The organism is Pseudomonas sp. NFACC56-3 (genome assembly GCF_900100025.1).
GTDB classification, from domain to species: Bacteria; Pseudomonadota; Gammaproteobacteria; order Pseudomonadales; family Pseudomonadaceae; genus Aquipseudomonas; species Aquipseudomonas fluorescens_AA.
In genome coordinates this window covers 1-55,670 of sequence record NZ_FMTK01000021.1, presented here as the reverse complement: position 1 = coordinate 55,670, position 55,670 = coordinate 1, and the positions used below count along the sequence as shown (strand labels likewise).

The 55,670-nt window shown below is 62.1% G+C and carries 54 protein-coding genes (1 of these 54 running past the window's edge); 30 read left to right on the top strand and 24 right to left on the bottom strand.

Annotation, left to right across the window (positions count from 1 at the left end; genetic code table 11):
• Nucleotides 1-1,161, top strand: partial view of a hybrid sensor histidine kinase/response regulator gene (locus BLO80_RS23210; RefSeq protein WP_092332912.1) — the 3' end only. Its footprint begins 1,224 nt before the window's first position; only the last 1,161 of its 2,385 coding nucleotides appear in the window; its start codon lies off the left edge, out of view; its stop codon occupies nt 1,159-1,161.
• 71 nt (nt 1,162-1,232) lie between these two features.
• Entirely contained in the window at nt 1,233-2,882 is a 1,650-nt protein-coding gene (locus BLO80_RS23205) for an acyl-CoA dehydrogenase family protein (RefSeq protein WP_092332914.1), read from the top strand.
• 90 nt (nt 2,883-2,972) lie between these two features.
• Here BLO80_RS23205 and BLO80_RS23200 read toward each other — a convergent pair whose 3' ends face one another.
• Complete coding sequence (locus BLO80_RS23200) at nt 2,973-4,181, bottom strand: NHL repeat-containing protein (RefSeq protein ID WP_092332916.1); 1,209 nt, start codon at nt 4,179-4,181, stop codon at nt 2,973-2,975.
• Nucleotides 4,182-4,530: 349 nt separating this feature from the next.
• On the opposite strand from BLO80_RS23200, the gene amn reads away from it, so the two are divergent.
• Both amn and BLO80_RS23190 read left to right on the top strand, forming a co-directional pair.
• The gene (amn, locus tag BLO80_RS23195) at nt 4,531-6,030 is read left to right on the top strand and encodes an AMP nucleosidase (RefSeq protein ID WP_175459540.1); all 1,500 of its coding nucleotides are present in this window, start codon (nt 4,531-4,533) and stop codon (nt 6,028-6,030) included.
• A gap of 140 nt (nt 6,031-6,170) precedes the next feature.
• Nucleotides 6,171-6,737, top strand: coding sequence for a pseudouridine synthase (locus BLO80_RS23190; protein WP_175459543.1), 567 nt, complete (start codon nt 6,171-6,173; stop codon nt 6,735-6,737).
• Here BLO80_RS23190 and BLO80_RS23185 read toward each other — a convergent pair.
• Entirely contained in the window at nt 6,732-6,941 is a 210-nt protein-coding gene (locus BLO80_RS23185) for a DUF2788 domain-containing protein (RefSeq protein WP_003228500.1), read from the bottom strand. The two genes, BLO80_RS23190 and BLO80_RS23185, sit on opposite strands and share 6 nt — an antisense overlap.
• A gap of 215 nt (nt 6,942-7,156) precedes the next feature.
• On the bottom strand, nt 7,157-7,636 hold the full coding sequence (locus tag BLO80_RS23180) for an Lrp/AsnC family transcriptional regulator (protein WP_003185723.1): 480 nt from the start codon (nt 7,634-7,636) through the stop codon (nt 7,157-7,159).
• Nucleotides 7,637-8,050: 414 nt separating this feature from the next.
• Here BLO80_RS23180 and BLO80_RS23170 point away from each other — a divergent pair, with 414 nt between their 5' ends.
• Nucleotides 8,051-9,064, top strand: a complete 1,014-nt coding sequence (locus BLO80_RS23170) for a DUF6515 family protein (protein WP_092332920.1) — start codon at nt 8,051-8,053, stop codon at nt 9,062-9,064.
• Between the two features lie 133 nt (nt 9,065-9,197).
• Here the strand turns inward: BLO80_RS23170 and BLO80_RS23165 are convergent, their stop codons facing one another.
• Both BLO80_RS23165 and BLO80_RS23160 read right to left on the bottom strand, forming a co-directional pair.
• Nucleotides 9,198-10,091, bottom strand: a complete 894-nt coding sequence (locus tag BLO80_RS23165; protein WP_092205257.1) for a cation diffusion facilitator family transporter — start codon at nt 10,089-10,091, stop codon at nt 9,198-9,200.
• A gap of 28 nt (nt 10,092-10,119) precedes the next feature.
• Nucleotides 10,120-10,539: a hypothetical protein gene (locus BLO80_RS23160; protein ID WP_060740501.1), complete on the bottom strand. Its 420-nt coding sequence runs from the start codon at nt 10,537-10,539 to the stop codon at nt 10,120-10,122.
• A 98-nt stretch (nt 10,540-10,637) separates the two neighbouring features.
• Between BLO80_RS23160 and hrpB the strand changes: the two genes are divergently transcribed.
• Complete coding sequence (gene hrpB / locus BLO80_RS23155) at nt 10,638-13,154, top strand: ATP-dependent helicase HrpB (RefSeq protein WP_092332922.1); 2,517 nt, start codon at nt 10,638-10,640, stop codon at nt 13,152-13,154.
• Between the two features lie 144 nt (nt 13,155-13,298).
• On the opposite strand, the gene BLO80_RS23150 is transcribed toward hrpB, so the two are convergent.
• Nucleotides 13,299-14,378, bottom strand: coding sequence for an endonuclease/exonuclease/phosphatase family protein (locus tag BLO80_RS23150; protein WP_092332924.1), 1,080 nt, complete (start codon nt 14,376-14,378; stop codon nt 13,299-13,301).
• 90 nt (nt 14,379-14,468) lie between these two features.
• Nucleotides 14,469-15,131: a YciC family protein gene (locus BLO80_RS23145; RefSeq protein WP_092332926.1), complete on the bottom strand. Its 663-nt coding sequence runs from the start codon at nt 15,129-15,131 to the stop codon at nt 14,469-14,471.
• 175 nt (nt 15,132-15,306) lie between these two features.
• Between BLO80_RS23145 and BLO80_RS23140 the strand changes: the two genes are divergently transcribed.
• The 3 genes from BLO80_RS23140 (at nt 15,307) to BLO80_RS23130 (ending at nt 17,297) form a co-directional block, all read left to right on the top strand.
• Nucleotides 15,307-16,056 carry a DUF2076 domain-containing protein gene (locus tag BLO80_RS23140; RefSeq protein WP_092332928.1) on the top strand — a complete coding sequence of 250 codons (750 nt, stop codon included), beginning with the start codon at nt 15,307-15,309 and terminating at the stop codon, nt 16,054-16,056.
• Nucleotides 16,057-16,184: 128 nt separating this feature from the next.
• Nucleotides 16,185-16,664, top strand: a complete 480-nt coding sequence (locus BLO80_RS23135; protein ID WP_092173954.1) for a LabA-like NYN domain-containing protein — start codon at nt 16,185-16,187, stop codon at nt 16,662-16,664.
• A gap of 21 nt (nt 16,665-16,685) precedes the next feature.
• Nucleotides 16,686-17,297 carry a 3'-5' exonuclease gene (locus BLO80_RS23130; RefSeq protein ID WP_092332930.1) on the top strand — a complete coding sequence of 204 codons (612 nt, stop codon included), beginning with the start codon at nt 16,686-16,688 and terminating at the stop codon, nt 17,295-17,297.
• Nucleotides 17,298-17,414: 117 nt separating this feature from the next.
• On the opposite strand, the gene BLO80_RS23125 is transcribed toward BLO80_RS23130, so the two are convergent.
• The gene (locus BLO80_RS23125; RefSeq protein WP_092332932.1) at nt 17,415-17,867 is read right to left on the bottom strand and encodes an Lrp/AsnC family transcriptional regulator; all 453 of its coding nucleotides are present in this window, start codon (nt 17,865-17,867) and stop codon (nt 17,415-17,417) included.
• 161 nt (nt 17,868-18,028) lie between these two features.
• Here BLO80_RS23125 and yedA point away from each other — a divergent pair, with 161 nt between their 5' ends.
• Nucleotides 18,029-18,931 (top strand): drug/metabolite exporter YedA, encoded by a 903-nt coding sequence (gene yedA, locus BLO80_RS23120; protein WP_092332934.1) that lies wholly within the window; start codon nt 18,029-18,031, stop codon nt 18,929-18,931.
• 58 nt (nt 18,932-18,989) lie between these two features.
• Entirely contained in the window at nt 18,990-20,327 is a 1,338-nt protein-coding gene (locus tag BLO80_RS23115) for an RNA helicase RhlE1 (RefSeq protein ID WP_092258415.1), read from the top strand.
• A 124-nt stretch (nt 20,328-20,451) separates the two neighbouring features.
• Here the strand turns inward: BLO80_RS23115 and BLO80_RS23110 are convergent, their stop codons facing one another.
• Nucleotides 20,452-21,693 (bottom strand): TIGR03862 family flavoprotein, encoded by a 1,242-nt coding sequence (locus BLO80_RS23110; RefSeq protein ID WP_092332936.1) that lies wholly within the window; start codon nt 21,691-21,693, stop codon nt 20,452-20,454.
• Nucleotides 21,694-21,974: 281 nt separating this feature from the next.
• Nucleotides 21,975-22,895: a histone deacetylase family protein gene (locus BLO80_RS23105; RefSeq protein WP_092332938.1), complete on the bottom strand. Its 921-nt coding sequence runs from the start codon at nt 22,893-22,895 to the stop codon at nt 21,975-21,977.
• 73 nt (nt 22,896-22,968) lie between these two features.
• On the opposite strand from BLO80_RS23105, the gene BLO80_RS23100 reads away from it, so the two are divergent.
• The 3 genes from BLO80_RS23100 to BLO80_RS23090 all read left to right on the top strand — a co-directional run bounded on the left by BLO80_RS23100 (nt 22,969) and on the right by BLO80_RS23090 (nt 25,103).
• Nucleotides 22,969-23,538: a GNAT family N-acetyltransferase gene (locus tag BLO80_RS23100; protein ID WP_092332940.1), complete on the top strand. Its 570-nt coding sequence runs from the start codon at nt 22,969-22,971 to the stop codon at nt 23,536-23,538.
• A gap of 105 nt (nt 23,539-23,643) precedes the next feature.
• Nucleotides 23,644-24,513 (top strand): acyl-CoA thioesterase II, encoded by an 870-nt coding sequence (tesB, locus tag BLO80_RS23095; RefSeq protein ID WP_072411434.1) that lies wholly within the window; start codon nt 23,644-23,646, stop codon nt 24,511-24,513.
• Nucleotides 24,510-25,103: an HAD family hydrolase gene (locus BLO80_RS23090; RefSeq protein ID WP_092332942.1), complete on the top strand. Its 594-nt coding sequence runs from the start codon at nt 24,510-24,512 to the stop codon at nt 25,101-25,103. The genes tesB and BLO80_RS23090 overlap by 4 nt, the downstream gene beginning before the upstream one ends.
• Nucleotides 25,104-25,228: 125 nt before the next feature.
• Here BLO80_RS23090 and BLO80_RS23085 read toward each other — a convergent pair whose 3' ends face one another.
• Together BLO80_RS23085 and BLO80_RS23080 are read right to left on the bottom strand one after the other, a co-directional pair.
• Entirely contained in the window at nt 25,229-26,176 is a 948-nt protein-coding gene (locus BLO80_RS23085) for an alpha/beta hydrolase (RefSeq protein WP_092332944.1), read from the bottom strand.
• The gene (locus tag BLO80_RS23080) at nt 26,177-27,061 is read right to left on the bottom strand and encodes a KPN_02809 family neutral zinc metallopeptidase (RefSeq protein WP_092332946.1); all 885 of its coding nucleotides are present in this window, start codon (nt 27,059-27,061) and stop codon (nt 26,177-26,179) included.
• 252 nt (nt 27,062-27,313) lie between these two features.
• On the opposite strand from BLO80_RS23080, the gene BLO80_RS23075 reads away from it, so the two are divergent.
• Nucleotides 27,314-28,192, top strand: coding sequence for a DMT family transporter (locus tag BLO80_RS23075; protein ID WP_072411427.1), 879 nt, complete (start codon nt 27,314-27,316; stop codon nt 28,190-28,192).
• A 204-nt stretch (nt 28,193-28,396) separates the two neighbouring features.
• Here the strand turns inward: BLO80_RS23075 and BLO80_RS23070 are convergent, their stop codons facing one another.
• The gene (locus BLO80_RS23070) at nt 28,397-29,734 is read right to left on the bottom strand and encodes an MFS transporter (RefSeq protein ID WP_092332948.1); all 1,338 of its coding nucleotides are present in this window, start codon (nt 29,732-29,734) and stop codon (nt 28,397-28,399) included.
• Nucleotides 29,735-30,005: 271 nt separating this feature from the next.
• Here BLO80_RS23070 and quiC point away from each other — a divergent pair, with 271 nt between their 5' ends.
• Together quiC and BLO80_RS23060 are read left to right on the top strand one after the other, a co-directional pair.
• Nucleotides 30,006-31,907 (top strand): 3-dehydroshikimate dehydratase QuiC, encoded by a 1,902-nt coding sequence (quiC, locus tag BLO80_RS23065; protein WP_092332950.1) that lies wholly within the window; start codon nt 30,006-30,008, stop codon nt 31,905-31,907.
• A gap of 103 nt (nt 31,908-32,010) precedes the next feature.
• Complete coding sequence (locus BLO80_RS23060; protein WP_092332952.1) at nt 32,011-32,688, top strand: TetR/AcrR family transcriptional regulator; 678 nt, start codon at nt 32,011-32,013, stop codon at nt 32,686-32,688.
• 147 nt (nt 32,689-32,835) lie between these two features.
• Here the strand turns inward: BLO80_RS23060 and BLO80_RS23055 are convergent, their stop codons facing one another.
• The 4 genes from BLO80_RS23055 to BLO80_RS23040 all read right to left on the bottom strand — a co-directional run bounded on the left by BLO80_RS23055 (nt 32,836) and on the right by BLO80_RS23040 (nt 36,769).
• A complete protein-coding gene (locus BLO80_RS23055) occupies nt 32,836-33,687 on the bottom strand; it encodes a shikimate dehydrogenase (RefSeq protein ID WP_371914588.1) in 852 nt (283 codons plus the stop codon).
• 5 nt (nt 33,688-33,692) lie between these two features.
• Nucleotides 33,693-34,133 (bottom strand): type II 3-dehydroquinate dehydratase, encoded by a 441-nt coding sequence (gene aroQ / locus BLO80_RS23050; protein ID WP_092332956.1) that lies wholly within the window; start codon nt 34,131-34,133, stop codon nt 33,693-33,695.
• Nucleotides 34,134-34,397: 264 nt separating this feature from the next.
• Complete coding sequence (gene trmA / locus BLO80_RS23045) at nt 34,398-35,477, bottom strand: tRNA (uridine(54)-C5)-methyltransferase TrmA (protein ID WP_072411414.1); 1,080 nt, start codon at nt 35,475-35,477, stop codon at nt 34,398-34,400.
• Nucleotides 35,474-36,769 (bottom strand): NCS2 family permease, encoded by a 1,296-nt coding sequence (locus tag BLO80_RS23040; protein WP_092205476.1) that lies wholly within the window; start codon nt 36,767-36,769, stop codon nt 35,474-35,476. The genes trmA and BLO80_RS23040 overlap by 4 nt, the downstream gene beginning before the upstream one ends.
• Before the next feature lie 204 nt (nt 36,770-36,973).
• Between BLO80_RS23040 and BLO80_RS23035 the strand changes: the two genes are divergently transcribed.
• A complete protein-coding gene (locus BLO80_RS23035; protein WP_092332958.1) occupies nt 36,974-37,426 on the top strand; it encodes a DUF4879 domain-containing protein in 453 nt (150 codons plus the stop codon).
• A gap of 138 nt (nt 37,427-37,564) precedes the next feature.
• On the top strand, nt 37,565-38,131 hold the full coding sequence (locus BLO80_RS23030; protein WP_092332960.1) for a DJ-1 family glyoxalase III: 567 nt from the start codon (nt 37,565-37,567) through the stop codon (nt 38,129-38,131).
• Nucleotides 38,132-38,137: 6 nt separating this feature from the next.
• Here the strand turns inward: BLO80_RS23030 and BLO80_RS23025 are convergent, their stop codons facing one another.
• Nucleotides 38,138-38,425 (bottom strand): HigA family addiction module antitoxin, encoded by a 288-nt coding sequence (locus BLO80_RS23025; protein WP_025215593.1) that lies wholly within the window; start codon nt 38,423-38,425, stop codon nt 38,138-38,140.
• 14 nt (nt 38,426-38,439) lie between these two features.
• Nucleotides 38,440-38,718, bottom strand: coding sequence for a type II toxin-antitoxin system RelE/ParE family toxin (locus BLO80_RS23020; RefSeq protein WP_092174077.1), 279 nt, complete (start codon nt 38,716-38,718; stop codon nt 38,440-38,442).
• A gap of 203 nt (nt 38,719-38,921) precedes the next feature.
• Between BLO80_RS23020 and BLO80_RS23015 the strand changes: the two genes are divergently transcribed.
• From BLO80_RS23015 to BLO80_RS23005, 3 genes are read left to right on the top strand one after another with little or no spacing between them, the layout of a single operon-like run.
• A complete protein-coding gene (locus BLO80_RS23015) occupies nt 38,922-39,443 on the top strand; it encodes a (2Fe-2S)-binding protein (protein WP_092332962.1) in 522 nt (173 codons plus the stop codon).
• Complete coding sequence (locus BLO80_RS23010) at nt 39,440-40,441, top strand: FAD binding domain-containing protein (protein WP_092332964.1); 1,002 nt, start codon at nt 39,440-39,442, stop codon at nt 40,439-40,441. The genes BLO80_RS23015 and BLO80_RS23010 overlap by 4 nt, the downstream gene beginning before the upstream one ends.
• A complete protein-coding gene (locus BLO80_RS23005; RefSeq protein ID WP_092332966.1) occupies nt 40,441-42,642 on the top strand; it encodes a xanthine dehydrogenase family protein molybdopterin-binding subunit in 2,202 nt (733 codons plus the stop codon). The genes BLO80_RS23010 and BLO80_RS23005 overlap by 1 nt, the downstream gene beginning before the upstream one ends.
• A gap of 138 nt (nt 42,643-42,780) precedes the next feature.
• Here BLO80_RS23005 and BLO80_RS23000 read toward each other — a convergent pair whose 3' ends face one another.
• Complete coding sequence (locus tag BLO80_RS23000) at nt 42,781-44,019, bottom strand: MFS transporter (protein WP_092332968.1); 1,239 nt, start codon at nt 44,017-44,019, stop codon at nt 42,781-42,783.
• Nucleotides 44,020-44,528: 509 nt separating this feature from the next.
• Between BLO80_RS23000 and BLO80_RS22995 the strand changes: the two genes are divergently transcribed.
• From BLO80_RS22995 to BLO80_RS22985, 3 genes are read left to right on the top strand one after another with little or no spacing between them, the layout of a single operon-like run.
• Entirely contained in the window at nt 44,529-45,968 is a 1,440-nt protein-coding gene (locus tag BLO80_RS22995) for a cytochrome ubiquinol oxidase subunit I (protein WP_092332970.1), read from the top strand.
• Between the two features lie 3 nt (nt 45,969-45,971).
• Nucleotides 45,972-46,979, top strand: coding sequence for a cytochrome d ubiquinol oxidase subunit II (gene cydB, locus BLO80_RS22990; protein WP_092332972.1), 1,008 nt, complete (start codon nt 45,972-45,974; stop codon nt 46,977-46,979).
• Between the two features lie 11 nt (nt 46,980-46,990).
• A complete protein-coding gene (locus tag BLO80_RS22985) occupies nt 46,991-47,155 on the top strand; it encodes a DUF2474 domain-containing protein (RefSeq protein ID WP_003205785.1) in 165 nt (54 codons plus the stop codon).
• Between the two features lie 40 nt (nt 47,156-47,195).
• Here BLO80_RS22985 and BLO80_RS22980 read toward each other — a convergent pair whose 3' ends face one another.
• Together BLO80_RS22980 and BLO80_RS22975 are read right to left on the bottom strand one after the other, a co-directional pair.
• Complete coding sequence (locus BLO80_RS22980) at nt 47,196-48,335, bottom strand: methyltransferase (RefSeq protein WP_092332974.1); 1,140 nt, start codon at nt 48,333-48,335, stop codon at nt 47,196-47,198.
• Between the two features lie 176 nt (nt 48,336-48,511).
• The gene (locus BLO80_RS22975) at nt 48,512-49,225 is read right to left on the bottom strand and encodes an autoinducer binding domain-containing protein (RefSeq protein WP_092332976.1); all 714 of its coding nucleotides are present in this window, start codon (nt 49,223-49,225) and stop codon (nt 48,512-48,514) included.
• 289 nt (nt 49,226-49,514) lie between these two features.
• On the opposite strand from BLO80_RS22975, the gene BLO80_RS22970 reads away from it, so the two are divergent.
• Nucleotides 49,515-50,291, top strand: coding sequence for a ferredoxin--NADP reductase (locus BLO80_RS22970; RefSeq protein WP_092332978.1), 777 nt, complete (start codon nt 49,515-49,517; stop codon nt 50,289-50,291).
• Between the two features lie 2 nt (nt 50,292-50,293).
• Here the strand turns inward: BLO80_RS22970 and mscL are convergent, their stop codons facing one another.
• A complete protein-coding gene (mscL, locus tag BLO80_RS22965) occupies nt 50,294-50,707 on the bottom strand; it encodes a large-conductance mechanosensitive channel protein MscL (RefSeq protein ID WP_003205779.1) in 414 nt (137 codons plus the stop codon).
• 283 nt (nt 50,708-50,990) lie between these two features.
• On the opposite strand from mscL, the gene katB reads away from it, so the two are divergent.
• From katB to radA, 3 genes are all read left to right on the top strand, one after another.
• Nucleotides 50,991-52,532, top strand: coding sequence for a catalase KatB (gene katB, locus BLO80_RS22960; protein WP_092332980.1), 1,542 nt, complete (start codon nt 50,991-50,993; stop codon nt 52,530-52,532).
• Between the two features lie 118 nt (nt 52,533-52,650).
• Nucleotides 52,651-53,199 carry an ankyrin repeat domain-containing protein gene (locus BLO80_RS22955; protein ID WP_092332990.1) on the top strand — a complete coding sequence of 183 codons (549 nt, stop codon included), beginning with the start codon at nt 52,651-52,653 and terminating at the stop codon, nt 53,197-53,199.
• 43 nt (nt 53,200-53,242) lie between these two features.
• A complete protein-coding gene (gene radA, locus BLO80_RS22950; RefSeq protein ID WP_092332982.1) occupies nt 53,243-54,610 on the top strand; it encodes a DNA repair protein RadA in 1,368 nt (455 codons plus the stop codon).
• Nucleotides 54,611-54,619: 9 nt separating this feature from the next.
• Here radA and BLO80_RS22945 read toward each other — a convergent pair whose 3' ends face one another.
• Nucleotides 54,620-54,976 (bottom strand): PilZ domain-containing protein, encoded by a 357-nt coding sequence (locus BLO80_RS22945; protein ID WP_092332984.1) that lies wholly within the window; start codon nt 54,974-54,976, stop codon nt 54,620-54,622.
• A 158-nt stretch (nt 54,977-55,134) separates the two neighbouring features.
• Here BLO80_RS22945 and BLO80_RS22940 point away from each other — a divergent pair.
• Nucleotides 55,135-55,670, top strand: a 536-nt coding sequence (locus tag BLO80_RS22940) for a carbon starvation CstA family protein (RefSeq protein WP_305882516.1), incomplete at its 3' end; no start/stop codon positions are given.

Genomic DNA, 55,670 nt, shown 5'->3' with positions numbered 1-55,670 from the left:
CAGCAACTGGCCCACGGCAACAAGCTCAAGGATGAATTCCTCGCCACCTTGACCCACGAACTGCGCACGCCGATGAATGGCGTGATCGGTTCCCTGGAGTTGATGGAAACCGTCGAGATGAACGAGGAGCTGACCCAGTATCAACAGACCGCCGCCGGATCGGCGCGGGACATGATGCGCATGGTCAATGGCATCCTCACCCTCACCGAGTTGCAGGCCGGCAAGCTCAAGGTCTATCCGGCGCCGTTCAGCTTGCGTGGGGTGATCGATGCGCTGCAGGTGCAGTTCGGCGCCAATGCCGCGGCCAAGGGCCTGGATTTCAAGGTCGACGTGTCCCCGGGCCTGGCGGACCGGTTGATCGGCGACAGCGGCAAACTGGCTCAATGCCTGGAATGCTTGCTGGACAACGCGATCAAGTTCACCCGGTTGGGCGGCCTGGCGCTGCGCGTCAGCGGTCGGCCGACGGAGCTCGATCGGCTGGTGTTGTCGTTTGCCGTCATCGACACCGGGATCGGCTTTACCGACCTGGGGGAAGCGACCTTGTACCAGCGCTTCTTCCAGCTCGACGGCTCGATGACCCGCGAATATGGCGGTCTCGGCGTGGGCCTGGCGATCTGTCGGCAACTGGTGGAACTGCTGGGCGGGCGCCTGACCCACACGTCCGAGCCCGGTCGCGGCAGCCGGTTCCAGTTGGACGTGGAGTTTGACGTGGCCTTGCCGGCGGCGGTCCCGACGCCGTTTTCCTTCGGTGGCCGCCAGGGCTCGCGCCAGCCCCAGGATTGCACGGTGCTGCTGGCGGATGACAACAACATCGATCAGTTGGTCATGCGTGGCATGTTGCTCAAGTTGGGTTATCGGGTGCGCACCGCCGACAGTGGCCGAGCCGCGCTGGATCTGCTGCACGGCGAGCGCTTTGACGCGGTGCTGCTCGATTGCCAGTCGCCGCCGCTGGATGGTGTGTCGGTCTGCTGCCAGATCCGCGCGTTGTCTGGCTGCGAAGAGCTGCCGGTACTGGTGGTCAGCCCGAACCTGGGGCAGGAGCGCTGTCCCTCGGGCGCGTTGATCGACTACCTGAGCAAACCGGTGAAATTCGACGCATTGCAGGCCACGCTCCAGCGCCGGGTGCTTTGCCCGAGACAGGGTGAAAGCGCCGATATTTAGGCGTATATGACACTTTGTTCGGCCTGGAGGCGGTGCTTAACTGAATCCCTGGACGATCGAGGAGCCCTGTCATGAACCTGCACCAGTTCGCTGAAACCCACGATGTCACCAATCAACCGCCGTCCCTGGATGGCGCCAACCTGTACCGCATCGACCTGCCGTTGCAGCAGTGGTCGCAGCGCTTTGGGGCTGGCTGGGCGCAGGCGCGGATCGATGCGTATGGGGCACTGGCCGGCGGGCCGTTGATGGAGGCGGGCTTCCTGGCCAACCAGAACAAACCGGTTTTTTCCAGTCATGACCGCTACGGCCATCGCATCGACCTGGTGGAGTTCCATCCCGCTTATCACCAGTTGATGCGCACCGCCGTCGAGCATGGCCTGCCGAGTTTGCCTTGGGCCCATCCACAGCCCGGCGCCCATGTCGCCCGGGCATCGATGACCTATCTGCACAGCCAGGCCGAAGCCGGTACGGGTTGCCCGTTGACCATGACCTTCGCCAGCGTGCCGGCGCTGCGCCTGCAACCGGATCTGGCCGAGCGCTGGCTGCCGAAGGTGTTGGCCACTGAGTACGACCCGCGCAACGTCGGCATGGCCCACAAGGCCGGGGTGACCCTGGGCATGGCGATGACCGAAAAACAGGGCGGCACCGATGTGCGGGCCAACACCACCAAGGCCTATCCGGTGGGTGCCAGCGGCCCGGGCCAGGCCTATGAGCTGGTGGGGCACAAATGGTTCTGTTCGGCACCGATGTGCGACGCTTTCCTCACCTTGGCCCAGACCGACAAGGGCCTGACCTGTTTCCTGCTGCCGCGCCATCGTCCCGACGACACGCGCAATCAGTTCTACATCCAGCGCTTGAAGAACAAGCTGGGTAACTGTTCCAACGCCTCCAGCGAAGTCGAGTTCCGTGGCGCCCTGGCCTGGATGGTCGGTGAAGAAGGCCGCGGCGTGCCGACGATCATCGAGATGGTGGCCATGACCCGCTTCGATTGCATGGTCGGTTCCAGCGCCCTGATGCGCCAGGCGCTGACCCAGGCCAGCCATCACTGTGCGCACCGCAAGGTCGGTGGCAAGCCGTTGAGCGAACAGCCGCTGATGCAGAACGTCCTGGCTGACCTGGCGTTGGAAAGCGAGGCCGCCCTGGCCTTGAGCCTGCGCATGGGCCGGGCGCTGGACCATTTGAATGACGAGCATGAGGCCAAGTTCGCCCGGCTGGTGACGGCGGTGGGCAAGTACTGGATCTGCAAGCGCGCCCCCGGGATGATCAACGAAGCCGCCGAATGCATGGGCGGCGCTGGCTACGTCGAAGACAGCATCCTGCCGCGGCTGTACCGTGAAGCGCCGGTCAACTCAACCTGGGAAGGCTCCGGCAACGTGCAATGCCTGGATGTGTTGCGTGCCCTGTCCAAGGAACCAGGTGTACTGGAGGTCTTGTTCAGCGAACTGGGCGACGGCCATGGCGACAAGCGCCTGGCCGGGCACATCCACCAATTGCACACAGCCTTCAAGGACACCGACGACATCCAGTATCGCGCTCGGCAATTGACCGAAGACATCGCCGTCGGCCTGCAGGCCAAGCTGTTGCTGGAGGCGGGCAACAGCGATGTCAGCGATGCCTTCATCGCCAGCCGCCTCGGCTCGGCAGGCCGGGTGTACGGCGCCTTGCCTCGGGGGTTGAATGTCGAGGCTATTGTGGCGCGCTCGACCCCGCAGGGGTTCTGAGAGCCGATTATCCCGATCTACCGCATGTAGTTTGGACCGTAACGTGACGAGGGAGATTGATAACTCCCTCTTCACCGTGATTGGTTTCGATTAACCCAGCAGACGGACAATGGCGCCGATGCCGTTGCTCGAGCCGGAAACCAATATTTTCTCGTCAGGTTGTATCTGGATGACAGGAGATGGGCTGTAATCCATTAGTTGGAGTTCAGGGGCGGTGAAGTTGGCGTCCGGAGAGCCATCCTTTATATACCTTAGTAAGACGGTTGTACTGGATTTTTGGCACAGCACTATAAGTTTTTCGTCAAGTGATGAAGTTACATGCAAGGCTTGCCATCCGTAGTCCGATTCGTCGGTTACGAATATTTCCAGGGCATTTCCTCCGTTAAACGTATTGTCTTGCGTGCCGTCTGCGTTAACGCGTGACAGGAGAGGTAATGCCCCCAGCAGGCTGCCATTCTCTCCTTTGAAAATATAGCCTGCAGCCAATGTCTTTCCGTCAGGCTGTTGGGCCAAGTGAATGAGTTCTACATGAAAGCCTCCCGTGCCATCAATCAAAACAAATCCCTGATTGAAGCCGCCGTAACTCAAGTCAAGCTCGCCTTGGTTGGTATAGCGGGCAATGAGCCCGCCTCTTTGGTATATGCCGCTGACCAGTACCTTGTCTGCCTGTACGGCGACGGATTGAAAACTGGCGCCCGGCATTGAGTACACCACGCCGTTGTTGCCGAAAGTCACATCAGGCTTGCCCGCTGCATTGAGGCCAAAAATCACACCGTCACGCCCGGCGCCAGTGTCTCTGGTTTCCGTTGCTGCAAAAATGCTTCCATTCTCTCTAGCGGCTATGCCCGCTCTATGACGAGTCGCCAGCTCTGTATTGAAGGTAGTGACTCCACCGGTGCCAAACATAAGATCCAGACGGCCATCGGGAAGCAGGCGAGCGAATAGCGCCCCACTGAAATAATCGAAGGGCCCACCACCCAGGCCTCCAACTACAACAATTTTTCCGTTTTCTAGTACTAAATAGTTCAATACCGTCAAACTGTCGTTTATTGGAAGTCGAGTATAAACCACACCCCCACTGCCAAACGTGGTGTCCAGAACGCCCTCCGTCGTGTGTTTCACGATAGCTAGGGTGTTAAATTGCTCGGTCATCGAAATTGATAGTATTTTTCCATCCGACAGTAGCCTGGATGTACCCTGGAATGGCCCGGACGGGAGTTGAATTCGAGCAATGCCTTGATCTCCGAAGTTGTTATCAAAACTACCCGGAGCGGTGCTTTGTGTGGTTGATATGTTCATTGAAATAGACCTTGGTTGCTGGGTAGAGGGCCTTAACAACGCGCTTCATTAGAAATTCGATATGCCTCAATGAATGGCGATATTCACAAGAACAGAATTCACGTAAATTGCCTGTCTGTATACTGTCAAGAATGACAGCTATTATGAGCGTTGCATTGATAGCGCCATACAATGGCTGGCGTATTGTTCTCGATTTATTTCTCGAAGGTGCTGAGCGCAGACCTGATCAATCTGTCTCAGGCCGGTACCAGGCCGCCATCGCGAGCAGGTTCGCTCCCACAGGGATTGTCGGTGAATGATCGAGCGCGCCAATACGCCACTGTTCCCGTAAGACGGCGATGCAGGCAAGATGAAGGCCTGCAAGTCAGAACACAGGAAGCTGATCGTGACCGAAGCGTTTATTGTCGTTCAAACCGCTGAACAAGCCGTGGATCGTCTAGCGGCCCTGCACGAGCGTGCGACCACCGCGCTGAACCAGGCGCTGATGCGTTATCTCAAGGACCGCATCGAGCCGGATGCCGAGCAGCGTGCATTGTTTCGCTATCCCGCCTTGCGCCTGACCTACCACTGCCACGGTGAAGTCCCGCAAACCACGCGGGCCTATGCCAAGGTCCAGTTGCCCGGCACCTACAGCGTCACCGTTACTCATCCCGCCGCGTTCCGTAAATACCTGCTGGAACAGCTGGTCCCGTTGATGCACGACTTTACCGTCACCGTGGAAGTGGGCGTCAGCGAGCAGAACATTCCGTACCCGTACGTGGTGGAGCAGGGCGACGAACTGGCCGGCTCCGGCGTGACCGCCGCCGTGCTGGCGCGGGTATTCCCCAGCACCGACCTGTCGGCCGCCAGCGATGGCATCGCCGACGGCCTCTACGACTGGGAAAACACCGACCCGCTGCCCCTGGCGCTGTTCGATGCCGCGCGGGTGGACTTTTCCCTGCGCCGGCTGGTGCACTACACCGGCAGCGACTGGCGCCATGTGCAGCCGTGGATCCTGCTGACCAACTACCACCGCTATGTCGACCAGTTCATCGTCCATGGCCTGGAGCAGTTGCGCAGCGACCCGCGCTTTGTGCGCATGGTCCTGCCGGGCAACGTGATCATCGACAAGAACATGGACCATGGCGAAGCGTCGGCCATCGCTGCCGGCGTGGTGTGGCACCGTTACCAGATGCCGGCTTATCACCTGCAGACCAACGACGGCCATGGCGTGACCCTGGTGAACATCGGTGTCGGCCCGTCCAACGCCAAGAACATCACCGACCACCTGGCCGTGCTGCGCCCGCATTGCTGGCTGATGATCGGCCACTGCGGCGGGCTGCGGCAGTCCCAGACCATTGGTGACTACGTGCTGGCCCACGCCTACATGCGTCGCGATGGCATTCTCGACCGGGTGGTGCCGCCGAACATTCCGATTCCAGCCCTGGCCGAAGTGCAGATGGCGCTTCAGCAGGCGGCGGCGAACATCACCGGCGAGAAGGGCGATGAGCTGAAAAAGCGTCTGCGCACCGGCACCGTGCTGACCTACGACGATCGCAACTGGGAACTGCGCTGGGCCCAGGAACGTCCGCTGATCAACCTGTCCCGCGCCGTGGCGGTGGACATGGAAAGCGGCACCATCGCCGCCCAGGGTTATCGTCTGCGGGTGCCCTATGGCACGTTGCTGTGTGTCTCGGACAAACCGCTGCACAGCGAGATCAAGCTGCCGGGCTCGGCCAACGCGTTCTATGAGCGAGCGGTCAACCAGCACCTGAAGATCGGCATCGAGGCGCTGGACCTGTTGCGCACCGAACTCAACTCGTTGCATTCGCGCAAACTGCGCAGCTTCGACGAGCCGCCGTTCCGCTGATCGGAGGGTGGTCATTTAACGGTCGGGCCACTAGCATGGTCGGCCCCGACCGTTAGATGTTTGTATTCGCCATGCCCCGTCCTCCACGCCCCGCTTCCCGTCGTCCTGGCGCGAAGCTTCCCGCCGCTGCGCCGCGCCGTGTGGCCAAGGCTCCGCCGGCCGAGCCAAAGCTGATCCTGTTCAACAAACCCTTCGACGTGCTGACGCAATTCAGCGACGGTGAGGGGCGGGCGACGCTCAAGGATTTCATCGATGTACAGGGCATCTACCCGGCCGGGCGGCTGGATCGCGACAGCGAAGGTTTGCTGTTGCTGACCAACGATGGGCAATTGCAGGCGCGTATCGCCGACCCCAAGCACAAGCTGGCCAAGACCTATTGGGTGCAAGTAGAGGGTGAGCCGAGTGCCGAACAGTTGCAGCGTTTGCGCGAGGGCGTGGAGCTGAACGACGGCATGACGTTGCCGGCCGAGGCGCGCCCATTGGACGAACCGCAATTGTGGCCGCGCAACCCGCCGGTGCGTTTTCGTAAAAGCGTGCCCACGAGCTGGCTGGAACTGGTGATTCGCGAAGGGCGCAACCGCCAGGTACGGCGCATGACCGCTGCGGTAGGCTTGCCGACACTGCGCCTGGTGCGGGTCAGGATCGGTGACTGGACCATCGAAGGCCTTGATCAAGGCCAGTGGAAGGAAGTCCCGGCGCGCTTATAACGCCCCAGACTCGATCAGGCCGATCACCACGCTCTTGATGATGAACGCGGCCACGCCGAGGCCCAGCACGAAAAACAGGATGAACGAGCCAAAACGCCCGGCCTTGGACTTCTTCGCCAGGTCCCAGACGATGAAGCCCATGAAAATGATCAGGATGCTGACCAGGCCGGTCATCATCCACTCTTCGAAAACAGCAGGATCCATCAGGACACTCCGGCGTGGGCGGGATTGAAAAGGCGCGGCGAGTATAAGGCATGGTTGGCGGGCGAGGGATTGGCCTGCGGCGGTGTGTCGCAGCTATTCATCGCCTGGGCTGACGCTATCGCGAGCAAGCTCGCTCCCACATTGGATTCATGGTGAGCGCAATATCTGTGAGCGCCCGGCCCCCTGTGGGAGCGAGCTTGCTCGCGATGGCGTTTTTAGCTGCGCAGGTGAGTCAACGGCAACTCGGTGCTGTTGAGCACCTGGTTCAGCACAAAGCTCGAACGCACGCTGGTCACCCCGTCGATCCGGGTCAGGTGCCCCAACAGCAGTTTCTGGTAATGGTCCATGTCCGGCACCACGACCTTGAGTTGATAGTCCGCATCCATGCCGGTGACTAGGCTGCATTCCAGCACTTGCGGCAGGTTGCGGATGGCGGCTTCGAAATTTTCGAAGCGCTCGGGTGTGTGACGGTCCATGCCGATCAGCACATAAGCGGTCAGGCTCAGGCCCAGTAGCTTGCGGTCGAGCAGGGCGACCTGGCGGGTGATGTAGCCGTCATCCTCCAACTGCTTGACCCGCCGCGAGCAGGGGGAGGGCGACAGGCCGATGCGTTCGGCCAGTTCCTGGTTGGAGATGCGCGCATCGCGCTGCAATTCCGCCAGAATGCTCAGGTCGTAACGGTCGAGTTTGCTCATCGGTCAGGCCTTAATCTTGATAATTGCGGAGGATTATCTATCCGGGGTTAAAAATTGCGCAAGTGATGTTTATTTCCGCAATCTTCGCAATCATCTGTCGGCACCTCAGGCTTATGCTTACCACCAAGATCACTGCTCGGACAAACAGTCCAGTGCGGCCCGCCCAATCAGGCCGGCTGCGGTCGCAGTACCCACCGGTACTGGCAGACCCCCGAGCTGCACACCGTCCAGAAGACGGCGTGAGGTGAGCCGACGTCATAAGCGTCGAGCACGGACGAAATTCTCAAGGGGAGGCCGACGGGCCTCCCTTTTTTAATGTCTGCGAAATAAACCCCGTGGCTGATAATCTGTCGCAGAACCGGCCTGGGCTTTCCCAGTCTTATCATCAGGCCCTGAATCGTTGTGAGGAATTTCATGAAGTCGCGCATCTGGCGTTTGGCAGGTGTTGGTCTGTTGTGGGCAAGTGTCAGTGCGCAGGGAATGGCCGACGATCAGCAAAACCGTGGCGGCCCGGATGGCAATCGCGGCCCGGACGGGCGCGGCGGCAACGGCCAGGGTTACTCGGGCCAGCCGCGGCCGCAGAGCAACGAAATCATTCGGGGCGATAACAGTCGTCAGTTCGAGGTCACGCCGCAGAACCCGGGCGGACAACGCTACGATCGTCCACCACAGGACCCCAACGCTCACGGTCGTCCGCCGCAGCCGCCGCCCGGCAACAACTTGCCCATCCAGGGCCGGCCCGACAGCGTGACCCAGACCCGCGACCCGCAACCGGGGTATTACCGCGATATCCCTCGGCGCAACGATGGCTATCCGAACGCAGGTCCAGGTCCGCGACCAGACCATGACGGTCGTCCCGGTCAGCATTGGCCCGGTCGGCCGGATGGGCATGGCAACGGTTGGGGCCCTGGGCCGCAATACCGTCCGGGTTATGTGATCGACCGTTTCCCGGATCGCAACTACCGCGTGCCCTATCGCGGCCAGGACTATTTCTATTCCGGCGGCTACTGGTATCGCCCGCAAGGACCGCGTTACGTCGTGGTCGCGCCACCGCGGGGCATCCGCACCCGTTACCTGCCTGATTACGCCCGAGAAGTGTGGATCGGCAGTTCGCTGTTCTTCCTCGCGGCCGGCGCCTATTACATCTACGAGGCCAACACCCAGGATTATGTCGTGGTCGATGCGCCAGTCGCCAACCCGCAGCCGCAACCCCAAGGCAACAGTTTCGATGTGGTGGCCTATCCGGCCAACGGCCAGTCGCCCGAGCAGGTCAATCAGGATGGCTACGACTGCTATCGCTGGGCGGTGCAGCAGAGCGGGTTCGATCCGCGCAACTACACCTACCCGCCGGCACCGGAAGTGGTGCAGACCTATCGCCAGGCCCAGGGCAGTTGCTTGAGCAGCCGTGGGTATCAGGTGACGTATTGATCACCGCGCATGGGAAAACAATCCCTGTGGCGAGGGAGCTTGCTCCCGCTGGCCTGCGCAGCAGGCCCAGGATCTTGCGGTCGCTGCGCAACCGAGCGGGAGCAAGCTCCCTCGCCACGTTCTGTGTTCGGCATCAAGCGCTGGCGCGCTTCACCACGTCCGACGGATCGGCATGCACCAGCACTTCGGCCTTCGGATAAGCGCGGTGGATGGCATCGGCGGCCTGGTCGCTGATGCCGTGGGCCACTGACAGGGTCAGGTCCCCCGGTAACTCCAGGTGCAGTTGCACGAACCAGTGGTTGCCCGAGACTCGCGTACGCAGGTCATGGGCGCCAAGCACGCCGGGCACCGCGCAGGCCAGCTCCAGCATGCGCTGGCTGACGTCGGGCGGCAGTTCTTCATCCATCAGCACCGCGAAGCTTTCCCGGGCGATCTGGATGGCGCTCCACAGGATATACGCGGCGATCCCCAGGCCGAACCAGGCGTCGAGTTGATACCAGCCGAACCCCGCCAGTACCAGTGCGACCAGGATGCTGCCGTTGAGCAGCAGGTCGGAGCGATAGTGCAGCGAGTCGGCGCGCACGGCGTTGGAGCCGGTGGCGCGGATGACCCGATGCTGCAGCGCCAGCAGCGCCAGGGTCAGCCCCAGGGAAAACACGATCACCCCGACGCTGAGCCAGGGCGCCTCCACCGGCACCGGGTTCTTCAGACGTTCGAAGGCCTGCAAGGCAATCAATGTGGCACTGCCACCGATGAACAGTGCCTGGGCCATGCCAGCCAGGGATTCGGCCTTGCCATGACCGTAGCGATGGTCATCGTCGGCGGGGCGCAGGGCGTAATGCACTGCCAGCAGGTTGAGCAGCGAGGTGACGCCGTCCAGGGCCGAGTCGGTCAGGCCGGCGAGCATGCTCACCGAACCGCTGAGCCACCAGGCCAGGGCCTTGGCGATCACCAGTGTGAGCGCCACGGCCACCGAGGCGCGGGTGGCCAGGCGCAGCAGGCGAGCGTGTTCGGTGCTGGTGGTCATGGCGCGGTCGTTCCTTCAGTGGCGCCGGTCATGCGGCCGGTTTGAGGCCGAGGGTGGCCAGTTGCTGCGCGCTGCCTTTGTGCTGGATCAGCCGAGGATCGTCCAGCGGGAAGCTGCGGCCCAGTTCGCGTTCCAGAATCGCCTGCAGTTTTTGGTTATTGACCGTGCCGTCGGGGTTGATGGCCGGCTTGAGTTTCTCTGGCTCGATCTGGACGCTGCGGCCCGGTTCGAAATAGATGGCGCCGGTGGCAAAGTCCACGGCGAAGGCGATCAGGCCGGGGATGATGTAGAACAGCAGGCCGACGGCATCGAGGGCGGCGATGGCCGGGTCGATCTTGCCGTCGATCTGGCCGCGACGGTCCGGGTAGAAGATCGAGCCACAGGCGCTGATTTGAGTCAGCAGGGAGGCGACCAGCACGCCACCGATCACGCGAAAGGGAATACGCATAGCAATCTCCTGAACAGGTAGTAGAGGCGTTGCTGGTTGGAGTCCAGACCACGCTAAACAGTTCGCCGTTATACTCGGCCCTCTGTTTTGGAGCCAGCATGATTTCTTTGCCGATCGATGAAGTTTTACCCGCTCTGCGCCAAGCCTTGGCATCGCGCCACGAAGCCGTGCTCGAAGCACCGCCCGGTGCCGGTAAAACCACCCGTGTTCCCCTGGCCTTGCTGAACGAGCCCTGGCTGGCCGGACAGACCATCCTGATGCTCGAACCCCGGCGCCTGGCGGCACGGGCGGCGGCCGAGCGGCTGGCCAGCGAACTGGGGGAGAAGGTCGGGGAGACCGTCGGCTACCGGATTCGTCTCGACAGCAAGGTCGGGCCCAGGACCTGCATTGAAGTGGTCACCGAAGGCATCCTCACCCGCCGTTTGCAGGACGATCCGGCGCTGGAAGGGGTGGGGCTGCTGATTTTCGATGAGTTCCACGAACGCAGCCTCGATGCCGACCTGGCCCTGGCCTTGAGCCTCAACGGCCGCGAACTGTTTCGCGAAGAGCAGCCGCTGAAGATCCTGCTGATGTCCGCGACCCTGGAAGGCGAACGCCTGGCCGGGTTGTTGGACAACGCGCCGATCCTGCGCAGCGAAGGCCGCATGTTCCCGGTGACGATACGCTGGGGGCGGCCGTTCCAGCCTGGCGAGTTCATCGAGCCGCGACTGGTGCAGACCGTGCTCGAAGCGCTGCACGATGAAACCGGCAGCGTCCTGGTGTTCTTGCCCGGGCAGGCGGAGATCCGCCGGGTCCATCAGCAACTGGCCGAGGCCTTGGGCGAGGGCGGCAACGTGTTGCTCTGCCCGCTGCACGGCGAACTGGAGCTCGCCGCTCAACGCGCCGCCATCGACCCCGCGCCACCCGGTCAGCGCAAGGTGGTGCTGGCCACCAACATTGCCGAAACCAGCCTGACCATCAATGGCGTGCGCGTGGTGATCGACGCCGGACTGGCGCGGGTGCCGCGTTTCGACCCGGGCAGCGGCATGACCCGGCTCGACACCCAGCGCATTTCCCGGGCCAGCGCCACCCAGCGGGCCGGCCGCGCCGGGCGCCTGGAGCCGGGGGTGTGCTACCGGTTGTGGTCCGAAGACCAGCATGAACAATTGGCCGCTTACGGTAGTGCGGAGATTCTGTCGGCGGACTTGGCCGGCTTGGCGCTGCAACTGGGGCGCTGGGGTGTGACGCCGCAGCAATTGGTCTGGCTCGACGTCCCGCCCGCCGCTGCGTATACCCAGGCCCAGGACCTGCTGCAACGCCTGGGCGCGCTGGAGGGCGAGCAACTGACCCGCCACGGCCAGGCCATGGCCGAACTGCCGGCCCATCCGCGTATCGCGCATCTGCTGTTGCGCGGCCAGGCGCTGGGGCTGGCGGACATGGCCTGCAACGTCGCTGCGCTGTTGGGCGAGCGGGATATTCTCCGAGGCGCCGGTGCCGACTTGCACAGTCGCCTGGCCTTGCTGTCTGGCGAAGAACGGGCGGCGCGCGGCGCTCAGGGTGGGGTGCAGCGGGCGCGGCAATTGGCCCGGCAATATCGCGGCTATTTGCGGGGCAAGGCCGAAGAGGCCGTGGCCGATCCCGACCATCCGCGCTGGCTCGGCGCGTTGCTGGCGTTGGCCTACCCCGACCGCGTCGCCCAGCAGCGTCGGCCCGGCGGCGCGGAATATCGTCTGGCCAACGGCCGGGCGGCGCTGTTTGCCGAGGCCGACAGTTTGATGAAACAGGCGTGGCTGGTGATCGCCGACCTGGGCAGCCGTCTGGGCCAGCGGGAAGAGCGGATCTACCTGGCGACGGATTTCGACCCGGCACTGTTCGACTCGGTATTGGCCGAGCAAGTGCACACGGTGGATCAGTTGGATTGGGATGAGCGCGAAGGCGTGCTGCGGGCCGAGCGCCAGCGCAAGGTCGGCGAACTGGTGCTCAGCCGCGAACCGTTGACCGGCCTGGATGAGTCAGCCCGTAGCCAGGCCCTGGTGAACCTGGTGCGGCGCAAGGGCCTGGAATTGCTGCCCTGGACTCCGGAGCTGCGGCAATGGCAGGCGCGGGTGGCGTTGTTGCGTGGCCTTGACCTGGAGGCCAAGGGCGAGAGTGAATGGCCAGATGTCAGCGACGCAGCGCTGCTGGACACCCTCGAACACTGGTTGATGCCGTATCTGGGACGGGTCTCGCGCCTCAGTCATTTCGCCAACCTGGACCTGTCGAGCATCGTCCACAACCTGTTGCCCTGGCCGTTGCCGCAACGCCTGGACGAACAGGCCCCCCACCATTTGAGTGTGCCTTCGGGCTCCTCGATCCGCCTGGACTACAGCGAGCATCCACCGATCCTGGCGGTGCGCCTGCAGGAACTCTTCGGCCTGGCCGACACCCCGCGCATCGCCGGCGGGCGGCAGGTGGTCAAGCTGCACCTGCTGTCACCGGCACGCCGGCCGGTACAGGTGACCCAGGACTTGGCGAACTTCTGGCGCAGCACCTATGCCGAGGTGAAGAAGGACTTGAAGGGGCGCTACCCCAAGCATTACTGGCCGGACGATCCGCTGGTGGCGGAGGCGACCGCGCGGGTCAAGCCGCGCAAGTGAGCTGAGGAAATTCAGGATATGCAATACAAATTCTGTGGGAGCCGAGCTTGCTCGCGATAGCGGTGTGTCAATCAATAACAATGCTGCTGATCCACCGCAATCGCGAGCAAGCTCGGCTCCCACAGGGGGCTTAGGTGAATCCTGCTAAGGTGCAGCCGGCAATAGGAACCGCGCAATCACCGGCAAGTGATCGGAGATACGCAAGGTATCGTCCTGGCGCACCTGGGCTTCGACCCGTTTGATGCGCGGGCTGTAGAACAGGTAGTCGACGGTGCGATCCGGGCCGTTGAGGCCGGGGTCGTTTGGGTAATGGGTCAGCCAGTGCTCGCGGTCGATGCCGCTGGCTTCGTTGTTGGTGGGAATCATCGGGTATTTGTCCCACAGCAGGTGCAGCGGGCTGTCGGCGGAGTAGGGCGTGCGTTGCTCGGACGGCAGGCGTCGGTACTGGCCCAGGGGCAGCAGGTTGAAGTCGCCGCCGATCAGCCAGGGCGTGCCTGCGGATTCGAATTTGTCCAGTGCCTTGGTCACGGCGGTGATTTGTCTGGGCAGGGTTTCGTCCGGTTCAGTGGCCCGTTCCAGGTGCGTGTTGAGCACCGCCAACTGGCTGCCGTCGGTCAGTGACAGGTAGCTCACCAACAAGGCATTTTTGGGCTGGAACTGACGGCTGATGAAGTTGGCATCGGCGACCGGCAGTTGCACCCGTTCGGCATGGTCGATGCGGTAGCGACTCAGGGTCGCCAGTTGCCGACCGACGCTGCCGAAGATGTGCGGGTCGGGGATGAAGTCGGCTTTCCAGTCGAAGGCGCTGGTGCCGCACGGGTAGAGGTCGGCCACGCGTTCCTGCAACAACTTGAGCTGGTCCTGGTAATCGCTGGCCTTGGCGCCCTTGTCCAGTTCCTGGAGCAACACGATGTCCGGTTGTTCGTCGCGGATGACCCGGGCCACTTCGTCGAGGCTGAAGGCCATGTCTTCCAGGGTCGGGCTTTCATCGTCGCCCTGGGCCAGGTCGTTCCAGAACACGTAGCGCTTGCCCGCGAGGAACTGGACGTTCCAGGTCATCACCTTCAAGGCTTGGCCGGGTGCCAGCGCTGCTGCATTGGCGGTGCAACTGACCGGCACGGTTTCCCGGGGCTGTGGCCGCCAGGTCAGGCCGTAGATCGACAGGGCGGCCAGGCTGAGGATCAACAGCAGGCCCAGCAAGGTGTAGCGCAGTAGACGGATCATGGCTCGGCTTATGGGCGAAACGCAAAAGTGCTCCCGAGCATAACCGAGAGCGGTTCTCAAGCCCAAGCCCAGGGCTGTCGTCGAGTGCGATCAGCGGCGCTCGGGCTTGGCTTCGATCAGCATGAACAGGCGAAACAGCACCACGGTGGTGAACAGTTGCAGGAAGCTGTGGACGCTTTCGATCAGCAAGCTGAGCACGGGGTTCTGGGGTGACGGATACACCGAGACGCTGGCGCCCTTGAGCAGCCACAGTGGGCCCATCACCGCGAGAATGCACAGCAGGATCCGCCAGAAGTTGCCGCGGGACAGGTTCAGGCTTTCCTTCATCGCCGCCAGGGGGGCCAGGCCCCTGAGGACCAGCAGGTATTCGCCGAAGGCCAGGGTCACCATCAGCCACAGGCCCGGGAGGAAGTACAACGACAGCCCCACCAGGATCAACAATGTGTTGAGGGCCGTCAGCAAGGCAAAGCGTGGCCACAGCGTGAGGGCCGTTGCGAGCAGGTCCCGCGTGCGTGGTGCTTCGCCGCGGCTGCGGGCGTCGAGAAACAGGATCAGCGCGGCGGTGTACAAGGGGTACACCAGCAGCCCGACGATCACGCTGTAACCGGGAAAACCGTCGGGGCCGAGGGCGCTGTCCACGCCTTGCTGCAGCAAGGCCTCGAGTATGACCAGCGGCAGGCACAACTGGGCGATCCGGCCCAAATGGCGCTTGAAGAAATACAAAGAGTCGCGCAGCACGTCAAACGGATTCATGAGTCGGTATCGCAGTTGAAAAAGCGGTCCGACACTTTAACCGATCAGGCGCCCGCACAAGCAAACGTAAACATCAGGTAAAGACCATTGAAAGCTTTCCGGCGAACCCCATTACTGATGGGCACCGGTCTTCGGGATCGGAATGGTTTCTACCCGGCAATCGAATGAGGTCGCCATGAACAACGAAGAACAAACCCTGATCGATGGACTGTTTTCACGGTTGCAACAGGCCGAAAAGGATTCAGCCCCGCGCGACGCCCAGGCCGAGGCGCGGATCAAGGAACACCTGGCGAGCCAGCCAGCGGCGGGCTATTTCATGGCCCAGGCGATCCTGGTGCAGGAGGCTGCGATCAAGCGCCTCGATGAGCAGAACAGGCAACTCGCCCAGCAGGTCGAGCAATTGCAGGCTGATCTGCAACAAGCGCGCAAGCAAGCGCCGGCACCCAGCGGTGGCGGCGGTTTCCTCTCGAGTATCTTCGGCGGCAGCCCGAAGGATTCACGCCCGGCGAGCGCGCCGGCCTCCAGCGGTGGTGGTTGGCGCGAACCGGCGCAACCGTCCTTCAATGCCCCGCCCCAACAGGGCTTCGGCGCGCCGCCCGGCAATTATGGCGCACCGCAGCAACAAGCCCCGGCAGCGGGCAGCTTCCTCGGCGGCGCCCTGAAAACCGCGGCGGGCGTGGCGGGCGGCGTGATGCTGGCCCAAGGCATCAGCAGCCTGTTCCACAGTAATCAGCAACCGCAGGAGATCGTCGAGGTCATCAAGGAAGAACCGGCGCAACCGGTCAACGACACCGCAGGCAACGGCTGGGGCGATGACCCGCGCGTGGCCGATAACGACGCCTACGGCAACGACCAGGGCGGGTTCAGCGACGCGGACTACAGCGACGATTCATCTTCCTTCGGCGACGACGACTCCTTCGTCTGACCTGCCATTCGTCCGGGGCGCCCTGGCGCCTCGGGCCGATTATTCGCGGAACAATCCTTCGGGCTGGCATACTGGGCGACTTTTCGGCCCTGGTGGGCTGCGTACGTGTGCATCCAAGAGGAAACGCGGTGAAAAAAATTGCAGTGTTCGCCGATGTCCAGAACCTCTACTACACCGTGCGCCAGGCTTACGGTTGCCATTTCAACTACGCCGCGCTGTGGGCCGATGTCAGCAAACAGGGGCAGATCGTCGAGGCCTATGCCTATGCGATCGATCGCGGTGACAGCAAGCAGCAACAATTCCAGCAGATCCTGCGCAACCTGGGTTTCGTCGTGAAGCTCAAGCCCTACATCCAGCGCAGCGACGGCTCGGCCAAGGGCGACTGGGACGTGGGCATCACGCTGGACATCATGGACGCCGCCGACCACGTCGATGAAGTGGTGCTGGCCTCCGGCGATGGCGATTTCGACATGTTGCTCGAACGCATCATCCACAAGCACGGCGTGCAAGCCGTGGCCTACGGCGTGCCGGGGTTGACCGCCAATTCGCTGATCCGCGCCGCCAGTCGCTATGTGCCCATCGAGGGCGCGTTGTTGCTCAAGAATTGATTTTCACGGAGTTAAAAAGGTTTGGAACGCATCGCAGTCATCGACTTTGAAACCACCGGGATCACTCCGAGCAGCAGTTGCCGGGCCACTGAGATCGCGGTGGTGATGCTCGAGCAAGGCCGGATCGTCGACCGCTACCAGAGCCTGATGAATGCCGGTGTGCGCATGCCTGCGTTTATCGAGCAACTGACCGGGATCAGCAACGCCATGCTGCGCAGCGCACCCTCGGCGGAAAAGGTCATGAACGAGGTCAACGAGTTCGTCGGCATCACGCCACTGTTGGCCCACAACGCCGCATTCGACCAGAAGTTCTGGGATTTCGAGCTGGGACGTATCAAACGCACCCGCTTGCAGAATTTTGCCTGCTCACTGTTGCTGGCCCGGCGCCTGATGCCGGCGGCGCCGAACCACAAGCTCGGCACGCTCAACGCGTTCGCCGGCTTGCCCCACACTGGCCAGGCCCACCGGGCCATGGCCGACGCCGAAATGGCCGCCAACCTCACCGCGCACCTGGCTTCGCAGCTGCGGCAAAAGCATGGGGTGCGGGAGTTGTCCCATGACTTGCTGTGCAGTTTGCAGAAAGTGCCAGCGGCGAAGATCAACGAGCATCTCAAGCGTCATCGCGGTTTCTGAACACACCGCCGGACAACTGTGGGAGCGAGCTTGCTCGCGATAGCGTCGGATCAGCCAGCCTCTCGGTGATTGACACTCCGCCATCGCGAGCAAGCTCGCTCCCACATTTGATCAGTGTCATTTCCCATTGCCTTCCAACTGCCCCAACGGCACGCGCTTTTCAAAGGCGCTGGACAGCACGATCGACGTCTTGCTGAAGCCGAACTTGGCAATGCGGTTGATCAGCTCTTCCAGCTCGGGCATCGAGCCAACCGCCGCTTGCATGATCACGCACGGATCCCCGGTGACCCGGTGGCATTCGGTCAGTTGTGGGATCTTGTACAGTTCGTCGTAGGTCTTCTGGTTGCCGTGCTGGTTCATTCGCAGTTCGATGACGCACTGCACCGGCAGGCCGATCTTCGCCATGTCGACTTTGGCTTGATAACCGGTGATGACACCGCTGGCTTCCAGTTTGCTGACCCGTTCGGCCACGGCGGGGGCTGACAGGTTCACTTTGCGGGCCAGTTCGGCGTAGGACGCACGACCGTTTTCCAACAGCGCGCTGAGCAACATGCGGTCGTATTTATCCACGGTTTGGCTTCCTGTCGGCGCGACTTTCGAAAGCGCGCTTTATAGCGCTGATCGCCGTGTTTTGAAAAGTGTATGGCCTGGATAAACAGGTTTTGTAGCTTAATTTCCGCCTGTCGCCTTTCTAGAATAGCGTCTCTCATTGTCCTGACTTCGAGCTGAACATGCCTGGCCCACGCCGTTTTCCCCTGCCATTGATCGCTGCTTTCTTTGCCTTGTACGTCATCTGGGGTTCGACCTACCTGGTGATTCGTATCGGTGTGGAGCATTGGCCGCCGCTGTTGCTGGCCGGGATTCGTTTTGTGTTGGCCGGTTCGCTGATGTACGGCTTCCTGCGCTGGCGCGGGGCGCCGGCGCCGACCTGGGCGCAGTGGAAGGCCGGGGCCATCATTGGCGTGCTGTTGCTCAGTTTCGGTAACGGTGCGGTCAGTGTGGCCGAGCACACCGGCGTGGCGTCCGGGGTCGCGGCGTTGGCGGTGGCGACGGTGCCTTTGTTTACCCTGCTGTGCGGATATTTCTGGGGTGCGCGTAATACCCGTCTGGAATGGGCGGGGATTGTGCTGGGGTTGATCGGCATCGCCATGCTCAACCTCGGTTCCAATTTGCAATCCAGCCCGTTGGGGGCGACGTTGCTGGTGTTCGCGGCGGCCTCCTGGGCCTTCGGCTCGGTGCTGAGCAAACACCTGCCGTTGCCGGCCGGGGCGATGGCCAGTGCCGTGGAAATGCTGGTGGGCGGTGTGGTGCTGTTGATCGGCAGCGTGGCCAGCGGTGAACACCTGGACAGCATGCCGCCGCTGGAGGGTTGGTTCGCGCTGTTGTACCTGACCTTGTTCGGTTCGATCATCGCCTTCAACGCCTACATGTACCTGCTCAAGCATGTGCGTCCGGCGGCGGCCACCAGCTATGCCTACGTCAACCCGGCCGTGGCGGTGTTGCTGGGCATCGTATTCGCCGGTGAAACCATCGGCATCGAGGAGGCCTTGGCGATGCTGGTGATCATCAGTGCGGTGGTGTTGATCGGCTTGCCGCAGTGGCGCAAACCCAAGCCTGCGCCGGCCGTCTCCTGATTTAGGGTAAACTGCCGCGCATTGCACACCATGCGCTGATTTTTCCTACGGTATTTCCATGACTTTCGCCACCCTTGGCCTGATCGAACCCTTGCTGCGCGCCCTCGAGACGCTCGGCTACCAGACCCCGACTCCGGTTCAGGCCCAAGCCATGCCGGCAGTGCTCGCCGGTCGCGACCTGATGGCCGCGGCCCAGACCGGCACCGGCAAGACCGCCGGCTTTGCGGTGCCGCTGTTGCAGTTGCTGACCACCGAAGGGCCGAAGGTCGCGGCCAACTCGGTGCGGGCGCTGATCCTGGTGCCGACTCGTGAATTGGCTGAGCAGGTCCATGAAAGCGTGCGTCAGTACGCGCAAAACCTGCCGCTGAGCACCTACGCGGTGTACGGCGGTGTCAGCATCAACCCGCAGATGATGAAGCTGCGCAAAGGCGTCGACCTGCTGGTCGCCACGCCGGGTCGCTTGCTCGATCTGTTCCGCCAGAATGCGCTGAAGTTCAATCAACTGCAGACGTTGGTACTGGACGAAGCCGACCGCATGCTCGACCTGGGCTTCTCCGAGGAACTGGCGAATATCTACAAGGCCCTGCCGAAGAAGCGCCAGACCCTGCTGTTCTCGGCGACCTTTTCCGATGCGATCCGTTTGCTGGCCGGGCAGATGCTCAATGATCCGCTAAGCATTGAAGTGAGCCCGCGCAACGTGGCTGCCAACACCGTCAAGCAATGGGTGGTGACGGTGGACAAAAAGCGCAAGGCGGAATTGTTCGTGCACCTGATGCGCAAGCACAAGTGGAAGCAGGTGCTGGTATTCGCCAAGACCCGCAACGGCGTCGATGCGCTGGTGGAAAAACTCCAGGGTCTGGGGGTCAACGCCGACGGTATCCACGGTGACAAACCCCAGGCCACCCGCCAACGTGCGCTGGACCGCTTCAAGGCCAGCGAAGTGCAGATCCTGGTCGCCACCGACGTTGCAGCCCGTGGCTTGGACATCGAGGATTTGCCGTTGGTGGTGAACTTCGACCTGCCGATCGTGGCCGAGGACTACATCCACCGCATCGGCCGTACCGGCCGGGCGGGCGCTACAGGGCAGGCGATTTCCCTGGTCTGCGCCGATGAAGTGAATTTGCTGTCAGCCATCGAGATGTTGACCCGTCAGACGTTGCCTCGCCAGATGGAACAAGACTTCGAGCCTGAGCACCGCGTGCCGGACACCGATGCCAGCGGCCAAGTCATCAAGAAACCGAAAAAGCCGAAGAAACCGAAAGCCTCCGGGGGTGGCGGCAAGCGCAACCTGGGCAAGTGGGTGGACAGCGGCGATGCGGCGCCGGTGGAGCCTTCGGTCAAGCCGGTGCGCAAGGTGCCGGTGTTCAATACCGGGCCGCGTAAGCGTAAGCCTTGATGACCTGCCAGGTCTGATAAATCGCTATCGCGAGCAAGCTCGCTCCCACAGTTGATCGGGTTCTGTCAGAAGAATTGCGGTAAATGTGGGAGCGAGCTTGCTCGCGATAGGTGCGCTTCGGTCTTCAACCCTGGCGCTGTAGCCACTCCACCATTCCTAAGCCCGCTGCCCGGCCACTGGCAAAGCACGCCGTGAGCAGGTAGCCGCCGGTCGGCGCTTCCCAGTCGAGCATTTCACCGGCGCAGAAAACCCCAGGCACTTGCTTGAGCATCAGGCGTTCATCCAGGGCTTGGAACGTCACGCCACCGGCACTGCTGATGGCTTCGTCCAAGGGGCGGGGCTTCACCAGGGTGACCGGCAAGGCCTTGATGGCCTGGGCCAGCCGCGCCGGGTCGGTGAAACACTCGGCCGGCGTGAGCTCGCGCAACAGCGCCGCCTTGACGCCGTCGAGCCCCAACTGGCTGTGCAAGTGCTTGGCCATCGAGCGTGAGCCCCGTGGTTTGCTCAAGGCCAGGAGGATTTTATCCACAGGCCGGCCCGGCAACAGGTCCAGGTGAATGGTCGCGCTGCCATGTTGGTTGATCGCTTCGCGAATCGTTGCCGACAGCGCATAGACCAGGCTGCCTTCGAGGCCGGTGGCGGTGAGCACGCATTCGCCGAGGCGCGGTACATCGTCGTTCAGGCCCATGGCGATGTTCTTGAGCGGGGCCCCGGCGAATTTGCTGATCATCAGGTCACTCCAGGCCTCTACCTCGAACCCGCAGTTGCTGGGTTGCAGTGGCGCCAGGGCTACGCCGCGTTGTTCCAGCGCTAGCATCCAGGCGCCGTCGGAGCCCAGACGCGACCAACTGCCGCCGCCCAACGCCAGCAAGGTGGCCTTGGGGTGCAGGGTTTTGTCGCCTTCCGGGGAGGCGATGCGCAAGCTGCCATCCGGGTTCCAGCCGAGCCAGCGATGACGCGTGTGGATCACCACGCCAGCATCGCGCAGGCGCTTGAGCCAGGCGCGCAACAGCGGGGCGGCCTTCATGTCGGTAGGAAATACCCGCCCGGAGCTGCCGACAAAGGTGTCGATGCCCAGCCCGTGGATCCATGTGCATAACTCATCCGCCCCGAATGCCCGCAACAGCGGCGCCAGGTTTGGCGCGCGTTCGGCGTAGCGGGACAGAAAAGCCGGAAAGGCTTCGGAGTGGGTGATGTTCATGCCGCCCACGCCGGCCAGCAGGAATTTCCTGCCCACCGATGGCATGCCGTCGTACAGGTCGACCCGCAGGCCGGCCTGGCTCAACACCTCGGCGGCCATCAGGCCGGCGGGGCCGCCGCCGATGATGGCGATGTTTGAGGAGGATGGTTTGGCGGTCGAGGTCATGATTTGAATTGTGGGGGCAGGGGTAGGCGGGGCATTCTACCAGCACAGATCCGTGTGGGAGCGAGCTTGCTCGCGATAGCGGTGTGTCAGCGGCATTGATGTAGCTGACCCTTCGCTATCGCGAGCAAGCTCGCTCCCACAATTGGGCCGGTAGGCGTTGTTGAGAACTCTGATCAAAAAACAGCCAAGCTCCTGCAAGCTATAGGCAACATAGCCTGTAGGCCGTTTCGCTCAGGTTATCCACAGGCCGCTCCACAGGCATTGTGGGTAACGCCCAGGTTTCAGTGACAACCTGATGACGTCCAGACCCTTTGTGCGCTGTGGTGCAGGATCCCGTGGCGGCGAGCCAGGGCCTGGCGGTCCTTGCTGTAGCCACCGCCGATCACGCCGACCACCGGGATGTCGCGGCCCAGACAATGGCGCATGACGCTCTCGTCCCGGGCGGCGAGGCCTTCGTCGGTCAGTTTCAGGTAGCCGAGGGCGTCGTCCTTGTGTACGTCGACGCCGGCGTCATACAGCACCAGGTCCGGCTGGTAGAGCGGCAGCAGGTAGTTGAGGGCGTCGTCCACCACCTTCAGGTAGGCGGCGTCCTCCATGCCCATCGGCAGGGGAATGTCCCAATCGCTGTGCGCCTTGCGTGCGGGAAAATTCTTTTCGCAGTGCAAGGAAACTGTCACGGCGTCCGGGGTGTCATGGAGTATTCGGGCAGTGCCGTCGCCCTGATGCACATCGCAATCGAAAATCAGCACCCGCGAGACCCGACCGCTGGCCAGGAAATAGCGGCTGATCACCGCCAGGTCATTGAAAATGCAGAACCCGGCCGGGTGGTCGTAGTGGGCGTGATGGGTGCCGCCGGCCAAGTGACAGGCCAGTCCGTGTTCAAGGGCTTGTTCGGCCGCCAGCAGCGAACCGCCCACGGCACGCACCGTTCGGCGGGCCAGGGCCTCGCTCCAGGGCAGGCCAAGTCGCCGTTGGTCTTCGCGGGACAACTCGCCGCCCATGTAGCGTTCGATATAGGCACGGTCGTGGGCCAGGGCGAGGATGTCCGGCGGACACAGCACCGGGCGCAACAGGTCCGCGTCGCGGGTCAGGCCGCTGTCCACCAGGTGATCGCGCAGCAGGCGAAACTTGTCCATGGGGAAACGGTGTTCCGCCGGGAATTCGGGGCTGTAGTCTTCGTGATAGATCAGCGGCAGTGGCATGGTGTTTTCGGTAGTGATTGAGTGACGGATCCTACCAGCGATGTAGACTCTGGGGCATGGAAAGGGAGTGAATATGGAGCCGATACTGGAACTGGAAAGCGCACGGCTGCTCTTGCGGCAGTGGCGCGATGATGACTTGCCGGAATTTGCCGCCATGTGCGCCGACCCGCAGGTGATGCGTTATTTCCCGGAGCGCCTGAGCCGCCTGGAAAGCGCCGCCCTGATCGGCCGCGTGCGGGGGCATTTCGCCGAGCATGGTTTTGGTCTGTGGGCGCTGGAGCGCAAGGACACAGGGGACTTCATCGGCTTTACCGGGCTCGGTGTGGTCGGGTTCGACGCGCCGTTCACGCCGGCCATCGAAATCGGCTGGCGCCTGGCCCGGGAGCACTGGGGCCTGGGGTATGCCAGCGAAGCGGCGTGGACCGCCCTGCGTTGTGCCTTCGACCAGTTGACGCTGGACGAAGTGGTGGCGTTCACCGCCGTCGATAACCTGCCCTCGCAAAAGGTCATGCAGGCCATTGGCATGCATCACGACCCGGCGGACGACTTCGAGCACCCGACACTCGCCGTCGGTCATCCATTGCGTCACCATGTGCTTTATCGCATCAATCGTGAGCAGTGGTTGCAGACTCTGCACGGTTAGCCGACACGGACGTTTACAATGCCCACCAAATGGCCCCGGGCCAACAATCGATCCACCGCCGCAGCGTAGACTGCGCGGTCATTGCGCTGTGTGAGGAAAGTCTGAATGAGCCACGTGTTGGAAGATCTGGTCGACCTGCTGACCCTGGAACCGATCGAAGAGAACCTGTTTCGCGGTCGCAGCCAGGATCTGGGGTTTCGCCAGTTGTTCGGCGGCCAAGTGCTGGGCCAGTCGTTGTCGGCGGCCAGCCAGACCGTGGAAGAGGCGCGCCATGTGCATTCGATGCACGGTTATTTCCTGCGTCCGGGGGATGCCGCGCTGCCGGTGGTGTACCAGGTGGACCGGGTGCGTGACGGTGGCAGCTTCAGCACCCGCCGGGTGACGGCGATCCAGAAGGGCAACCCGATTTTCACCTGCAGTGCGTCGTTCCAGTACGACGAACAGGGCTTTGAGCACCAGAGCACCATGCCGCAAGTGGTCGGGCCGGAAAACCTGCCGTCCGAGCTGGAACTGACCCAGCAGCGCGCGCACCTGCTGCCCGAGCACATGCGCGAAAAACTGCTGTGCCCCAAGCCGATCGAGGTGCGCCCGGTCACTGAAAAAGACCCTTACAACCCGCAACCGGCCGACCCGGTGAAATACGTGTGGTTCCGTGCCGATGGCGCCCTGGCGGATTCGCCGGCCTTGCATAAATACCTGCTGGCCTACGCCTCGGACTTCGGCCTGCTGACCACTTCGCTGCTGCCCCATGGCAAATCGGTGTGGCACAAGGATATGCAGGTCGCCAGCCTTGATCACGCCTTGTGGTTCCATGCCGACCTGCGCGCCGATGACTGGTTGCTCTACGCCATGGACAGCCCGTGGGCCGGCAATTCCCGTGGATTCTCCCGGGGCAGCGTGTTCAACCGCGCCGGGCAGCTGGTGGCCTCGGTCACCCAGGAAGGCCTGATTCGTCACCGCAAGGACTGGGCATGAGCCTGTCCGAGGTTCGTCACTGGGTGTTCGACATGGATGGCACGCTGACTATCGCCGTGCATGACTTCGCGGCAATCCGCGTGGCCCTGGCGATTCCGGCCGAAGACGACATCCTCACCCATCTGGCAGGGTTGCCCGCTGAGGAAGCGGCGGCCAAACATGCCTGGTTGCTGGAACACGAACGGGACCTGGCGCTGGGCTCCAAGCCTGCGCCTGGCGCGGTCGAGTTGGTGCGAGAGCTGGCCGGGCGCGGCTATCGCCTGGGGATCCTGACCCGCAACGCCCGCGAACTGGCCCACGTGACCCTGGAGGCCATTGGCCTGGCGGACTGTTTCGCCGTGGAGGATGTGCTGGGCCGCGACGAGGCACCGCCCAAGCCACATCCTGGTGGCCTGTTGAAACTGGCCGAGGCCTGGAACGTGGCGCCGGACACGCTGGTGATGGTGGGGGACTACCGCTTCGACCTGGACTGCGGGCGCGCGGCGGGGGCGCGGACGGTGTTGGTGAACCTGCCGGACAATCCATGGCCGGAGCTGACGGACTGGCATGCGCGCGATTGTGTTGAGTTGCGGCGGATGCTTTTGGCTTGAGATGAGTATTGGCTGGCTAGCCGCTATCGCGAGCAAGCTCGCTCCCACAGTGGATATGCGGCAATGCGGAAAACTTTGTGGGAGCGAGCTTGCTCGCGATGAAGCCCCACCCGCCGATACAAAACTTACTGCCCAAACAACACCTTCAACCCCTCAGGCGAAGTCAGCATCCCATTGCCGTTATGCCCGACCCCCGGCACTTCGATCAGCCGCTGGTTCAGCCCCACGGGATGACGCCGGGTCAGGTAGTCGAAAAAGAAATGCCCACGCAATAGCCGGTAGGGTCCTTGGGTTTGCGCTTCACAGCCCTTGTCCAGCGCCGGATGCTCCGGGTCGACGTCCTGCTGCCCAAGCAGATAAACGATGTCGCGTTTGACGTAGTTCTCCTCCAGGCGGGCGGGCGTCTGTCCGGCGGCATAGGCGGGCAGGTCCTGCAGGCCGTATTTCCAGCGATTGAAACCAGGGCAACTGGCGGGGTCGAAGGCCATGGGCCGTTGGGCATCGAAGTAGGCATAGGACGACGGGTTGGCGATGACAAACCGCGGATTGATCCGGTACTGGCCTTGGGCGAGCAGGGCATAGCGCTGCACAACCTGGGCGCCGCCGGAATGGCCGGCGATGACGATCTCCTTCACTTCCGGAAACTGCTGCCGGTCACTGACCCGCGCGACGATGTCGTCGAGGACCTGGAAGGAACTGACTGGATGGGGCCCTGTGGACAAGCCACCGGCCATCCAGTCGTTGCCCTTCCAGCGCAGTAGTTCATTGGGCAATGTGTGGCGAGCCACGTCCTGCTCGTTGAGAAATTGCGGGGCGATGATCAGGGTCGTGCCTTGTTGCCCGGCCTGTTCGGCAGCCTTTTCGGCGCTGTGCAGGTAGGTCTCGGCATTGCGCAGCCGACCATGGAGGATGATCAGCACGCGCTGGATGGACGCCGGGGGCGGGCTGACGGCGACGGCCATGGCGCCGCCCTTGAGTTGCAGGCGCCCTTGGGCGACCACGTTGACGCCGTGTTCCTCGGCCTGGGCGACGGCGCAGCACAGCACCAGCCCGATCAATGTTCCCCACTTCATCTACAGGTTTCTCGCCGCGAACGTGTCGCACTGACTGACCTGGCCCTGGGCGAAGCCGGTCTTGAACCAGCGCACCCGCTGCGCCGAAGTGCCGTGGGTGAAGGAGTCCGGCACTACGCGGCCCTGGCCTTGTTGCTGCAAGCGGTCATCGCCGATGGCGTTGGCGGCGGTCAAGGCCTCCTCGATGTCCCCCGGCTCCAGCCAGTTCAGGCGTTTTTGCGCATGGTTGGCCCAGACGCCGGCCAGGCAATCGGCCTGCAATTCCTGGCGCACCAACAAGCCGCCGTCGCCTTCCATCTGCCGGCCTTGCTGGCGGGCTTCCTGGATCTTCGCCGATACACCCAGCAGCGTCTGCACGTGGTGGCCGACTTCGTGGGCAATGACGTAGGCCTGGGCGAAATCGCCCGCGGCGGCGAAGCGTTGGGACATTTCCTTGAAGAAGCTCATGTCCAGGTAGACCTGGCGGTCCGCCGGGCAATAGAACGGACCGGTCGCCGAGGAGGCCAGGCCGCAGGCCGAATTGACTCGACCGCTGAACAACACCAGTTTGGGTTGTTGGTACTGACGTCCGGCCTGTTGGAAAACCTGGCCCCAGGTATCTTCGGTATCGCCGAGGATCGAGCGCACGAACTCGGCCTGTTCATCGTTGGCCGGTGGCGCCTGGCGGGTTTGTGAAGTGGCAGGCGCGGACTGGTCCATCTGCCCGGCCAGTTGCCCGAGAATCTGCATCGGGTCCTGGCCAGTGATCCAGCCAATGCCGACGATCAGGATAATGGCGGTCAGGCTCAGTCCCTTGCCGCCACCGAAGCGCATTCCGCCACCGCCCCCACCGTCACCACGGGCGTCCACCACGTTGTCACTGCGGCGACCTTTTCTCCATAACATGTGGGAATTCCTCTGAATGACCCTGCTAAAAATGACTGCTGTGGCGGTGAGTCTAGCTTTTAGGCGCCCAAGGTGCGCGTCGCGCTTGAGCTGTCAGGCAACGGACACGGGTTTTGGTTCAGCGGTGAGTCAATCCTGCCTGGCGCCGGAATTTTCATTACACTTCGGATTCAGAACTTATCGGCATGCTCGCGGGCTCAATAACTGCAACGTGCGTCACGGCCCCTACATCAAGCAACGCAGGTTTCCCTCATGACCGTCAGCACACCGCTCTCCGGCGTCAATCAGGCTTTCAAGGGCATCGTGCTTATTCTGGTCGCAACGTTCCTGTTCTCCAGTCATGACGCGTTGTCCAAATATCTGTCGGGTTTTTATCCGATCATCATGGTGGTCTGGGCCCGTTACGTGGTGCACACCTTGTTGATGGCGGGTATCTTCCTGCCGCGTTCGGGGCTGCGGGTGCTACGTACCAAGCGCCCGTTGTGGCAGTTGGCCCGGGCGTTGTGCCTGCTGGGCACCAGTCTGTTTTTCACCACGGCATTGATGTTCATCCCACTGGCGGAGGCGACGGCGGTCAACTTCCTCGCGCCCGTGCTGGTGACCGCGTTGTCGGTGCCGTTGCTGGGCGAACACGTGACGCGCGGTCAATGGATCGCGGTGATCTTCGGTTTTATCGGGGTGTTGATCATCGTCCATCCCGGTGGCGATCTGTTCACCCCGGCGGTGTTGTTGCCTTTCTGTTCGGCGTTGTTTTTCTGTTTCTACCAACTGCTCACGCGCAAGCTCAGTGAGATCGACAGCCCGACCACCAGCAATTTCTTCGCCGGCCTGTGCAACACGTTGGTGATGAGCGCGCTGGTGCCATTCTTCTGGCAAGTGCCGAGCCTGATGCACGGGGTGATGATGTTGGCGCTGGGGGCCTGCGGGATGACGGCGCACCTGATGCTGACCCAGGCCTTTCGCTTTGCCGCCCCGGCGCTGCTCGCGCCGTTCGGGTATTGCCAGATCGTGTTTGCCGGCCTGCTGGGTTGGTTGTTCTTCAGCCATACGCCGACGCTGACCACTGTGGTGGGCATCGCCCTGATCTGCTTGAGTGGGTTGGCGGCGGCGTGGCAGCAGCGGCGCAAGTGACCGCCACACAGAACCCTTGTGGCCAGCCCGGCCCCCTGGCCAGCACAGCCCCTTGTAGCCTGGCTAGCACAACCCTCTGTGGCGAGGGAGCTTGCTCCCGCTGGGCTGCGAAGCGGCCCTCGCTTTTTTTGCGATTGCTGCGCAATCGAGCGGGAGCAAGCTCCCTCGCCACAGGTGAATCGCTGTCCGTTAGCGTGTGGACAGTCAGTTTTCCAGGGTCGGCACCTTGCGCGGCGCCATGAAGTACAGCCAGGTCAGGGCAATGAAGTACATCGCCGGAATCAGGGTGAACAGCACGGTGTAGTTGTTGTTGGTGATCGTGAGGATGTGGCCCACCAACTGGGTCATGAACATCCCGCCGATGGCCGCGCACATGCCGCCAAAGCCGAACACCGTACTCATCATGTGCTTGGGCGTGTAGTCCATCACCAGGCTCCAGATGTTGGCGGTCCAGGCCTGGTGCGCGCCGATGGCCAGGGAAATGGCGAACACCGCCATCCACAGGTTGCTCGCGCCGGCGGCCATGATCACGCCGATGATGCAGCAGGCGAACAGCAGCATGGACACCAGTCGCGCCTTGATCGGATTGAGGCCGCGACCGATCAGGAACGAAGACAGGATCCCGCCGCCCACGCTGCCGAAGTCGGCGGTGAGGTAGATGATGATCAGCGGGATGCCCATCTGGGTCACGTTGATGCCCAGGTTGTATTGCTGGTTCAGGAACGGCGGCAACCAATAGAGATAGAACCAGAACACCGGCGCGGTGATCGAGTAGGCCAGGGCGAACGCCCAGGTGCCGCGCATGCGCAGGATGCGTGAGAACGGTACGCGGACCTGGTCCGGTTCGTCCTGGGCCTGGATGTAGTCCAGCTCCGACTGTTTGACGCTGGGGTGGTCTTCGGGGTTGAAGTATTTCAGGCCCCAGAACAGCAGCCAGACCCCGCCCAGGGCGGCCATGCACAGGAACGCGGCCTGCCAGCCCCACGCGTGCAGGACCAGCGGCAGCAGCATCGGGGTGAACATCGCGCCAACGTTGGTCCCGGCATTGAAAATACCGGTGGCCACGGCCCGTTCGCCCGCCGGGAACCACAGCCGGGTGGTCTTGACGCAGGCCGGGTAATTGGCGGCTTCGGTGAGGCCGAGGATGAAGCGGCAGACCATGAAGCCCACCGCCGAGGTCGCCAGGCCATGGGCGCCGGTCGCCAGGCTCCAGAGCAGCACAGCGCAGAAGAACACGCGCTTGACGCCGATCCGGTCGATCAACCGCCCCTGCAACACGAAGCCGACGGCATAACCGACCTGGAACCAGAAGTTGATGTTGGCGTAATCCATCGCCGTCCAGTTCATTTCCTTGGCCAGGATCGGCTGCATGACGCCCAGGGCGGCGCGGTCGATGTAGTTCAGGGTGGTGGCGAAAAACACCAGGGCGAGCATGCCCCAACGGGTCTTGCCCACGGCCATGGCGCCGCGGATCTTGTCTCCGACGCCGCCGGTGGAGGCACTCAGGCCAGGGGCCAGGCGGGAACTTTGGGAAGGAATCATAGCGTGTACCCGTTTTTGAAATTCTTATGGTTGGTCTGGGTCTGTCCATCGATGTTGGCGAGCAGCGCCTGCGTCGATGTGGGGAGCGATGGTGCGCAGTGAGCAAAAAATCGTCAATTCGGCAATCGGCATTTTGTTCGATAATCGCCCAAAAAACTAACCGAATGGTACATATTAAATTGCTGAAAGAAACCGGCAGCTCAATAATCGGCTGACTCTTTTAAAAGCGGCGCACCTTTTGTAGCCGATGCCTGTCCCGGGAGCCGACGTCATGCAGCGTTCCATTGCCACCGTATCCTTGAGCGGTACCTTGCCGGAAAAACTCGAAGCCATTGCCGCCGCCGGTTTTGACGGGGTGGAAATCTTCGAGAACGATCTCCTCTATTACGATGGCAGCCCGCGGGAAATCAGGCAGATGTGCGCCGACCTGGGCATTGCTATCACCTTGTTCCAACCGTTTCGTGACTTCGAAGGCTGCCGTCGCGATCGCCTGTCGCGCAACCTGGAGCGGGCCGAGCGCAAGTTCGACTTGATGCAGGAACTGGGCACCGACCTGGTGCTGGTGTGCAGCAACGCCTCGGCCGACAGCGTCGGCGATGAACGGATCCTGATCGATGACCTGCGCCTGCTGGCCGAACGGGCCGGTGCGCGGGGCTTGCGTATCGGTTACGAAGCGCTGGCCTGGGGCCGCCACGTCAATACGTATCAACAGGTCTGGAACATTGTGCGCCAGGCCGATCACCCCAGCCTTGGCGTGTTGCTCGACAGCTTCCATACCTTGTCCCTCAAGGGCGATCCGAGTGCGATCGCCGAGATCCCTGGCGAGAAGATTTTTTTCGTGCAAATGGCCGATGCGCCAATCCTGGCCATGGATGTCCTGGAGTGGAGCCGACATTTCCGTTGTTTCCCGGGGCAGGGCGAATTCGATTTGCCGGGGTTCCTGGCGCCGATCATCAAGAGTGGTTATACCGGGCCGCTGTCGCTGGAGATCTTCAACGATGGTTTCCGCGCCGCGCCGCCACGGGCCAATGCCGCCGACGGCCTGCGTTCGCTGCTGTACCTGGAAGAAAAGACCCGCCAGCGCCTGGCCGAAGAAGCGAGCGTCGTTGGCAATGCCGACATTCTGTTCGCCACCCCGCCGGCCAGCGAATATGACGGCATCGAATTCCTCGAGTTCGCCGTGGACGATAGCCTCGGTGCCAAGCTCTCCCATTGGCTGGAGCGGCTGGGGTTCGTCAAGGCCGGCCAGCACCGTTCGAAGAATGTCAGCCTGCTGCGCCAGGGCGATATCAACCTGATCCTCAACAGCGAACCGTACTCCTTCGCCCACAGTTTTTTCGAAGCCCACGGGCCTTCGTTGTGCGCCACCGCCGTGCGCGTGAAAAATAGTGCCAGCGCCTTGGCGCGGGCCGTTGCCTACAAGGGCCAACCCTACCGCGGGCTGGTGGGGCCCAACGAGCTGGAGCTGGCGGCGGTGCGCGCACCGGACAGCAGCCTGATCTACCTGGTGGACCAGGAAGCTGACGTCTACGGCACCGATTTCAACCTGCAGCCGGGGGCTGTCATCGGGGCCGGGCTCAAGCGCATCGACCACATGGCAATGGCGCTGCCGGCCGACAGCCTCGACAGTTGGGTGCTGTTCTACAAGAGCCTGCTGGATTTCGAGGCCGACGACGAAGTCGTCTTGCCCGACCCCTATGGCCTGGTGAAAAGCCGTGCGCTGCGCAGCCGCTGCAGTTCGATCCGCTTGCCGCTGAACATTTCCGAGAACCGCAACACCGCGATCTCACACGCGCTGTCGAGTTATCGCGGCTCCGGCGTGCATCACATCGCCTTCGATTGCGATGACATCTTTGCCCAGGTCAGTCGTGCCAAAGAGGCGGGCGTGCCGTTGCTGGACATCCCGCTCAATTATTACGACGACCTGGCGGCGCGTTTCGATTTCGATGACGAGTTCCTTAGCGAACTGGCCTATTTCAACGTGCTGTACGACCGCGACGCCCAGGGCGGCGAGCTGTTCCACGTTTACACCGAGCCGTTCGAGGGGCGGTTTTTCTTTGAGATCATCCAGCGCAAGAACGGTTACGCCGGTTATGGCGCCGCCAACGTCGCGGTGCGCCTGGCGGCCATGGCCAAGTCCCGCAGCGGTGGCTTGCGGCACGCCAAGTTGTAGGGAAATCGTAAACGCGGTGGTAATGGGCCGTGTCGTGGCTTCCTTCAGTGCACGGTGCGGCCCATAATCGCCAGCCTGTGCAGTGATGGCCGTGAGCCCCGCAATGACTATGAATCCAGAGCTTTCCGCAGCGCTCGACGAACCTGTCGCCACGCCGCGCAAGAGTCGCAAGAACAACCCGGAAAAGACCCGGGAAAACATTCTTCAGGAAGCCATCGTCGAGTTCGTCCAGCAAGGCCTGGCCGGCGCCCGGGTCGATGCCATCGCCGAGCGCATCCATACTTCCAAGCGCATGATCTACTACTACTTCGGCAGCAAGGAGCAGTTGTACGTCGAGGTGCTGGAAAAACTCTACGGGGATATCCGCACCACCGAGAGCCGCTTGCACCTGGCGGAACTGGCGCCCGTTGACGCGATCCGGCGCCTGGTGGAGTTCACCTTCGACCACCACGACCGCAACGTGGGTTTCGTGCGCATCGTCTGCATCGAGAACATCCACAACGCCGAGTACGTGAAGCAGTCAGGCACGATCAAGGCGATGACCAGCACCATCCTCGATTCCCTGGGTGTGATCCTGCGTCGCGGCGCCGAAGAGGGCGTGTTCCGTGCCGGCCTCGAGCCGCTGGATATACACCTGCTGATCAGCTCGTTCTGTTTCTACCGGGTGTCCAACCGCCAGACGTTCGGTGAGATCTTTCAGATCGACCTGTCGGACGAAGCGGTCAAGCAGCGGCATCGGCGGATGGTTTGTGAGTCGGTGTTGCGCTACCTCCAGCCCTGACCCGGAACCCTTGTGGGAGCGAGCTGGTGTGGGAGCGAGCTTGCTCGCGATAGCGGTCGATCAGCCACACCGATTGCGACCGACACACCGTCATCGCGAGCAAGCTCGCTCCCACAAGTCATTCCCACAAGGGATTATCACCAGGCTTTAGTGGTTCATGCTCTGGAAGTGTTCCAGCATCCGTTGCGCATCCGGCGCCACGCCACTGAACAGTTCGAACGCCTTCACCGCCTGGAACACCGCCATATTGCCGCCATCCAGGGTGCGGCAGCCGATGGCGCGGGCGTTGCGCAGCAGTTCGGTTTCCAGTGGGAAGTAGACGATCTCCGCGACCCACAGGCTGCCCCGCAACAGCTCGACCGGCACCGGCATGCCCGGTAGTTTCGCCATGCCCATGGGCGTGGTGTTCACCAGGCCGTCGGCCTCGGCCAGGGCGGTGGGCAGGTCATGGCCGGCGCGAGCGCGGCCTGGGCCGAAGTGTTGGTTCAAGTTGTTGGCCAGCGCCTCGGCACGGCTGACCTCGACGTCAAAAATGCTCAGGATTTGCACGCCCTCCAGCAGCAGCGCATGGGCCACCGCCGCGCCGGCGCCACCAGCGCCCATCTGGACCACGCGCTGGCGCGCCACATCCCCCAGGCCACGGCGAAAACCTTCGGCGAACCCCAGGCAGTCGGTGTTGTGGCCAATGCGTTTGCCGTCCTTGAGCACCACCGTATTGACCGCGCCGATGCCGCGGGCCTCGGGCGACAACTCATCCAGCAGCGGGATGATCGCCTGCTTGCAGGGGAAGGTGATGTTCAGGCCGGTGAAGTCCATGCGTTCGGCGGCCACCAGCAAGTCAGCCAGGGCGCCGCTGTCGAGTTTCAGCGCGTCGAGGTCGATCAGCCGATAGAGGTAACGCATGCCTTGGGCATCGCCTTCCTGCTCATGCAGCGCAGGCGTGCGAGACGCCTGGATGCCCGCACCGATCAGGCCGGCCAGTACAGTGATATTCGACATGCTCATCAACCCTTCAACCGCTGACTGAAATGTTCAAGGGCCAGGCGATAACCGTGGCTGCCAAACCCGCACATCACGCCAATGGCGACGGATGAGACGAAGGAATGATGGCGGAATGTTTCGCGGGCGTGGACGTTGGACAGGTGGACTTCGATGACCGGTACTTCGCTGGCCACCAGGGCGTCGCGGATCGCCACGGAGGTGTGGGTCCAGGCCGCCGGGTTGATGACGATACCGGCGCACCGGCCCCGGGCGCCGTGAATCCAGTCCAGCAGCTCGCTTTCCTGATTGGTCTGGCGAAACTCCACCGCCAAGCCGAATTCTTCAGCGGCGTGGCCACACAGTGCCGAGATGTCGGCCAGGGTTTCATGGCCGTAGGTTGCCGGCTCGCGGGTGCCGAGCAGGTTCAGGTTCGGGCCGTTGAGCACCAGAACGATCGGAGGCATCGCAATTTCTCCACATTTTTATTGTTGGTGTCGGCGGGGTTTCAGCCGGTGGAGATAAATTGTACTAGATGGTTAATTTGGTCAAATAAAGCCGATGACGTCGGGCAATAAGTGTTCGATGATCGAACAAACTCCTCAGGGCCCGGAGATTTGGAGGCGGCAATTGTGGCGAGGGAGCTTGCTCCCGCTCGGTTGCGTAGCGACCGCAAAAGCTTGGGGCTGCTGCGCAGCCCAGCGGGAGCAAGCTCCCTCGCCACGGGTGACTTACCGCCGAGTCAACAACACCCCGGATTCCATATGATGGGTCCAAGGAAATTGATCGAACAACGCGCAGCGCGTGATGCGATGGGTGTCGTTCAGTTGCGCGATGTTCGCGGCGAGGGTGTCAGGGTTGCAGGAGATGTACAGGATATTGTCGAAGCGCCGGGTCAGCTCGCAGGTATCCGGGTCCATGCCGGCGCGAGGCGGGTCGACGAAGACGCTGCCGAATTCGTAGCTTTTCAGGTCGACGCCCTGCAGGCGGCGGAACGGTCGGACTTCGTTCAGGGCTTCGGTCAGCTCTTCGGCTGACAGGCGCACCAGCGTGACGTTATCCACAGCGTTTTCACTGAGGTTGCTCAGCGCGGCGTTCACCGAGGTCTTGCTGATTTCGGTAGCCAGCACTTTGCGCACACGGGTGGCCAGGGGCAGGGTGAAGTTGCCGTTGCCGCAGTACAACTCCAGCAGATCGTCGTTGCGCTCCCCCAATGCCTCGTAGGCCCAGTTGAGCATCTTCTGGTTCACCGTGCCGTTGGGCTGGGTGAAGGCACCTTCGGGCTGGCGATAGCTGAACGTGCGGCCGCCCACTTCGAGTTTCTCCACCACATAATCATGGCCGATCACTTCCCGCTTGCCCTTGGAGCGGCCAATGATGCTCACGCCCAGGTCGGTTGCCAGTTTCGAGGCGGCAGCGTGCCAGTGCTCGTCCAGCGGGCGGTGATAACACAGGGTAATCATCGCGTCCCCCGCCAGGGTGGTCAGGAACTCCACCTGGAACAGCTTATGGCTCAGGGGCGCGCTGGCCTGCCAGGCGGCCTTGAGTTGCGGCATCAACTGGTTGATACGCAGGCTGGCGATGGGAAATTCCTCGATGAGGATCGGCGTGCGCTTGTCGTCCTGGGAGAACATCGCGTAATGCCGTTCACCGGCCTCGCGCCACAGGCGGAACTCGGCCCGCAGGCGAAAGTTTTTCAGGGGCGAATCGAACACCGCGGGTTCCGGTGCCTCGAAAGGAGCCAGCAGGTCACGCAAGCGGGTGACCTTGTCCTGCAACTGAGCGGCGTAGGCCTGGGAATCAAAAGTCATGCGTTGAACCAACCCAACTTGATCACGAACAGGATCGACAGAATGACCAGCGCCGGGTTCAGCTCACGACCACGGCCAGACACCAGTTTGATGGCGGTCCAGGCAATGAAACCGAAGGCGATGCCGTTGGCGATGGAGTAGGTGAATGGCATCGCCAGGGCGGTGACCACCACCGGGGCGGCGACGGTGATGTCGTCCCAGTCGATTTCCGCCAGGCCCGAGGTCATCAGCACGGCGACGAACAGCAGGGCCGGCGCGGTGGCGAAAGGCGGGACGCTGGCGGCCAGTGGCGAGAAGAACAGCGCCAGCAGGAACAGGATCGCCACCACGATGGCGGTCAGGCCGGTGCGCCCGCCGGCGCTGACGCCCGCGGCCGATTCGATGTAACTGGTGGTGGTGGAGGTACCCAGCAGCGAACCGGCCATGGCGGCGGTGCTGTCGGCGATCAGCGCACGGCCCATCTTCGGCATGTGGCCGTCCTTGCCCATCAGCCCGGCGCGCTTGGCGACGCCGATCAGGGTGCCGGAGTTGTCGAACAGATCGACGAACAGGAAAGCGAAGATCACGCTCACCAGGCCGATGTCCAGGGCGCCCTTGATGTCCAGCTGCAGGAAGGTCGGGGCCAGGGACGGCGGTGCGGAGATGACGCCGCCGAACGGGGTGAAACCCATCAGGATCGAGACAAGGGTGACCGCCAGGATGCCGATCAGCACCGCGCCGCGCACTTTCAGGGCTTCGAGGGCGACGATCAGGACAAAACCCAGGGTCGCGAGGATCGGCGCCGGTTGCTTCAAGTCGCCGAGGCCGACCATGGTCGCCGGGTTTTTCACCACGATGCCGGCATTGTTCAGGGCGATCAGCGCCAGAAACAGGCCGATACCCGCGGCGATGGCCGAGCGCAGGGGGAGCGGGATGCTGTTGATGATCCACTCGCGGATGCGAAAGATCGACAGCAGGAAGAACAGCACGGCGGAGATGAACACCGCGCCCAGCGCCACTTGCCAGGTATGGCCCATGTGCAGGACCACGGTGTAGGTGAAGAAGGCATTCAGGCCCATGCCCGGTGCGAGGGCGATCGGGTAGTTGGCAATCAGGCCCATGACCGTGGAGCCAATGGCCGCCGCCAGGCAGGTGGCGACGAACACCGCGCCTTTGTCCATGCCGGTTTCGCCAAGGATGCTCGGGTTGACGAACAGGATGTAGGCCATGGCCAGGAACGTCGTGACGCCCGCCAGGATCTCGGTCCGCACGTTGGTGTTGTGTGCCTTGAGTTGAAACAGCCTTTCCAGCATGTCTGCTCCCCGTGGCGCGCCCGGCGCCGTGAATGTATCGACCTCAACAGCAAAGCACAGGTCGCCAGCGGCGCCCGGGAATTTTCTGCGGGTCGGAAAAAGCCGCGCATCATACCAGCAGCGTAGCGTTGTGGCTGCGATCGTCGTCGATGTTTTGCCAACGCGCCAAGTGGGCCATACTGCGCGCGGTTCCGGGAGGTCTCTATGCTTCAGATGAATAAAAAGCTGCTAGCGGTCGTGGGGTGCGCACTGGGCCTGTGGTTGCCCGGCCATGCCGCCCATGCCGCGTCGGCGCCGCCCTTGAGCGAGGTCAAGGTGCTCAAGGTCGAGTCGCCGGCCTGCGGCTTCGAGGACATCGTCCCGGGGCAGGCGCAGACGCGTTGCGATCACGGCCCGACGATCAAGGTCTATGTGCTGGAGGTCGGCTATGGCCGTCAACCCCATGTCACCCTGGACGGCTTTGAAGTCGACGGCACCCGCTCGCCGGTGTGCGCGTACAGCAATGGCAATCTCAATGACTGCTCCGTGCGGACCAAGGTCGTCGGCTATGTGTATATCTTCGACCTGAAGGGCAAGCAAGAGGGCACTTTCAGCTTCAGCAACCAGTCGATCAACGCACCGGGCAACCGGATGTCGACCCAGCTGTACATCAAATAGCCGCAGGCCCTTGTAGGCGCTGCCGAGCGCAGCGAGGCTGCGATCTTTCCCCCCGACGCTTGAATCCCAAGCGCATATCAAAGGATCGCAGCCTTCGGCAGCTCCTACACTACAAGCATCACCCAGCGGAGAGCGCCCATGATTCCTGGAACCAAGATCCCCCGAGCCCTGATAGCTGTCGCCGAGGGTGTCGACGACTTGCAGACGGTCACCTTGATCGACGTGCTGCGTCGAGCGCAGATCGAAACCGTGGTGGCGAGCATCGAAGGACGGCGCATGCTCACCTGCGCCCGCGGCACGCGCCTGACCGCCGACGGCATGTTGGTGGACATGCTTGTGCAGGATTTCGACCTGATCGTTCTGCCAGGTGGCATCATCGGTGCCCAACACCTGGCAAACCATCAGCCGCTGCAACAACTGATCAAGGACCAGGCCGCCACCGGACGTTTCTTCGCCGCCATCGCCGAAGCCCCGGCCCTGGCGCTACAGGCGTCCGGCGTCCTGCGTCAGCGCCGCATGACCTGCCTGCCCGCAGTGAGCCAGCAACTGTCCGGTTGCAGCTTCGTCGATCAACCCGTGGTGGTGGACGGCAACTGCATCACTGCCCAAGGCTCGGCGGCTGCCCTGGCGTTTGCCTTGACGCTGGTGGAGCAACTCTGTGGCAAGGGCGTGAGGAGCGTGGTGGCGGCAGAGTTGCTGGCCTGACGGATATCAAGCGTGCAGTGGAAAGGGTTCGATCAAGGGCTGTTCGCGCTGCTCGGCTTGCCACAAATCATAGTCCGTCTGGACGCCTAGCCAGACCCTCGCCTTGCCGATCCCGGCGCGCTCCAGGCGTACGGCCAGATCAGGGCTGACAGGCGCATGGCCATGCAATACCCGAGAGAGGTGAGGCCGTGCGAAACCCAAGTGCCGCGCCAGTTCGGTGACGGTGATGCCCAGTTCGGGCAATACATCCATCAGCAGCGTTTGGCCAGGGTGTGGCGGATTGTGCATGGGCATGTTCCAGCCTCCTGTCAGTGGTAGTCCAGATAATCGACCAGTTCGATGTCGGACCCGATGAAGCGAAAAATGATTCGCCAGTTTCCCGAAACGCTCAACGACCAGTATTGGACCCGTTCACCCCTGAGTGGATGCAGTCGCCAGCCGGGGATATCCAAGTCGTTTGGGACCTGCGCCCTGTCCATGAATTGGAGCATGCGGGCCAGGCGTTTCTCATGGTCAGCCCGGATGCCACGGGTCGAACCTGTTTCATAGAAGATCCTGAGGCCTTTGTGCTGAAAGGATTTAATCATGGAATCGAGTGTAAGGCGATACATTACACCGGGTGCGGTATTTATGTACCGCACCTGCCCGGCGAATCCGTGCATCCTGCAATTCACAAGGTTTTTGCAGTGCGTCGAAATTGCCTTGAACGCTCACCCCCACCCTGAAGTCGTACCCCTTATGACGGCGGTTTTCCAAAACGCCGCGAGTACGACCAACCGTGAGGTGTTCCATGAGCGCGACCCTGTCCGAAGCGACGCAGGCGTCCTTCGTCCGTCATCCGATCCGTCTGACCCTCAATGGCCAGGTGCGAGAGTTGCAAGTGCTGGCCTGGACCACGTTGCTGGACCTGCTGCGCGAGCAACTGGACCTGGTGGGCAGCAAGAAAGGCTGCGACCACGGCCAATGCGGTGCCTGCACGGTGCTACGCGACGGCAAGCGGATCAACGCCTGTCTTACGCTGGCCGTCATGTGCGACGGCGCCGAACTGATCACTGTCGAAGGCCTGGCCAGCGACGACCAGTTGCATCCCATGCAGCAGGCTTTTATCAAGCACGACGCGTTCCAGTGCGGTTATTGCACGCCAGGGCAGATCTGCTCCGCGGTGGGCTTGGCCAACGAGGGTCGGGCGCAGACCCCTGGGCAGATCAGCGAACTGATGAGCGGCAACCTCTGCCGCTGCGGCGCCTACACCAACATTCGCGATGCCATCGAAGAAGCGCTGCCACTTTGCCAGCAGGGAGGTGATCAATGAATCCCTTCCAATACAGCAAGCCCGACACCGTGCAGGCCGCCGTCGATTTGTCGAGCCCGGTTTCCCGCTTCATCGCCGGCGGCACCAACCTGCTGGACCTGATGAAGGAAAACATCACCCGTCCCGAGCACCTGATCGACATCACCGGATTGCCCCTGGCGGACCTCAGTGAAACCCCTTCCGGCGGGGTGATGATCGGGGCCCTGGTGAGCAATGCCGACCTGGCCTGGCACCCGTGGATCGAGCGCCGTTATCCACTGCTGGCCCAGGCCATCCTGGCGGGTGCCTCGCCCCAACTGCGCAACATGGCCAGCACCGGCGGCAACCTGCTGCAACGCACCCGTTGCTACTACTTCTATGACGCGGGCGTACCGTGCAACAAACGTCGACCTGGCAGCGGTTGCCCGGCCCGGAACGGTTTGAACCGGATCCACGCGATTTTCGGTGCCAGCGATCAATGCGTGGCCACCCATCCCTCCGACATGTGCGTGGCCTTGGCGGCCCTGGAAGCGGTGGTCCATGTCCTGGGCCGGGGTGGGGCGCGGACCATCGAGTTCGCCGACTTCCATCGCCTGCCCGGCGACGCCCCGGAGCGGGATAACCAACTGGCCGACGATGAGCTGATCACCGCTATCGAATTGCCTGCCGCCGGTTTTGCCGACCATAGCCACTACCTGAAGATCCGTGATCGCGCTTCCTACGCCTTTGCGCTGGTCTCAGTGGCGGCGGCACTGGAGCTGGACGGACCGGTGATTCGCCAGGCGCGCCTGGCCCTGGGGGGCGTGGCGCACAAACCCTGGCGCGACCGCGCCGTGGAGAACTGGCTGACCGGGCAGACCGTCAGCCGCGAAACCTTCACCGCCGCGGCCGACGCGCTGCTGCAAAACGCCGAGCCGCTGGAGCACAACGGCTTCAAAGTCAGACTGGCGCGCCGGGCGATTGTCCGTGCCTTGAGTGACGCCGCATTGGGTTGCGCACCCCAGGGAGGACACGCCTGATGAACGCTCCGAGCAAATCCATAGGGCAACCCCTCGACCGGGTCGACGGTCTGCTCAAGGTGACGGGTCAGGCCCGTTACGCCGCTGAATACCCCGAGGACGGCTTGCTGCACGGCAGCGTCGTCTCCGGCACGGTCGCCCGTGGTCGCGTAGTACGCATCGATGCGTCCCGAGCCCTGGCACTGCCCGGCGTGGTCGCGGTCATCGATCATACCAACCGGCCGAGGATTGCCAGCTACGACGAGCCCTACCAGGATGCCGATGCGGCGGACGGCTCGCCGTTCCGGCCGTTGTACAACGACCAGGTACTCTACAGCGGTCAGCCGCTGGCCTTGGTGGTGGCGGAAAACCTTGAGCTGGCCCGGTATGCCGGTTCGCTGGTGGAAATCGAATACGACGCCGAGGCGCATCAGACCGATCTGATCACCTTGCAATATGACGCCCATCCGGCACCGGCCGAACTGCCCAAGCCCCGTGGGAATTTTCAGGGTGAGTACGCCAGCTCCGCGCTCAGCGTGGATGTGTCCTACAGCACGCCGGTCGAACACCACAACCCGATGGAGCCACACGCCTCCACTGTGTTGTATCAGCCTGATGGCAGCCTGCACATCCACGACAAGACTCAAGGCACGCAGAACTGCCAAGCCTATGTGCAAAAGGTCTTCGGCCTGGAGAAAGAACAGGTGCGGGTGTTTGCCGCGTTTGTCGGCGGTGCCTTCGGTTCGGGGCTGCGCCCGCAGTATCAATTGCCGTTGGCCGTGATGGCGGCACTGGCCCTCAAGCGCTCGGTGCGGGTCAGCCTGACGCGCCAGCAGATGTTCACCTTTGGCTATCGGCCGCGAACCCTCCAGCGGGTGCAACTGGGGGCGGCGGCCAACGGTCGCTTGCTGGCTGTGGCACACACCGCTATCGGCCAGACCTCGCGTTTCGAGGACTTCACCGAACACGTGGTGGAGTGGAGCGGCATGCTTTATCACTGCGACAACGTGGCGTTGACCTATAAGTTGGTGCCGCTGGACGTCTACACGCCCTTGGACATGCGCGCGCCCGGTGCCGCCCTCGGGCTGATTGGCCTGGAATGCGCCATGGATGAATTGGCCTGTGCCCTGGCGATCGATCCGATCCAACTGCGCTTGATCAACTACACCGAACGCAACGAGAACGAAGGCAAGCCGTATTCCAGCAAGGAACTGCGTGAGTGTTATGCCCAAGGTGCCCGTCGTTTCGGCTGGGACAAGCGCAACCCGGAACCACGCAGCATGCGTGAAGGCCGGCAACTGGTGGGCTGGGGCATGGCCGGTGGCGTGTGGGAAGCCATGCAGCAGAAGGCCAGTGCCCAAGCCTCTCTGGATACGAATGGCAAGCTGACCGTCAGCAGCGCCACCACGGACATCGGCACCGGGACCTACACGGTCATGACCCAGATTGCCGCCGAGGCGTCAGGCGTTCCCCTTGAGGACGTCACGTTTGTCCTGGGGGATTCGTCGCTGCCCACTGCGCCGCTGCAGGGTGGTTCGTTCACCGTCTCGTCGGTGGGCAGCGCCGTGCAGCAGGCCTGTGAAGCGCTGAAGGAAAAACTCCTGGCCGTGGCCCGCCAGGCCTGTCCGGCCTTCGGTGGCGCGACCCTTGAGCAAGTGACGTTTGCCGATGGCCAACTGCGGCTGGGCGAAGCGAGCGTGGCGTTAGCGGAGCTGGCGCAAAAAAGTGGCGAGACGCCGTTGCAGGCCCAGGTCACCGCCGAGCCGGATGCAAAACGCCAGGCCTACGCCACGGCCACTCACTCGGCGGTGTTTGTCGAAGTGTGGGTGGATGAGGACTTGGGAACGGTGAGGGTCAACCGAGTGGTCAGCGCCATCGCCGCCGGCCGGGTCGTCAACCCGAAAACTGCCCGCAGTCAGATTCTCGGTGGCGTGGTGTGGGGCGTCGGCATGGCCCTGCACGAAGAAACCCTGACCGATCACGCCCTGGGGCGTCACATGAACCACAACCTGGCGGAGTATCACGTGCCGGTCAGCGCCGACATCGGTGACATCGAGGTGATTTTCGTCGAGGAACAGGACGAAATCGTCAATGCGCTCGGGTCCAAGGGCGTCGGCGAAATCGGCGTCGTCGGGGTGGCCGCGGCGGTGGCCAATGCGATTTACCACGCCACTGGCAAGCGAGTGCGGGACTTCCCCATCACCCTCGACAAGCTGCTCTAGGCTTTGTACGAAAGTGCCTGCGCGACGATCATGCTGCGTTGAAAACAGGCTCGGAATGCTCATTGACAGCCAGTCAACTCCGCTTCCTCGCCTGTTTTCGCCTTGCCTGATCGCCGCTTGGCGACTTTTCGTCCAAATCTAGGCTTTCGCTTCGTCCACCGGCTCGTGCATCCGATCGCGGTTGGCCAGGGTCGGGAACAGCTTGATCCAGGTCCCGGTCACCAACAGCGTGCCGACACCGCCCATGACCACCGCCGGCACCGTGCCGAACCAGTGGGCGGTGAGGCCGGATTCGAACTCGCCCAGCTGGTTCGACGCGCCGATGAACAGCCCGTTTACCGCGCTGACCCGGCCGCGCATGTCATCCGGGGTTTCCAGTTGCACGAACGAGGCACGGATCACCATGCTGATCATGTCTGCCGCACCCAGCACCACCAGCACTGCCAGGGAAAACCAGAACGAGGTGGAAAGGCCGAAGGCAATGGTGGCGACGCCGAACACGCCCACGGCGGTGAACATCACCCGGCCGACCTTGCGCTCCACGGCAAACCGCGCCAGCCACAACGACATCAGCAAGGCCCCGACCGCCGGTGCCGAACGCAACAGGCCCAGGCCCCAGGGACCGGTGAGCAGGATGTCCTTGGCGAACACCGGCAGCAGCGCCGTCGCGCCGCCGAGCAACACCGCGAACAGGTCCAGGGAGATCGCCCCGAGAATGTCCGGGCGGCTGCGAATGAAGCGAATCCCGGCCAGCAACGAATCCAGAGTCGCCTTGCCTTTGTTCAGCGGCGTCTGCCGGGCGGGCAGGTTGAGCATCAGGCAGCAGGCGATGATGTAGAGCAGTACCGTCGGCCCATAGACCCAGACGCTGCCGAAGGCGTAGAGCAAGCCGCCGAGTGCCGGAGCGACGATGGTGGCCGATTGCTGGGCCGATTGCGCGGCGGCGACGGCGCGGGGAAACAGGGCCGCCGGTACGATGCTCGGCAGCAACGCCTGGGTGGTCGGCATTTCGAAGGAGCGAGCGGCGCCAAGCAGGAAGGCGAGGATGAAGATCATCTCCCGCGTGACGTTGTCGGTGGCGCTGCCAATCGCCAGCGCCAGGGCAATCATGGCCTGTAATGACTGGCAAATGGCCGCGACCTTGCGCCGGTCATAGCGGTCCGCCACGTGCCCGGTGTGGAGCATGAACAGCACGCGCGGGGCAAACTCCACCAACCCCACCAGGCCCAGGTCCAGGACGTTGCCGGTCAGTTGATAGAGGTTCCAGCCGATGGCCACGGTGAGCATCTGGAAGCCGCTGGCGGTGAATATCCGGGCCAGCCAGAAGGCGATGAAGGGACGATGGTGACGGAGCAGCAGCGGCGCTTGGCTGGGCATCTAGGGCGGGTCCGGTGAGGAAGGCCATGAGATTATCGCCGAGGTGTAACTGGAAATTACGTCCGCTGGAAAAAATAGTTAGCCAAACATCTACTTTTGGAACTCTATGGCCCAGGGGCATGGCGGAACTGTGGCGAGGGAGCTCGCTCCCGCTGGGCCGCGAAGCGGTCCCAAGAAAGGCGACTGCTGCAGTCGAGCGGGAGCAAGCTCCCTCGCCACGGGATACCGTATGCCTTCAAAACAACGGGGCCGATGCTGGCACCCCACACTGAGACAACCTGTCACGCGACAAAAGACCACGCCGTCCATCGGCAATATTGCGACTACTCTTTGAACATTGCTTGATCCAGATCAATACCCTTCGAGGCGTTGGGCTGGCGGCCGTCCGGCCAGAGTCCTGCGGTGTGACGGTTATAAAAAGAACGATTTGAAATGCATCGCACTCCATATCCCTGGGGGCCGATGCTACTCCCCGCCCGCAGCCGGTTTTACCTGACAGAGGAAGACTTATGTTCGGTTTGGAGGCGCTCGATCTCGCCCGAATCCAGTTCGCGTTCACGATCTCGTTCCACATCCTGTTCCCGGCCATCACCATCGGCCTGGCGAGTTACCTGGCGGTGCTCGAGGGGCTGTGGCTCAAGACCCGCGATGACACCTACCGCGACCTGTACCACTTCTGGTCGAAAATCTTTGCCGTCAACTTCGGCATGGGGGTGGTGTCCGGGTTGGTCATGGCCTATCAGTTCGGGACCAACTGGAGCCGCTTTTCGGACTTCGCCGGCGCGGTGACCGGCCCCTTGCTGACCTACGAGGTGCTCACGGCGTTCTTCCTCGAAGCAGGTTTCCTGGGTGTGATGTTGTTTGGCTGGAACCGCGTCGGCCGTGGCCTGCACTTCTTTTCCACGGTCATGGTGGCGATCGGCACTCTGATCTCGACCTTCTGGATCCTGTCCTCCAACAGCTGGATGCAGACTCCCCAGGGCTACGAAATCATCGATGGCCGGGTGATCCCGGTGGACTGGCTGGCGGTGGTGTTCAACCCCTCGTTTCCTTATCGATTGCTGCACATGTCCACCGCGGCGTTTGTCGCCACGGCGTTTTTCGTCGGCTCGTCGGCGGCCTGGCATTTGCTGCGCGGCCGCGACACCCCGGCGATCCGCCGGATGCTGTCGATGGCGATGTGGATGGCACTGCTGGTGGCGCCGATACAAGCGGTCATCGGCGACTTCCATGGCCTGAACACCCTCAAGCATCAACCGGCGAAAATCGCCGCCATTGAGGGCCACTGGGAAAACGTTGGCAACGAACCGACCCCACTGATCCTGTTCGGCCTGCCGGACATGAAGGAGGAACGGACCAAGTTCGCTGTGGAGATTCCCTACCTGGGCAGCCTGATCCTGACCCACAGCCTGGACAAACAGGTGCCGGCCCTCAAGGAGTTTCCACCTGAAGACCGGCCCAATTCGACCATCGTATTCTGGTCGTTCCGGGTCATGGTCGGCCTGGGCCTGCTGATGATCTTCACTGGCCTGTGCAGCCTGTGGTTGCGCCGCAACGACCGGCTCTATCAGTCCAGGCCGTTCCTGCACATGGTGCTGTGGATGGGACCGTCCGGCCTGATCGCGATACTGGCGGGTTGGTTCACCACGGAAATCGGCCGCCAGCCCTGGGTGGTCTACGGCTTGATGCGCACCGCCGATGCTTCGTCCGGCCATAGCTTCGCGCAGATGAGTATCACCCTGGTGTTGTTCGTCGTGGTGTATTTCGCCCTGTTCGGTGCAGGCCTGAGCTACATGATGCGCCTGGTACGCAAGGGGCCGGAGGCTCACGAAGCCGAACCGACCGATGGCGGGCCCGGCCAGAAACGCACCCCGGCCCGGCCATTGTCGGCCGCCAACGAAGGCGACGACGAAGTGGACCACAACGACCGCTCGAACAAGGGGAATTGAGTCATGGGTATTGATCTTCCGCTGATCTGGGCCGTGGTCATCATCTTCGGCATCATGATGTACGTGATCATGGACGGTTTCGACCTGGGGATTGGCATCCTCTTCCCCTTCGTCAAGGGCGAGCGCGACCGTGATGTCATGATGAACACCGTGGCACCGGTCTGGGACGGTAACGAAACCTGGCTGGTGCTGGGCGGTGCCGGGCTGTTCGGGGCGTTTCCGCTGGCCTACTCGGTGGTGCTGTCGGCGCTGTACCTGCCGTTGATCCTGATGCTCATCGGCCTGATCTTCCGCGGCGTGGCCTTCGAGTTCCGCTTCAAGGCCAAGGCCGAGAAGCGCCACCTCTGGGACAAGGCGTTCATTGGCGGTTCGCTGACGGCCACCTTCTTCCAGGGCGTGGCGCTGGGGGCGTTCATTGACGGCTTTGAAGTGGTCAATCGCCAGTTCGCCGGCGGTTCCCTGGACTGGTTCACGCCATTCACGGTGTTCTGTGGTTTGGCGTTGATCGCGGCCTACGCGTTGCTCGGCTGCACCTGGCTGATCATGAAGACCGAAGGCAAGTTGCAAGAGCAGATGCATGACCTGGCCCGGCCGCTGGCGCTCGTGGTGCTGGCCGTGATCGGTATCGTCAGCATCTGGACGCCGCTGGCCCACGCGGACATCGCGGCCCGCTGGTTCACCTTGCCGAACCTGTTCTGGTTCCTGCCGGTGCCGATCCTGGTGCTGGTGACCATGTACGGTTTGTTCCGCGCGGTGGCCCGCAATGCCAACTACACGCCCTTCATCCTGACCCTGGTGCTGATCTTCCTCGGCTACAGCGGCTTGGGCATCAGCCTGTGGCCGAACATCGTGCCACCGTCCATCTCGATCTGGGACGCCTCGTCACCGCCCCAGAGCCAAGGTTTCATGCTGGTGGGCACGCTGTTCATCATTCCGTTGATCCTGGTGTACACCTTCTGGAGCTACTACGTGTTCCGCGGCAAGGTGACCCACGACGACGGCTACCATTGAGGGCTTCGAGCATGGCCAAACCGGACTTGAAAGACATCGAGGCCGCCGAGCGCAAGCCGCTCTGGCAGCGGCTCGGCTGGCTGGCGTTGATCTGGGCTGGCAGTGTGCTGGCGTTGTTCATCGTCGCCAGCCTGATGCGGATGTTCATGAATGCCGCGGGGCTGACCACCCACTGATTTTCCTGCGGGAGCGAGCTTCGCTCCCGCAGCGGACGGTCTATTTGCGGGCTTTGAGAATGACGAATTTCGGCGTGGCGGCCACTTGCTCGACGCCTCGGAACAACCGCGCCAGTTTGCTGTGGTAGCCCAGGTGCCGGTTGCCGACGATGTACAGCGCGCCGCCCACCACCAACGCTTCGCGAGCCTGCTGAAACATCCGCCAGGCGAGGAAGTCGCCCACCACTTGCTGCTGGTGGAAGGGCGGGTTGCACAACACCACATCCAGTGACTGCGCTTCTTGTCCGGCCAGGCCATCGCCGGCCCGGATCGTCACTTCGCGTTCGCCGAGGGCCGCACGCCAGTTCTCTGCTGCCGATTGCACGGCCATATACGACTCGTCCACCAGGGTGTAGCGGGCCTCGGGGTTTTGCAGGGCACTGGCGATGGCCAGCACGCCATTGCCGCAGCCCAGATCCGCGACCCGGGCCGTGCCGAGGTTTTTCGGCAAATGTGGCAGGAACGCTCGCGTGCCGATGTCCAGACCTTCGCGGCAGAACACGTTGGCGTGGTTGAGCAGTTCGATTTTCGGCTCGTCCAGCCAGTAGCGCGTGGGGTAGGGCGACACGACCGGCGTACTGCCGGGTGAAGAGGCGGTGGACGGTGTGGCGATCAACAGCCGCGCTTTCTTCACCGCCAGGGAGGCTTGCACCGGGCCGATGTAACGCTCCAGCAAATCGCCGGCGGCCCGAGGCAGGTGCTTGATCATGGCCCCGGCGATCACCTGGGCGCCCGGCGCCAGTTGGCCTTGCAGGCGAATCAGTTGTTCCTCCAGCAGGGCCAGGGTTTTCGGTACTTTGATCAGGACGCGATCGAACGGGCCGGTCAACGGTTCGCTGGCGGGCAGCGTTGGCACGGCATCGAAGGGCCGGCCATTGCGCACCAGGTTTTTCTCCAGTGCCTGCAATGCCAGAAAAGAATCACCGCTGCTGGTCACCAGGACGTTGCCGGCCAGGCTGGCGGCCAGGGCGCCGAAGCCGTCATTGAGCACCAGGACCCGAGTCTGCGCGGCCGGTTGTTGTTCGGCCAGATACGCGAGCAGGTATTCATCGGCCGCATCGAAGGCTTGCAGCGGTTCGTTCTGCTGTTCGGGTTGGCGGATCAGGTCGAGTTGGGCGAAAGGGCTGTCAAACAGGGGCATGGCTGGGGACTCTGGAAATCAACGAATGTCCCGCTGCCTGGAGGTGTCTGTGCGGGACCACCTGAATGAACTGCGTCGCGTGTAAAAAGCGGCATCATTCAAGAGGGTCCGTAAATGGTACGTTTTTTTGTTGCACATTACTCGGGGGTTTTCAGCTCGGCAGTGCCGCGCCACGGTCAGATCACATGGATATGGGCAGCCTTGGCCACCGCCGAAATTTTATTGCTGACGTTCAGTTTTCGCATGCAACTGCATACATGGAAATTCACGGTTCGTTCGGAAAGGCAGAGAATCCTGCCCACTTCCGAGGCCGTCTTGCCTTCGGCCGACCATCTCAGTACCTCGATTTCTCTCGGCGACAAGTGATAGTTCTGCTTGACTGCGATGCTGTCAGACAGTTTTTTGCTGGCGAGCGTATGCAGCTTTTGACTGGCGAAGATGGCGTAGCCGAGATTGCCATAGTGTTCCTCGATATCAATGGGGCAATGGGTTCGTGCAAGGCTGAACAGGCTGCATTGTGTCCCTTGGTCGTCATGAACGGCCTGGGTCCAGCCGTACTTGAGCCCCTGTCGATTAAGTTCTCGCCATAACTTGGGGGCCTGAGCGAAAACAGTCTCATCCCACAAGATCGGGAGCGGTGATTGATTGCAATGTGCTACTAATGGATCGTTTGACGCATAACCGTTTTGTTCATAAAGCCGGTCCCACCCATAAGGATAGTTATTCAGATTCACCTTGCTGGTGTGTTTGTCGGGGCTTCCGAGATAGGCTGCAAATGCGCAATATTCAAATCCCTGATTGTTAAAGAAATTCAATGCCAGACGATACGCCGCCTGCAGGTCTTTTTCACAGGATAGCTTCCTCAGTAACAAGTCCTTCCACCTGTCCATCGCTCTCTCCTGGGTTTGATTCGTCAATCGGATCCAATCCATGATGCGAAATTTTAGTGTAGGACTATTCCTAACTTGCAGTGGTTTTTTTTTAGTTCGCTTACATTTTGAAATATTTAAGGGGATAATTTTTATTTGGTTGGTTTTACATGTCTGTAACTTTGTATAAGTTCGGTGAAAGATTTATCAATGAAGGCGGCGACTGTAGCTAAAATGCCATTACTTGTTGTCGGTGGTGAAGACGCTCGCTTTGCGGGACACTGCACGTCTTGTCCCCTAGGAGTGGCTCATGACCGACAGCGCAGAGAAGTTCACCCGCCAAACCTTGCTCGATGTCCAGCCAGTGACGTCTCATTTGTTTACGTTACGCACGACCCGGGATCGTGGCTTTCGCTTCCGGGCGGGCCAGTTCGCCCGGCTGGGCGTCGCCAAGGCGGACGGCACCACCGTCTGGCGGGCGTATTCCATGGTGTCGTCGCCCTTCGACGAGTTTCTCGAATTCTTTTCCATCGTGGTTCCCGAGGGCGAGTTCACCAGTGAACTCAGCCGCTTGCAACCGGGTGACGAACTGTTGGTGGATCGCCAGGCTTTTGGCTACCTGACGCTGGACCGCTTCGTCGATGGCCGGGATTTATGGTTGCTGTCCACGGGGACGGGCGTGGCGCCGTTTCTTTCGATCCTCCAGGATTTCGAGGCCTGGGAAAAATTCGAGCGGATCATCCTGGTGTACAGCGTGCGCGAGGCGCGGGAGCTGGCGTATCAGGACCTGATCAAGGAACTGCCCCAGCGCGACTACCTGGCCGAGTACGCTCACAAGTTTCGTTTCATTGCGACCGTCACCCGTGAGCAGCACCCGGGGGCGCTCAGTGGGCGCATTACCACGTTGATCGACAACGGCGAGCTGGAGCGCGCGGCCGGTGTAGCACTGACACCGGAGCATTCGCGGGTGATGCTGTGTGGCAACCCGCAAATGATCGACGACACGCGCAAGCTGCTCAAGGCCAGGGGCCTGCAACTGAGCCTGACCCGTCGTCCGGGCCAGGTGGCGGTGGAAAACTACTGGTAGGCTCAGGGCCGCTCGTTCTGAGCCTTGAGCAGGTCGCGAATCTCACTCAGCAGCAGCTCTTCCTTGGTCGGAACCGGGGGCGCGCTGGGGGCTACGGCTTCCTCACGCTTGAGGCGGTTGATGGCCTTGACGCCCATGAAAATGGCGAACGCCACGATGATGAAGTCTATGGTGCTCTGAATGAATTTACCGTAGGCCAGCACCACGGCAGGCGCATCACCCTGGGCGGCCTTGAGGGTGATGGCCAGGTCACTGAAATCCACGCCACCGATCAGCAGGCCGATCGGCGGCATGACCACATCGCCGACGAATGACGAAACGATTTTGCCGAAAGCGGCGCCGATGATGATCCCGACGGCCATGTCGACGACATTGCCTTTGACCGCGAAGGCCTTGAACTCGCTTAGCACGCCCATGAGTTATTCCTTGTAACGGATGAAAGATGAGTGGCAGTGTAAATCAGCCCAACGAGTCCTGCTCGAAACGCCTGCTTACAAAGCTTCAGTTATCGACCGGGGCTCGGATGAAAAGTTTACAAAGTGCCATCAATCGCGCGTGATACGCGGTTTCGGCCCGGGGGCCCTATAACGTTTTTTCTATCGGTACGGTACGGCATTTCTATTTAGGTTTTTCTTTCCCCGGCACTAGCCTCTGGATGGCGCACATGGATGCGCTCTATAACATCAGAGGAACATGCCTATGAACACTTCCCTTGGCCACGGGGCTTATTCCCATCGCCGCGCTCTTTTTGTGCTGACCGCGAGCCTTCTATCCTTGTCTGTCAACGCGGCCACCCTGACCCGGGACAACGGTGCGGCGGTCGGTGATAACCAGAATTCGCAGACGGCAGGTCCCAACGGTCCGACCCTGCTGCAAGACGTGCAGTTGATCCAGAAGCTCCAGCGCTTCGATCGTGAACGCATCCCCGAGCGCGTGGTGCATGCCCGTGGTACCGGCGCCCACGGCACATTCACGGTGTCCGACGATCTCAGCGACCTGACCAAGGCCAAGGTCTTTGCCGCAGGTCAGGTCACTCCGGTGTTCGTGCGTTTTTCTGCCGTGGTGCACGGTAATCATTCGCCGGAAACCCTGCGCGACCCCCGTGGCTTCGCCACGAAGTTCTACACCGCCGACGGTAACTGGGACTTGGTGGGCAACAACTTCCCGACTTTCTTCATTCGCGATGCCATCAAGTTTCCGGACATGGTCCATGCGTTCAAACCCGATCCGCGGACCAACCTGGACGATGATTCACGGCGTTTCGATTTCTTCTCCCATGTTCCAGAATCGACCCGTACCCTGACCGAGTTGTATTCCAACTCCGGCACACCGGCCAGTTACCGTGAAATGGATGGTAACGGTGTACATGCCTACAAGCTGATTAACGCCAAGGGTGACGTTCATTACGTGAAGTTTCATTGGAAAAGTTTGCAGGGCTTGAAAAATCTCGATCCGAAAGAAGTTGTGAAAGTTCAAGGCCAGGATTACAGCCATATGACCAATGATCTGGTGAGTCATATTAATAAGGGCGACTTCCCGAAGTGGGACTTGTACGTCCAGGTGCTCAATCCGCAAGACCTTGCCAAGTTCGACTTCGACCCATTGGACGCGACCAAGATCTGGCCGGGCGTGCCTGAGCGCAAGGTCGGGCAAATGGTCTTGAACCGCAATCCGGCGAATGTCTTCCAGGAAACCGAGCAGGTGGCGATGGCGCCAGCGAATCTGGTGCCAGGCATCGAGCCGTCCGAGGACCGTCTGCTCCAGGGGCGGGTGTTTTCCTATGCCGATACGCAGATGTACCGCCTAGGCGCCAATGCCCTGCAATTGCCGATCAACGCCCCCAAGGTGGCGGTGAACAACGGTAACCAGGACGGTGCGATGAACCCAGGCAGCACCAGCACCGGCGTGAATTACCAGCCGAGCCGCCTGACGCCTCGTGAAGAACCGCAGGCGGCACGCTACAGCCAGACCGCGCTGAGTGGCAGCACCCAGCAGGCGAAAATCCAGCGCGAGCAGAACTTCAAGCAGGCCGGTGATTTGTATCGTTCGTTCAGCAAGAAAGAACGTGATGACCTGATCGAAAGCTTTGGTGGCTCTTTGGCGACCACTGATGACGAGAGCAAACACATCATCCTGTCGTTCCTCTACAAGGCCGATCCTGAATACGGCACTGGCGTGGCCCGTGTCGCCAAAGGTGACTTGGCCCGGGTCAAGGCTCTGGCGGAAAAACTGACTGACTGATCCAACTGTGGGAGCGAGCTTGCTCGCGATTCAGGCGACTCGGTCTGGCTGTGCACCGCAGCGTCTGCATCGCGAACAAGCTCGCTCCCACAGTCTTGAGTCATGGGGAGACGTCATGATGGGTAAATTCTTTTTGTCGATGCTTGCGACCTGGTCACTGACCGTACTGGCCGATCAACCAATACCCACCGAACCGGCTGCGGTCCAGGAACAGTTGCAAAACTATTATTTCGACGCCGCTCGCCGGGGCGATGTGCCGATGCTCGATACGTTTATCGAGGCCGGTTATTCGCTGGATACCCGAGATGAGAAGGGCTACACCGCGCTGATTCTGGCGGCTTATCACGGCCACGCTCCGGCGGTGGAGCGTTTGCTGGCCGCAGGGGCCGACGCTTGTGCCCAGGACAAACGTGGCAATACGGCGCTGATGGGCGCCATTTTCAAGGGCGAAGTGCAGATTGCCCGTCGCTTGCTGTCCACCGATTGCAGCCCGGACCAACGCAACGGTGCCGGACAGACCGCCGCGATGTATGCCGGGCTGTTCAAGCGCACCGAATTGCTCGACGCCTTGAAGGCCAAGGGGGCGGATCTGCAGGCCCAGGACCCATTGGGTAATACCGCAATGGATCTGGCCAAGGGCGAAATCAGAATGCCGGCCCCGCGCTAGCCACTGCCTGGGCTATCATCGCGTTTTTTACCCCGGAGTTCAGATGGCCAAGGCAAAGCGCATGTACGGCTGCACCGAGTGCGGTTCGACCTTTCCCAAATGGGCCGGCCAATGCAGCGAATGCGGGGCCTGGAACACCCTGACCGAAACCATGGTGGAAAGCGGCGGCGCGGCGGCCCCCACCGGGCGCACGGGCTGGGCCGGTCAGCAGGCGCAGATCAAGACCCTGGCTGAAGTCAGCGTTGAAGAAGTCCCGCGATTTTCCACCGCGTCCGGTGAACTGGACCGGGTGCTGGGCGGCGGCCTGGTGGACGGTTCGGTGGTGCTGATCGGTGGGGACCCGGGCATCGGCAAATCCACCATCCTGCTGCAAACCTTGTGCAACCTCGCCACCCGCATGCCGGCGCTGTACGTCACTGGCGAAGAGTCCCAGCAGCAGGTCGCCATGCGCGCACGGCGCCTGGGCTTGCCCCAGGACCAGTTGCGGGTCATGACCGAGACCTGCATCGAAACCATCATCGCCACGGCGCGCGTGGAAAAGCCCAAGGTGATGGTGATCGACTCGATCCAGACCATTTTCACCGAACAGCTGCAATCGGCCCCGGGCGGCGTGTCCCAGGTGCGAGAAAGCGCGGCGTTGCTGGTGCGCTACGCCAAGCAGAGCGGCACGGCGATTTTCCTGGTGGGCCACGTCACCAAGGAAGGTGCGTTGGCGGGACCGCGGGTGTTGGAGCACATGGTCGATACCGTGTTGTACTTCGAAGGCGAATCCGATGGTCGCCTGCGTTTGCTCCGGGCGGTGAAGAACCGCTTTGGTGCCGTCAATGAATTGGGCGTGTTCGGCATGACCGACAGGGGCCTGAAAGAAGTCTCGAATCCTTCGGCGATCTTTCTGACGCGTGCCCAGGAAGAAGTGCCGGGCAGCGTGGTCATGGCGACCTGGGAAGGCACCCGGCCAATGCTGGTGGAAGTGCAAGCACTGGTGGATGACAGTCACCTGGCGAACCCGCGGCGGGTCACTTTGGGCCTGGACCAGAATCGGCTGGCCATGCTGTTGGCGGTGTTGCATCGACATGGCGGGATTCCGACTCACGACCAGGACGTTTTTCTCAACGTGGTCGGTGGGGTCAAGGTGCTGGAAACTGCCTCCGACCTGGCGCTGATGGCGGCGGTCATGTCCAGCCTGCGCAATCGACCGCTGCCCCATGATCTGCTGGTGTTCGGCGAAGTAGGGCTGTCGGGGGAAGTCCGGCCGGTGCCCAGTGGCCAGGAGCGGCTCAAGGAAGCGGCCAAGCATGGCTTCAAGCGCGCCATCGTGCCCAAGGGCAATGCACCGAAGGAAGCGCCGCCGGGGTTGCAGATCATTGCGGTGACACGCCTGGAGCAGGCGTTGGATGCGTTGTTCGAGTAACCCGCTGATTCAAACCTGGATCAACGCCGCGAATTCCCGCTCCAGTTCGTCATGATCGGCCAGGTTCAGCTCCACCAGTCGGCGCAAGTGTGCGATGGAGTCCAGGTCGATGTGCTCGCAGACAAAGCCCAGGTGGCCGTGATCGTCGTGGGTGAGCCTGACTTCCATCTTCACCTCGACCTCATTGCTCAGATGGATGTCGGCCATGAAGGTGTTCTTGGCGTTGCCCAGCCAGGGCTGGGGTTTTTCGATCAGCAGGCCCTTGAGGGACAGGTCCAGCAGTTTCACCGGCCAGGTGAATGAGCCCTGGGTCAGCTCGGTCTTGGCATGGAACTCTATTCGTACGAAGCGGCGGCGTTCGCTCATTACGCTTTCCCTCTGAAGATGTAATGACTATAGACCCTACTGGCCGGTCATCGTCACCGTTCGGCCGGTGACAGACGAATGTCGAGTATGGCCTTTGCCCGGGTTAGCGCTAAACTCCAATGGCTACCTTTCTTGTCCACCCTGGCTGGAATATAAAAATGAAAAACAATAATAGCCTGCTGCGCCATCTGCCCTGGCTACTGCTGGCCGTCGTAGGAGCATGCGCCCTGGGCGTCGTGGCCATGCGCCGCGGTGAACCCATCAACGCCCTCTGGATCGTCGTCGCCGCCGTGGCCATCTACCTGGTCGCCTACCGCTACTACAGCCTCTTCATCGCCAACAACGTGATGCAACTCGATGCGCGCCGGGCCACCCCCGCCGTGCTCAACAACGATGGCCTGGACTATGTCCCGACCAACAAACACATCCTTTTCGGCCACCACTTCGCGGCCATTGCCGGTGCGGGGCCGCTGGTCGGGCCGGTGCTGGCGGCGCAGATGGGCTACCTGCCCGGCACGCTCTGGCTGATCGCCGGCGTGGTGCTGGCCGGTGCGGTGCAGGATTTCATGGTCCTGTTCCTGTCCACCCGCCGCAACGGTCGCTCCCTGGGCGACATGGTGCGCGAGGAAATGGGCCGCATCCCTGGCACCATCGCGCTGTTCGGCTGCTTCCTGATCATGATCATCATCCTCGC

What these genes read in the sequence shown, in the direction of transcription:
- BLO80_RS23205 (WP_092332914.1), top strand. Translation starts at nt 1,233, where the DNA reads ATGAACCTGCACCAGTTCGCTGAAACCCACGATGTCACCAATCAACCG.
- BLO80_RS23200 (WP_092332916.1), bottom strand. Translation starts at nt 4,181, where the DNA reads ATGAACATATCAACCACACAAAGCACCGCTCCGGGTAGTTTTGATAAC.
- amn (WP_175459540.1), top strand. Translation starts at nt 4,531, where the DNA reads ATGAAGGCCTGCAAGTCAGAACACAGGAAGCTGATCGTGACCGAAGCG.
- BLO80_RS23185 (WP_003228500.1), bottom strand. Translation starts at nt 6,941, where the DNA reads ATGGATCCTGCTGTTTTCGAAGAGTGGATGATGACCGGCCTGGTCAGC.
- BLO80_RS23180 (WP_003185723.1), bottom strand. Translation starts at nt 7,636, where the DNA reads ATGAGCAAACTCGACCGTTACGACCTGAGCATTCTGGCGGAATTGCAG.
- BLO80_RS23170 (WP_092332920.1), top strand. Translation starts at nt 8,051, where the DNA reads ATGAAGTCGCGCATCTGGCGTTTGGCAGGTGTTGGTCTGTTGTGGGCA.
- BLO80_RS23165 (WP_092205257.1), bottom strand. Translation starts at nt 10,091, where the DNA reads ATGACCACCAGCACCGAACACGCTCGCCTGCTGCGCCTGGCCACCCGC.
- BLO80_RS23160 (WP_060740501.1), bottom strand. Translation starts at nt 10,539, where the DNA reads ATGCGTATTCCCTTTCGCGTGATCGGTGGCGTGCTGGTCGCCTCCCTG.
- hrpB (WP_092332922.1), top strand. Translation starts at nt 10,638, where the DNA reads ATGATTTCTTTGCCGATCGATGAAGTTTTACCCGCTCTGCGCCAAGCC.
- BLO80_RS23150 (WP_092332924.1), bottom strand. Translation starts at nt 14,378, where the DNA reads ATGATCCGTCTACTGCGCTACACCTTGCTGGGCCTGCTGTTGATCCTC.
- BLO80_RS23145 (WP_092332926.1), bottom strand. Translation starts at nt 15,131, where the DNA reads ATGAATCCGTTTGACGTGCTGCGCGACTCTTTGTATTTCTTCAAGCGC.
- BLO80_RS23140 (WP_092332928.1), top strand. Translation starts at nt 15,307, where the DNA reads ATGAACAACGAAGAACAAACCCTGATCGATGGACTGTTTTCACGGTTG.
- yedA (WP_092332934.1), top strand. Translation starts at nt 18,029, where the DNA reads ATGCCTGGCCCACGCCGTTTTCCCCTGCCATTGATCGCTGCTTTCTTT.
- BLO80_RS23115 (WP_092258415.1), top strand. Translation starts at nt 18,990, where the DNA reads ATGACTTTCGCCACCCTTGGCCTGATCGAACCCTTGCTGCGCGCCCTC.
- BLO80_RS23110 (WP_092332936.1), bottom strand. Translation starts at nt 21,693, where the DNA reads ATGACCTCGACCGCCAAACCATCCTCCTCAAACATCGCCATCATCGGC.
- BLO80_RS23105 (WP_092332938.1), bottom strand. Translation starts at nt 22,895, where the DNA reads ATGCCACTGCCGCTGATCTATCACGAAGACTACAGCCCCGAATTCCCG.
- BLO80_RS23100 (WP_092332940.1), top strand. Translation starts at nt 22,969, where the DNA reads ATGGAGCCGATACTGGAACTGGAAAGCGCACGGCTGCTCTTGCGGCAG.
- tesB (WP_072411434.1), top strand. Translation starts at nt 23,644, where the DNA reads ATGAGCCACGTGTTGGAAGATCTGGTCGACCTGCTGACCCTGGAACCG.
- BLO80_RS23090 (WP_092332942.1), top strand. Translation starts at nt 24,510, where the DNA reads ATGAGCCTGTCCGAGGTTCGTCACTGGGTGTTCGACATGGATGGCACG.
- BLO80_RS23085 (WP_092332944.1), bottom strand. Translation starts at nt 26,176, where the DNA reads ATGAAGTGGGGAACATTGATCGGGCTGGTGCTGTGCTGCGCCGTCGCC.
- BLO80_RS23080 (WP_092332946.1), bottom strand. Translation starts at nt 27,061, where the DNA reads ATGTTATGGAGAAAAGGTCGCCGCAGTGACAACGTGGTGGACGCCCGT.
- BLO80_RS23075 (WP_072411427.1), top strand. Translation starts at nt 27,314, where the DNA reads ATGACCGTCAGCACACCGCTCTCCGGCGTCAATCAGGCTTTCAAGGGC.
- BLO80_RS23070 (WP_092332948.1), bottom strand. Translation starts at nt 29,734, where the DNA reads ATGATTCCTTCCCAAAGTTCCCGCCTGGCCCCTGGCCTGAGTGCCTCC.
- quiC (WP_092332950.1), top strand. Translation starts at nt 30,006, where the DNA reads ATGCAGCGTTCCATTGCCACCGTATCCTTGAGCGGTACCTTGCCGGAA.
- BLO80_RS23060 (WP_092332952.1), top strand. Translation starts at nt 32,011, where the DNA reads ATGACTATGAATCCAGAGCTTTCCGCAGCGCTCGACGAACCTGTCGCC.
- BLO80_RS23055 (WP_371914588.1), bottom strand. Translation starts at nt 33,687, where the DNA reads ATGTCGAATATCACTGTACTGGCCGGCCTGATCGGTGCGGGCATCCAG.
- aroQ (WP_092332956.1), bottom strand. Translation starts at nt 34,133, where the DNA reads ATGCCTCCGATCGTTCTGGTGCTCAACGGCCCGAACCTGAACCTGCTC.
- trmA (WP_072411414.1), bottom strand. Translation starts at nt 35,477, where the DNA reads ATGACTTTTGATTCCCAGGCCTACGCCGCTCAGTTGCAGGACAAGGTC.
- BLO80_RS23040 (WP_092205476.1), bottom strand. Translation starts at nt 36,769, where the DNA reads ATGCTGGAAAGGCTGTTTCAACTCAAGGCACACAACACCAACGTGCGG.
- BLO80_RS23035 (WP_092332958.1), top strand. Translation starts at nt 36,974, where the DNA reads ATGCTTCAGATGAATAAAAAGCTGCTAGCGGTCGTGGGGTGCGCACTG.
- BLO80_RS23030 (WP_092332960.1), top strand. Translation starts at nt 37,565, where the DNA reads ATGATTCCTGGAACCAAGATCCCCCGAGCCCTGATAGCTGTCGCCGAG.
- BLO80_RS23025 (WP_025215593.1), bottom strand. Translation starts at nt 38,425, where the DNA reads ATGCCCATGCACAATCCGCCACACCCTGGCCAAACGCTGCTGATGGAT.
- BLO80_RS23020 (WP_092174077.1), bottom strand. Translation starts at nt 38,718, where the DNA reads ATGATTAAATCCTTTCAGCACAAAGGCCTCAGGATCTTCTATGAAACA.
- BLO80_RS23015 (WP_092332962.1), top strand. Translation starts at nt 38,922, where the DNA reads ATGAGCGCGACCCTGTCCGAAGCGACGCAGGCGTCCTTCGTCCGTCAT.
- BLO80_RS23010 (WP_092332964.1), top strand. Translation starts at nt 39,440, where the DNA reads ATGAATCCCTTCCAATACAGCAAGCCCGACACCGTGCAGGCCGCCGTC.
- BLO80_RS23005 (WP_092332966.1), top strand. Translation starts at nt 40,441, where the DNA reads ATGAACGCTCCGAGCAAATCCATAGGGCAACCCCTCGACCGGGTCGAC.
- BLO80_RS23000 (WP_092332968.1), bottom strand. Translation starts at nt 44,019, where the DNA reads ATGCCCAGCCAAGCGCCGCTGCTGCTCCGTCACCATCGTCCCTTCATC.
- BLO80_RS22995 (WP_092332970.1), top strand. Translation starts at nt 44,529, where the DNA reads ATGTTCGGTTTGGAGGCGCTCGATCTCGCCCGAATCCAGTTCGCGTTC.
- cydB (WP_092332972.1), top strand. Translation starts at nt 45,972, where the DNA reads ATGGGTATTGATCTTCCGCTGATCTGGGCCGTGGTCATCATCTTCGGC.
- BLO80_RS22985 (WP_003205785.1), top strand. Translation starts at nt 46,991, where the DNA reads ATGGCCAAACCGGACTTGAAAGACATCGAGGCCGCCGAGCGCAAGCCG.
- BLO80_RS22980 (WP_092332974.1), bottom strand. Translation starts at nt 48,335, where the DNA reads ATGCCCCTGTTTGACAGCCCTTTCGCCCAACTCGACCTGATCCGCCAA.
- BLO80_RS22975 (WP_092332976.1), bottom strand. Translation starts at nt 49,225, where the DNA reads ATGGACAGGTGGAAGGACTTGTTACTGAGGAAGCTATCCTGTGAAAAA.
- BLO80_RS22970 (WP_092332978.1), top strand. Translation starts at nt 49,515, where the DNA reads ATGACCGACAGCGCAGAGAAGTTCACCCGCCAAACCTTGCTCGATGTC.
- mscL (WP_003205779.1), bottom strand. Translation starts at nt 50,707, where the DNA reads ATGGGCGTGCTAAGCGAGTTCAAGGCCTTCGCGGTCAAAGGCAATGTC.
- katB (WP_092332980.1), top strand. Translation starts at nt 50,991, where the DNA reads ATGAACACTTCCCTTGGCCACGGGGCTTATTCCCATCGCCGCGCTCTT.
- BLO80_RS22955 (WP_092332990.1), top strand. Translation starts at nt 52,651, where the DNA reads ATGGGTAAATTCTTTTTGTCGATGCTTGCGACCTGGTCACTGACCGTA.
- radA (WP_092332982.1), top strand. Translation starts at nt 53,243, where the DNA reads ATGGCCAAGGCAAAGCGCATGTACGGCTGCACCGAGTGCGGTTCGACC.
- BLO80_RS22945 (WP_092332984.1), bottom strand. Translation starts at nt 54,976, where the DNA reads ATGAGCGAACGCCGCCGCTTCGTACGAATAGAGTTCCATGCCAAGACC.